Origin of the sequence: Nitrosomonas aestuarii, assembly GCF_003046585.1 — a bacterium.
In the GTDB taxonomy this organism is placed as follows: domain Bacteria; phylum Pseudomonadota; class Gammaproteobacteria; order Burkholderiales; family Nitrosomonadaceae; genus Nitrosomonas; species Nitrosomonas aestuarii.
The window spans coordinates 1-57,671 of sequence record NZ_QAAE01000007.1 but is presented as its reverse complement, the minus strand read 5'-3'; the positions used below and the strand labels follow the sequence as shown (position 1 = coordinate 57,671).

Sequence of the window (57,671 nt, the reverse complement as noted above, 5' to 3'; positions counted from 1 at the left end):
ACGATAAACCGCAAGAATTACATCATTTGACAACATTTTGACCCTAAAGTCCTCCAGCGACCATTTTTGCTGTACGTCTTTATGCAGCAACCATTCAATTACCGCCTGTCTCGAGTGCACCCGGCCGTCATTTCCAATTTCCTCAAATCTTTCTGAGAGCAGTGCATCTGCCACAGACGGGTTAACGCACATATCAGTATGCAGCAGTCTCAATTCCAGTTGCTTGATCAACGCGGCAAGCTGTTCCATGACTAAGGTATCTTCGGTGACTCGAACAAGAATTCTATTTCACTTTCATACCGGGCTTTGCACCGCTATCGGGGTTAAGAATAAATAATTCTTTCCCGCCACTACCAGCCGCGAGCACCATGCCCTCCGACAAGCCAAATTTCATTTTTCGCGGTGCCAGATTGGCCACCATAACTGTCAAACGCCCTATTAACTGTTCCGGGTTATAAGCCGATTTAATCCCGGCAAAAACGATGCGTTGTTCACTGCCAATATCCAGAGTCAGTTTCAATAATTTTTCCGCGCCTGCAACATGTTCAGCCTGAATAATTTTTGCCACACGCAAATCGATTTTACTGAAATCGTCTATCGTAATGGTTTCAGCAATTGGTGCAACAGTCGCTTGTTGTTGGGTCGCTCCAGCCTGTTCCGGTGAGAGGCTTTGCTTATTTGCGGCTATTAATGCCTCAATTTGCCGACTATCAATACGTGTCAATAAATGCTGATACGCATTGATAGCATGTCCAGCCGGCAGCAGCAACTGTGATACCGGTGCACCGGCTGCAAGCTGTGGCCATGTCAACACATCACAATTTAAAAATTTTTCTACCTGGTAGATGGTATCCGGAAGAATCGGTTTCAAATAACGCGCAAGCAAATAAAAAAGTTGTATGCCCAGACTGGAAATACCCTGTAATTCCTTATTTCTATTGGCGTCCCTGGCAATTTCCCATGGCGCCATTTCATGAATCATTTCATTTGCTTCATCTGCAAATTTCATAATCTGGCGCACAGCCAGTGAAAAATCCCGTTCTTCAAACGCTTTTTCGATCGCATCCGGCCGCCAGTTTGCAAACCGCTCATCAACTATCCCTCGCAGGACCTGATAATCATCGCCATCAACCAGTTTTCCGTCAAAACGCTTGGTGATAAATCCAGCGCACCGGCTGGCGATATTGACAAACTTACCTACCAGATCGGAATTCACTCTTGCAACAAAATCATCCAGATTCAAATCGATATCTTCCATGGTTCCGTTGAGTTTCGCTGCGTAATAATAACGCAGCCACTCCGGATTGAGTCCTTTTTTTAAATAGCTCTCAGCCGTAATAAAGGTTCCGCGGGACTTACTCATTTTCTCACCGTTAACGGTCAGAAATCCATGCGCAAAAATTTGAGTGGGCGTACGGTAGCCAGCATTCTCTAGCATTGCGGGCCAGAACAACGCATGAAAATACAAAATGTCCTTACCGATAAAATGATAGAGCTCGGTTTCGGTATTTTTATGCCAGTATGCATCAAAATCAATATCTTCACGTGTGCAAAGGTGTTTGAAACTACCCATATAGCCAATCGGCGCATCCAGCCAGACATAGAAATATTTGCCAGGCGCATCCGGTATTTCAAAACCAAAATAAGGCGCATCACGTGAAATATCCCAGTCTGACAACTTGTTTTCACCCGTTTCTCCAAGCCATTCGTGCATTTTATTCGCGGCTTCCGGCTGCAGGTGACTGGCTTCGCGCGTCCAGCGCCGCAGAAAATCAACACAACGATAATCTGAGAGATTAAAAAAGTAATGCTCGGAAGATTTTTTGACTGGGACTGCACCCGACACCGATGAATACGGATTCTTCAAATCAGTCGGTGCATAGGCTGCACCACATACTTCACAAGCATCGCCATACTGATCCTTTGCAGCACATTTAGGGCATTCGCCTTTAACATACCGATCCGGCAGGAACATCTTCTTTTCGGGATCATAAAGCTGTTCTATGGCGCGCACTTTGATCAGTCCAGCCGTCTTTAACTTACGGTAAATATCTTCAGAATAATGCCGGGTCTCGTCCGAATGTGTGCTGTAATAATTGTCAAAATGAATATGAAAACCAGAAAAATCATTGTAGTGTTCGTCATGCACTCTGGCGATCAATGCTTCTGGCGTAATACCCTCTTTCTCGGCGCGCAGCATGATTGGTGTACCATGCGTATCATCCGCACATACATAATAAATGTTATGGCCGCGCATTTTCTGGAAACGCACCCAGATGTCCGTTTGGATATACTCCACAAGATGACCCAAATGTATACTGCCATTCGCGTAGGGTAGTGCTGAAGTCACCAGAATTTTTCGATTGCTCATGCGTTCTTGTTTCATCAATTATGAATAAACGCCTATTCTAACAAATTGTGTGCAGCACCTGATATTTGTTACCATGCCAATTTAATCCGATTTACTTTACGTGCCGCAGTAATTTGCAGGGCACCCAGCACTCAGCGTACCAAGGAGTTTCATAGTGACCATTTCTGAACAACAAATTCAATCTACTTTGCAGCATGTGATTGATCCTACAACCGGCAAAGACTATCTTTCAACCGGATCAGCACATAATATTCAAATCAAAGGTAACCATGTTTCGCTTGAAATCGAAGTGGGTTATCCGGCAAACAGCGTCAAGCATGACATTCAACAAAGAATTGTTACTGCACTGCAGGCTATACCCGGCATCGGCCAGATTAACGTCACTGTATCCAGTAAAATCGTGCCACATGGCGTACAGAGCGGCGTCAAACTGATTTCCGGCATTAAGAATATTATTGCAGTCGCATCCGGTAAAGGCGGTGTCGGCAAGTCAGCGACCGCCGTCAATCTGGCGCTGGCATTGTCGGCTGAAGGCGCAAGCGTCGGTATACTCGATGCCGATATTTATGGTCCCTCTCAGCCGCAGATGCTGGGTATCACAAAGCAGCCGGAATCACTCGATGGCAAATCAATGGAACCCGTCATCGCGCACGGTATCCAGGCAATGTCTATTGGCCTGCTCATAGATGTGGAAACACCCATGGTCTGGCGCGGACCGATGGTTACGCAGGCATTGCAGCAATTATTGCGGGATACGCATTGGAAAGATGTTGATTATCTGGTTGTAGACCTGCCACCCGGCACTGGAGACATTCAATTAACGTTAGCACAAAAAATACCCGTCACCGGCGCAATCATTGTCACCACACCTCAGGATATCGCCTTACTGGACGCACGTAAGGGACTCAAGATGTTTGAAAAAGTCGGCATTCCTATTCTTGGGATCATTGAAAATATGAGTACACATACCTGTTCTAATTGCGGGCATACTGAACATATTTTTGGCACCGGTGGCGGTGAAAAAATGTGTAAAGACTATGAAATTGATTTTCTTGGCGCATTACCGCTGGATATCAAAATTCGTGAACAAACGGATATCGGCGTACCGAGTGTCGTCGCCGATCCTGAAGGTGAAATTGCAGCAACCTATCGTATGATAGCGCGAAAAGTTGCCGTTAAAGTTGCGGAATCTGTTGAGGATCATTCAGAATTATTTGCCAAAATAGTCATGGAAGATGATTAATTCCATAGCAACCAAAATTTACTTTTAAAACACTATGACCATTAAATCAGACAAATGGATTCGGCGTATGGCGCTTGAACATGGCATGATATCGCCTTTTGAACCCGACCAGATCAGGCAAAAAAACAACCATCGAATCGTCTCATATGGTACGTCCAGTTACGGATACGATATTCGATGTTCAGATGAATTCAAACTGTTCACCAATATCAACACCACCATCGTTGATCCCAAAAATTTCGACTCCAATTCATTTGTCGATGTAAAAAACGACATCTGTATTATCCCTCCTAATTCATTCGCGCTGGCGCGCACTGTTGAATATTTTCGCATACCGCGTAATGTTCTTACGATTTGTCTTGGGAAATCAACCTATGCACGTTGTGGCATTATCGTCAATGTCACGCCATTTGAACCTGAATGGGAAGGTTATGTTACACTGGAGTTCTCAAATACCACACCGCTTCCCGCAAAAATTTACGCAAATGAGGGTGTCGCACAGGTTATTTTTTTTGAATCGGACGAAGCGTGTGAGACTTCTTACAAAGACCGGGGTGGCAAATATCAGGGCCAAAATGGCGTCACACTGCCTAAAATCTAATTGACCAAGGTACTTCAATGAAAAATTTACAAAATAATTTCCTCGAAGCCAGATATTTTTTTTCGCAGCTGGCAATGCTACTGTTATTCATACCCGCAGCAACTGTTGCATCAGATAAAGATTCCGCAAACAACGACAATCAGCCGCTCAAACATATCGAAATTTCAGGTATATCCATCGCGACACCTGCCGGCAAAATTGCCGACATACTCATCGCACAAGGTTATGCTCAGGTCAATAACACTCTATTTACAAAACAGGAACAACTCCAGAATAATCGGAAAACCATTTTTAGAGTGGAAATTGAAGACACCGCTGCTTTCCGCCAGATCTCTTATCATCGCAGCTTAAGTGGCGGACGTGTCAAAACAGCCGGAGACAAACAACCCATCCCAGCTTTCGAAAACGATACAGCTCAACAGCTATATCAACTCATCTGCGAAAATATTTCTGAAGAAACTAAAAAGACAAGGGCTTGTGAGCCTGTGACAACTTCCAGCATCAATGCGGGTCATGGTCAGTTTATCGAGCTTGATAATCATTTTTCCGCCCAACTCAGTGCAACTGCAGCTAACACGGCAATGGGAATAAAATATACCTATTAATAGATGATTTATCAATCATCCATCCAAAAAGCAATGTTGCTCTAAATCAAGTTCTGGTTTATCCTGTTTCCCCCATCAAAGTCGGCATAATACAATTTATACAAGCCGCCTGTAACAGATTTTCAATGGAGAAGTGACCGAGTGGCTGAAGGTGCACGCCTGGAAAGCGTGTGTACGGTTTATACCGTACCGCGGGTTCGAATCCCGCCTTCTCCGCCATTAACTTGTTAGTTATCAACTAGTTTTTTTTAATGTCGCCCAGATGTTGCCCAAACATTTCGGTTGCCTTTGTTGACTATCAGCGTTGAAGATTTGCCAGTTTTTTCAAAAAACAGCGTGTATATTTACCAGATGAATTTTATATCTTATTGCTTTATATGGCCTAGCGACTGGAAAATATTGGAAGCTGATTTACACCCTTGGTAATGACACTAATGCACATTAAACTCTACTTTTAACTGCGGGCAATAATGGGGAGATTGCCATGTTATCTAATTGGTGCTCCAGCGGCGGCGGTATTTTTATAGCGTTGGGCCTTATATTCGAAGACATTTTTTGGCTTGGCATTTTGAGAAGGAGAAAATAAACAATTTGATCAAATTGCAATTTAAGAACTACTGGCGAGTACTTTTCCAATCCCTTCCTCAATCGCTTCAACCATCATCCCCGCAACATTAAACCCTGTCTGGTTAACAATCTCCTGCATGCCAGTTGGGCTGGTAACGTTGATTTCGGTGAGATAGTCACCGATGACGTCAAGACCAACGAGCATTAAGCCCTGCCTGACCAATTCCGGTCCGAGGGTTGCGACGATTTGTTGATCATGCGCAGATAAGGGCTGGGCAACACCGATGCCACCGGTATTAAGATTGCCTCGCGTTTCGCCTGGTTTGGGAATACGCGCCAGTGCATAAGGTACGGGTTTACCTGCAATCAACAGAATGCGTTTATCGCCCTGGGCAATTTCAGGGATATATCGTTGGACCATAATGGTGCGCGTGCCATAGTGTGTCATGGTTTCAAGGATGACGTTGACATTATGATCTGTTTCGTGCACTCGAAAAATACTCGCCCCCCCCATGCTGTCGAGAGGCTTTAGGATGATGTCTTTGTGTTCTTGCAAAAACGCAATAATTAGGGATTCCTGTCGAGTGACCAATGTCGGGGGAATGAATTGTGGAAATTTTGTAATGGCCAGTTTTTCATTAAAATCACGGATACTGCGCGGACTGTTGATAATATGCGCCCCCTGCTTTTCCGCCAGTTCCAGCAAATAAGTGCTATACACATACTCCATATTAAATGGCGGGTCTTTACGCATCAAAACCGCATCAAACGCATGTAGCGGTATGGCAGTTTTTTCACCGGTCTGATACCAGGATTCCCCCTGCACAACTTTTTCTGCAATACGCAAAGTACGTGCAAAGCTGACGACACCATCGCCCTGCCAGATAATATCTTCCTGATGAATAATAAAAACCTGGTGTTTACGTGCGACAGCCTCGCGCATCATGGCATAACTGGAATCCTTATGCGTTTTGATGGTTACGAGCTGATCGAGTATAAAAGCCAGTTTCATGGCAAAGTCAATGTCAAATCCAGCACAGAATCAATGAATTGTTTGTTGCAGTTCCAATGCAGCTGCCAGCAGGGCCAACCTTGCGACCACGCCATAAGCATAATAGCGATTGGGCATCAGACCTTGTTGTTTTGCGTTGTTGGGCAGCAAACAATCCGGTTCGAATGATAGCGGCACAAAATGCATACCGGGCGCATTCAAATTTTCGTCGATGCCTCGACTGGTATGTACACGGTAGAATCCGCCGACGACAAAATGATCAATCATGTAAATAACCGGTTCGGCAACTGCCTGATTGATATTTTCAAATGTGTAGACGCCTTCTTGCACCAGCACATTAGTGACAGACATGCCTTCTTTGACAACCGCCATTTTGTTGCGCTGTTTTCGATTCAACTGATACACCTCAGCACCGTCCTTGACAGTCATAATACCCATGCCATAAGTGCCGGAATCGGCCTTTACAATCACAAAGGGATCTTCCTTGACGCTATATTCCCGGTATTTTTCTCGAATGACACCCAGAATTTTATTTGTCGAATTGGCAACGCAATCTTCACCTTTCTTCTCACGGAAATTGATTTTTCCACAAGAAGCAAAATATGGATTGATCAGCCAGGGATCAATGTCGATCAAACGGGCGAATTCATCAGCTATAGTATTGTATGCCTTAAAATGCTCCGATTTACGGCGTGTTGCCCAACCAGCATGTAGTGGCGGCAGGATTGTCTGATCCAGATTTTGCAGAATTTCCGGAATACCGTTCGACAGGTCGTTGTTCAATAACACAGCGCAAGGATCGAAATTCTCCACACTGAGTTTATTATTTTTCCGAATAATGGGCTCCAGTGTTATTGACTGACCGTCAGGCAAATTAAAAATTGTTGCGGTTTTGATTTCCGGCAACAAAGTACCAATACGCACATACAATCCCGCATGCTGCATAATGGTCCGTATGGACGCAATATTTTGCAAATAAAACGTATTACGCGTGTGATTTTCCGGAATCAGCAGTACGCTGTGCGCATCAGGGCAGATTTTTTCAACGGCGGTCATGACTGCCTGTACACAGAGCGCAATAAATTCCGGATTTAGGTTGTTAAAACCACCAGGAAAAAGATTGGTATCAACAGGTGCGAGTTTAAATCCACTGTTACGCAAATCGACCGAACAATAAAAGGGAACGCTATATTCGCGCCACTTGCTACGCAACCAATGCTCAATCAACGGTTTTGTATTGTATATACGGTTTTCCAGATCAAGGATTGGTCCGTGCAGGGCAGTCGATAAATGGGGTACGGGCATTACTCAGTGCTTTTTGGAAATTTAATGAGAGTGTCCTGAAAACGTCAGGTACAGTAGTACTGTAGTATACATCAAGCATTGAAAGTTGTATTCCAAGACTTTGGGGCTAACCAGAGGCTAACTTGCTTATGGTGGCAGCACCTTTGTGCGTTTCATACTTGATTCATTGGTCGATAACGAATATTTTAAACAACATGCGTGGAAGTATAAGCCCCCGGCTCATCCGTATAAAAACCGATCATGGATAAATAAATAATAATGCTGATCATTGTGTCCCCAATTTCCGCAAAAGTTTTTCCCAGAAAGTTTTATACCATATTAAATATATGACAAATCCTCTGCAGCCCATTCTTATTTTGCTGGCGATTGCTGTAATCGCGGTCGTTATTTTTCGCTTGCTGCGCTTACCACCTATGCTGGGTTATCTGCTTGCAGGCGTCATTATTGGCCCGCACGCTTTAGGATGGGTACCAGAAACAGAGGAAACACGTCATCTCGCCGAATTCGGCGTGGTTTTTTTAATGTTTAGTATCGGCCTTGAATTCAGCCTGTCAAAACTGGTCACCATGAAACGCATTGTATTTGGTTTCGGCACATCACAAGTCGTGATCAGTATCTTGCTCGTCATGGCGATAACCTGGTTTCTGGATATGGATTGGCGTATCGGGCTTGCCTTGGGGGGGGCGCTGGCGATGTCATCAACGGCTATTGTCATTAAAATGCTGTCCGAACGCCTTGAGCTCAATACGCCGTATGGCCGACAAGTAATCGGTGTTTTATTGTTTCAAGATCTGGCCGTCATTCCCTTATTAATCATTATGCCTGCACTCGCAAGGACAGTCGATAGCGAAACGGTTGATTACGGTCCAATGTTTGCAATCGCGGCTTTGAAAGCAATAGCACTACTCGCCCTGATTTTGTCTTTTGGACAACGGCTCATGCGCTCCTGGTTCCATGTAGTGGCACGCCAAAAATCATCTGAATTGTTTGTATTGAACGTATTGTTTATCACTCTCGGACTTGCATGGCTGACTGAATTGGCAGGTCTATCACTGGCACTGGGTGCTTTTCTGGCGGGCATGTTGATTTCTGAAACGGAGTATCGCTATCAGGTCGAAGATGACATTAAACCTTTTCGCGACATTCTCTTGGGATTGTTTTTTATTACCATCGGCATGTTACTGGATATTCAGGTGGTAATTGAAAATTTCCTGTGGGTGGCAATCATATTGATAGCGCTGATTTTTGTGAAAATAGTGCTGGTTACCGGACTGTCCCGCCTGTTTGGCGCCGAACCCAACGTTGCAGTCAGAACAGGCATGAATCTGGCGCAAGGCGGTGAATTTGGTTTTGTATTACTGGCGCAGGCAGGTGGCAGCGGCTTGATTGAAAACGCCATTTTACAGCCCATTCTCGCTGCCGTGGTATTGTCCATGTTTCTGGCACCCTTTATCATTGAATACAGTGAACGGATGACACAGCAGCTTTATACTTCAGAATGGATGCAGCGTGCCATGCAAATCACTTCCATTGCTGCGCAAACTATTGCAGAACAAAATCATGTCATTATCTGTGGCTATGGGCGAAGCGGTCAGAATCTTTCGCGTATTCTGGAGCAAGAATCCATACCTTTTATTGCACTGGATCTTGACCCACAGCGTATTCATGAAGCCAAAATCGCCGGTGAATCAGTCATGTATGGTGATGCGGCCCGGAAAGAAGTGCTGATTGCTGCCGGAATGCTCCGCGCAAAGGTACTAGTCGTCAGTTATTCGGATACTGTGTCTGCACTCAAAATTCTCAACCATGTTCGTACACTGCGGCCTGAATTGACAGTCGTTGTGCGCACACGAGATGACTCGGACATTGATTTGATAAAAGAAGCCGGCGCAACCGAAGTCGTGGCAGAAGTTATGGAAGGCAGTTTAATGCTGGCTTCACATGCATTGATGTTCATGAATATCTCAACAGGGCGTATTTTAAGGCGTATTCGACAAACACGCGAACAACGATACAGACTTTTCCGTGGATTTTATTTTGGTGTTACAGATGAAAACGAGGAAGGTAACGAAAGATTATTACCCCGTCTGCTGACAATCACTATCATACCCGGCGCGGCATCTGTCAATAAAACCCTTGGCCAAATCAATCTGGCAGAATTATCCGTAGAAGTTACTGCGGTCCGCAGGCGAAATATCCGGGGCTCATTACCTTCAGAAGAAACCCGTCTGGAAGCTGGCGATGTAGTTGTACTCAGAGGTACTCAGGAAAACCTGGCCGCGGCTGAAATCCGATTGATGCAGGGATGATGCTACTGGGAAATTTTCGAACGTTTTCGACATGAACATTGTCCAATTTTTCAACCATCGCTTCTTCACAGCAAAAAAATCTTAGATACTGCAGTGAATAAATTTCAAGTGATGTTTTTCAAGAGACCATGATGTCAACATGCCTATTATTAAGGCTTTTTTCGGTTTTATTAACCGTTCAGACATGGACAGTTTCGCAGCTAAAGTGTATAGTCTGCGTTCCGCCCTTTACTCTTTTGAAAAAGGGAAGGTGTCACATTGTAGCAAGCACATTGATATTCAATTTTAATAAATAGCTACAGTGAATGATAAGAAGGCGTAATTAATTATTAAGCGCAAAATTTATCTTTTATGGAGGAAGATATGATTAAAGCTGTTCAGGCAGTTGTTGGACTGGGACTGTTATGTTTTGCTGCTACACAAGCTGCTGTAGCTGCAACAGACATCTCAAAATTACCGCGTGTTAAACAAGAGTTGGTGGCTCCACCAGCAGTTCCTAAACACGACCAGGTTGCTAAAGGTGGCCCTAAAGTTGTTCAAGTACGCATGGAAACGGTTGAAAAACTCGTTGAAGTTGCACCGGGTGCAAAAGTCTGGGCGCTGACTTTTAACGGTTCCGTTCCAGGTCCGTTGATTGTGGTGCATGAAGGTGACTACGTTGAACTGACACTTTCCAACCCTAAAGAAAGCACACTGGCACATAATGTCGATTTCCATGCTGCGACTGGCGCATTAGGTGGTGCGGGTTTGACACTGGTTCAACCCGGCGAAGAAGTTGTTTTACGCTGGAAAGCTGTAAAACCGGGCGTATTCGTTTATCACTGCGCGCCTGGTGGCACAATGATTCCTTTCCACGTCATTTCAGGCATGAACGGCGCTATCATGGTTCTGCCACGTGACGGCCTGAAAGATGCAGCAGGCAAGCCATATCAATATGACCGTGCTTTCTACATCGGTGAGCAGGATTTCTATCTGCCGCAAGATGAAAAAGGCAACTTTAAAGAATACGCTTCACCTGCAGCTGGCATGCACGAAATGCTTGAGTTGTCTAAAGGTCTAGTTCCAACACATGTTGTATTCAACGGCGCTGTTGGTGCTATCACTGGTGACAATGCACTTTCAGCCAAAGTTGGTGAAAAAGTATTGTTTATTCATTCCCAAGCTAACCGTGATTCACGTCCGCATTTGATTGGTGGTCATGCTGATTTGTATTGGGTAGGTGGTTCATTCAGCGATACACCGCTGACAAGTCAGGAAACATGGTGGATACCGGGCGGTACAGCAGTCGCTGCAGCTTATGAATTCCACCAACCCGGACTGTACGTATATCTCAGCCACAACCTGATTGAAGCTGTGTTGTTGGGTGCTGCATTGCATATGAATGTTGAAGGTGAATGGAACGATGATCTGATGAAGCAGATTAAAGCGCCTGATAGCTTCGATGCTAAAGCAGCTATGGATCACTAAACACTTAAAAATATACTGCTAGTATATAGAAGTGGTTTAATCAGAAGACGGCTCCAACCAATTGGTTGGAGCCGTTTTTTATTTGAATTATGCCAGTTCTTTAATTTTTTTTAACAGTCCAGTCCAACTACTTTATTTATGCCGATTAAGTCCCTTATTCGCACAATTCCGCATTATCCACATAAAGGGATCATGTTTCGTGACATTACTACGCTGTTAAAAGATCCGATTGGTTTACGTACAACCATTCAGGAAATTACCAAGCGTTATCAAACCTATTCGATTGACAAGGTTATCGGTATTGAGTCGCGCGGTTTTATCATTGGCGCACCTGTGGCCTATCAGCTCGAAACAGGTTTTGTACCCATACGTAAACCCAATAAATTACCTGCCCAGACGATTGGCCGCGATTATCAGCTTGAATACGGCAATGACCGCATTGAGATTCATGCCGACGCGGTACAGCCTGGAGACCGTGTATTACTTGTTGATGATCTTATTGCAACCGGTGGCACAGCAGAAGCCGCTGTCAGGTTAATTCGGGAAATGGGGGGTGAAGTCGTCGAATGCTGTTTTGTCATTGATTTACCGGACGTAGGCGGTCGAACACGCCTGGAAAAAATGAATTGCAAGGTATTTTCACTCTGTAAATTCGAAGGTGATTAATTCCGTATTGTCTTGATTCATAGTTTATTACTTATAGCAGCCATCAGCTTTTCATGAATACCGCCAAACCCGCCATTACTCATAATTAAAATATGGTCGCCTGGAACGACAATGTCCGAAATGGTATTAATTAATTGTGACAGGTCGTGAAAGCATTTTGCTTTTTCGCCAAGTTCGTCAAAAGCATTTTCAACCCAGTCAGTTTCTGTGCTATAGCAAAAAACACGATCGGCAGCATTAAGGCTATCTGCCAATTTCTCCTTCCAGACGCCCATTTTCATAGTATTGGAACGCGGTTCCAATACTGCAATAATCCGTTTTCCGTTGCCGATATAACCACGCAAGCCGTCAATGGTTGTTTGAATCGCAGTTGGATGATGTGCGAAGTCATCATAAACAGTAATTTCATTAATTACACCTCGTTTTTCCATGCGTCGCTTAACATTCTTAAAACGTGCCAACGCTTCCAGCCCTATATTAACAGGAACGCCAGCATGCCGCGCTGCTGCCAGTGCAGCCAGTGCATTCATGCGATTATGTTCGCCCAATAATTGCCAATGCAAATAGCCTTGTGACTGACCCGTAAAAAATACTTCAACAGCATTTTGCTTCAACTGAGCAGTATGCCAGCCTTCTCTAATCCCAAACCGCTCTACAGGCGTCCAACAACCTTTTGCCAGCACATGCGTCAGGTTTTGATCATTGCCATTGCTAATAATCAATCCTTTGTTCGGAACAATCCTGACAAAATGATTAAATTGTCGCTCAATTGCCGCTAGATTTTCAAAAATATCCGCGTGATCGAATTCAAGATTATTTAAAACCACAGTTTTTGGACGATAATGAACGAACTTTGAACGCTTATCAAAAAATGCTGTATCGTATTCATCCGCCTCAATGACAAAAAATGGCGATACTTCACATGCATGCGGCGGCAAACTCCGCATGACATGGCCGATACGCGCCGAAGTGCCAAAATTCTCCGGTATACCGCCAATCAGAAACCCCGGATGCAGTCCTGCATATTCCAGAATCCACGCCAGCATGGAACTTGTGGTTGTTTTGCCATGCGTGCCCGCAACAGCCAGTACCCACCGATTATTTAATATATTTTCCGACAGCCATTGCGGTCCGGAAACATAGGGTAAATTCTGATTCAGAATTTCTTCCATCAACGGGTTGCCGCGTGTTACCACATTACCAATCACAAAAACATCAGGCTTGAGATTGATTTGGTCGGCTGAAAACCCTGAAGTCAGTTCAATACCGAGGGTTTCCAATTGCGTACTCATGGGTGGATATACATTTTGATCGCAACCGGTTACTTTAAAACCGGATTCCTGCGCGATGGCGGCAATACCACCCATAAAAGTGCCACAAATGCCGAGAATATGAATGTGCATAGTCAGGTAGAGATAAGTTATTTACTAACAATATTATCGCAACAGTTACTTTGTTTTCGATTGTTGTAATAAATTGCATATAATTTTTCTGTTACATCACGCTGTAACAAACGATTGGTCCGAAAAATAATTACAAGTTTTATTATTAAAATAATACGTTTAATGAAACCCTGCCGCCATTGGCGCGCGGAATTATGAACACCACCGTTCAGCAGTACGACACGCCCGGTTCGCATCATGCGTAAACTGACTTCTATATCTTCCATCAGTGGGTATCCGGGAAACCCTCCCACTTTTCCGATGGCCGAGACACGAAAAAACTGGCCCTGGTCACCAAAACTGGCACCTCCCAGGATTGCACGTGCATCATTGAGCATTTCTATAACAAACAGCTGCATACTGGAAGTGTTGAATCGTTGTCCGACAGCGCCTCCGACAACATCAGGATTTTTTTCCAATACACTCATGATACGTTGACTGACATCATTATCGCATATGCAATCCGCATGAATCACCAATACCACCTCTGAACGGGCAGCCTCAACAGCCGCTTTGATTTGAGTGCCACGCCCCGGTTCACTGTGCACAACACAAACCCCCATTTCCTTTGCAATCGCGACAGTTTTATCAGTAGAGCCGCCATCACAGACGAAAATTTCATCAGCCGGCCGTTGCATTGACTGAACCGCCTCTAAACATGCTTTTATCTGTCCGCCTTCATTCAGAGTAGGGATGATAATTGCCAATGTTTCCGGTTTAGTCCAGTTTAATTCCGGTCGCAGATTTCGCAGTAAAACCATTCGTAATTCATAAGTCAGCACCAGTAAAAATGGCAGCCAAATCGACCACATGGCCCAGACCGGCAGTGACCAGTCACTTCCCTGCTCTACGCTGAATGTGGATGTAAAATAGGCGCCGCTGGTAAAGCTTAGTACTAACCAGGACAAACCGGGGTAGAGTACAACAAACGGAATGATCCACAGAATATACCAGTAGTGCACTACTGGTGAAAATAACACCAGCGCGGCAATAAGTAGATATGCCGCTTTAACAGGTATGCTGACCGCCCGGATAATCCAAAATGCTGTCAGACTAAATAACCCAGACACCATCGCTGTTGACCATGCGACATGAGCATTCAATAAATAATTAATCGGGCCATGTATCGGCCCATTAAATGCATTCATGCCGCCAAAATCCCAGAGCCCCTGGAACATACCTGGTAAGGTTTCAACAAAATATAACGAAGGCACCGCCAACGTAATGAGCAACAACCAGCCATAACGCCACTGGCAGCGCCAAAGATAAAGCGGCACCAGAACAACAGCAATAATTTTTATTTGAATGGATACCCCCAACCAGAACCATGCCCAGGCATACGCCCTTTTTTCAATGCACAGTACTGACAATAGCATCGTAAAGATCAACAGCACATCAAAATGCGCTTCACCGGCGATAGCAAACAATGTCAAGGGATTTAATGCATATAACAACACATTGCGCGGCCCCAACCCATGTGCTTTGAGCAAACAGATCAAAATTCCGACGATGCACAAATCTACGAAAGTAAACAATACTTTAAAGGCCCAAGGTGAATAAGAAACGCTGCTGACAGCAGCAAAAATCAGTTCGGCCAGTGGTGGATACGCAGTCAGTTTGTCCTTGTGATTCATGCCATTCCAATATGCGTCTCGATACTTGGCATAATGTTCATGATCACCCGGATATCGGTACGGACTCTCACCCGCAGAGACGAGTTTGCCCTCCCAAAGATAGCGGTTAACATCATCCGATACCGGCAAACCCATCATCATAATACGGGCAAAAAGAGAAACCAGCAGAATTAATCCGATTTTACGTGATGTACTTAATCCGTCCGGAAAACTTAACCAGGCACCGATGAACCCAAAGAACACCGTACCATATGAAACCAGCATGATGATAGCTTTACAAGTAGCAGCCCAAGGCGTCCAGTGCAGTACACCGGCAATAAATATTAAAAACAGTGAAAATAAGAAAAATAACAAACGGACGCGATGCCTACAGGCAGATGTCGGGGTAATTACCATGACTCAGGCACCTGTACTATGCAGTCGCTATGCAATGAAATCACCGAGAATCGTTCTCGTACGTTTCCTTAAGCGATCGGATACCAACCAATAAAAAACCGCAGGCATAAATTAGCAAGAACGGTCCCACAATATAATGCCTGGCTTCAATATAATAAATAAGGCTCACTATACAATAGAGTCCTAGTACAATTTCGAACAGCGGCAATATCGACGCATTGACGCGATATCTCCTAAGCTCTTGATTTGCGGTAACCCTATTATCACTGCCGCCACTTTTCGGTGTGCGCACAAAACCGCTTTTTATTTTAAACAAAGCTTCGAAAACCGCTCGCGTATTCGAGAGCGCGATGCCCACACCCACACACATCAGCACCGGCAGAAAAAGTAGTTTCTTAACACCGGCTTTAGTTACTATCTGGCTTGTTAAATACAACGAACTTGGACCACAGATTGCCACTAAAATACAAAACATACAGACAACCATGATTTGCCACGGCACATTCACGTCCAACGTCAATAACACGGGCAAAGTCAGCATCGACAACAGTGCCATTACTGGATGAATACTGTAATGCGTCAAATGCAAAAAAGCCTGGACTTTAGCCATCAAAACAGATTGCGAACGCCAGACCTGAGGAAAGAGCTTCATGGCTGTTTGGATAGAACCCTTTGCCCAACGGAATTGCTGGCTTTTAAACGCGGTATATGACTGCGGCAACTCTGCAGGCACGACAACATCCGCGAGAAAACCGGCATGCCAACCAGCCAATTGGCAACGGTATGATAAATCCATGTCTTCTGTCAGCGTATCAGCCTGCCAGCCACCTGCATCTTCAATCGCTGTTTTGCGCCAGACACCGGCTGTACCATTAAAATTCATGAAAAAACCATTATATGCACGCGCACTTTGTTCAATCATAAAATGTCCATCGATACCGATACTCTGCGCCTGGGTAAGCATAGAATGCGCTGTATTCAAGTGTCCCCAGCGCGCCTGCACAAAAGCCAGCTTATCTTCAGCAAGCAATGGGGGAATCATCTGTTTCAAATAATTCCGATTGGGAACAAAGTCGCTATCGAAAATGGCAATCAGTTCACCTTTACATACCTGCATGCCTTCAGCCAGTGCACCTGCCTTAAAACCCTGGCGGTTATTGCGTCGAAATACATCAATATCCTTACCTGATTGGCGTAACGATGCAACAACCGCATCGACAATTGCGCTGGTTTCATCTGTTGAATCATCGAGAATTTGAATTTCATGTTTCGATTGAGGATAATCTATCGCAGCTACCGCCTGAATAACACGCTCAGCCACGTTCGCCTCGTTATACAAAGGTATTTGTGTGGTTACATGCGGTAACATAGCTGCATCAGCAAAAATTGACTGCCCCGCATCAATGCGTTCACGCATCTGCACCGATGCCTGCCGATAAGTTTTCCAGAAACACCACACCATATAGTAGCAATTGACGCCATAAATAAATAACGCCAGGATACACACTATATAAGTACCTAATAAAATAGTCCCTGCCATTTAATCATCATTGTAAATAGCATGTGAAATGAATATACACACTGCATTAATCTATAAAAAACATTTTAACACCTTAGTCTGAGTAGATAACATCTTAAGAATTTCACATTTAAAACAAGCAGCTGAACTACTACTGACCAAAGTCGGAGGATTCAATTCTGGCTGAAGGCAACCATGCATGTGGCGAGCGTTCTTCGTACGCAGTGTGTTAAGTTGCCGCATAAATGCCGTGGTTTTTACCAATATCGATCTATGGTTGATTTAAGGACAAAACAACCAAAATCTGTTTTTTTGCCTAATGTTAAAATATGTACATAAATTGACGGATAGTCCTGATATAAAACGCCTATTTCTACAAATGGTATGTATGAAAGAAAAAAACTGGTGGCTTGTTTCTATTGGTATTTCAGCGGCACTGCTGATTATTCTGATCAGCTTATGGTTACAGATGAACAACTATTTTGTTGAACCGACAAAACTAATTAGTGAAGAAGGCACCAATATATATCTTCAGAAAAACTGGGAAAACAAACTCAAAGAATCCGGCTATACCGATCAACCCACAATTAAAGTTAAAACTGGTATATTCATACAATCACTGAAATTTTTCAATTCCACTGAAATTGATCTCTCCGGCTATATTTGGCAACGCTATCAGGATGGTATCCACGATACTATTAAACCGCCACTTTCAGAAGTCGGCTTTGTTTTACCAGAGCAGGTTAATACTGGAAATACAATTACTCCGCAAGAAGTATACCGGGAACATATTAACGGCGAAACAATTATCGGTTGGTATTTTGAAGCTACAATTCGTCAACCATTCGAATACAAGCTTTACCCTTTCGATCACAAAACCGTCCGGGTACGTATGTGGCATGATCTTTTTTCCAAGAACATTGTACTGGTACCAGATTTTGAGGCTTATACATCAACGCAATTAGATGAAATTTTCGGAATAGAAAAAGAAATAATATTGGGTACCTGGAACCGTGAAGACACATATTTCGACTATAAACCGTCCAGCTACGACACAAACTTCGGCATTTCCAATTATATCGGCCAGACTGATTTTCCGGAATTACATTACAATTTCGTTGTAAAACGTAAATTTGAAAATGCATTTATAGTTTATTTACTACCGGTACTGCTGGTTGCGACACTACTCTTTGCCGCCTTATTGACCGTAAGCAACAAACCAGACCTGGTCAGCAAACACGGCTTTAACACATCAGGCTTTATTGGCGCTTGCTCAGCATTGTTTTTTGTTGTCATGCTAGCGCATATTCAACTCAGAGAACAATTTCCTGGTTCTGGCATCATTTATATGGAATACTTCTATATCCTTATGTATGTCTACCTGGTGATTGCTGTAGTGAATACCTTTATATTTTCAATAGGTGCCGCCAGCTGGTTAACCATTATTCACTATCGCGACAATCTGATACCAAAAGTTGCCTATTGGCCCGTAACACTGATCACAATCATTCTAGTTACGCTGGTGGTAATGGAATAATTTCAATATGCATTATTGGCGCTAAAAATCGACATTGTGATAACAATGAATACCCTACTAAACCGCATACTCGGTCCCAGGGGCTAGGCACATAATGCGCCAAGTAAAAGCGGAGCTTGTAAGATAAGCATAATAAATGATCATTTTGAGCTTGTTTTTATGCCACAGTGACATATAGATAGTTTTTCAACATGCTGTTAGTATTAGAAGTGGCTGTTGATATAGTCTATACATTCTCTGAAACTTGCACTTAAATCTCCAGCAACATTCAATCCGTATCGTGCGATTTTTTCACCCAGCTCCTTTCTGATATCTTTCTTGTCTCTTCCATTGAAATCAACCCTTGAATTATTGTTATTTCCGAGTTTGATATGGCCGTAATGTATATGCCATTGCGCGCCGTTCCCTGCATCAAACTGCAGTTGGGCTACCATCAGAGGTGAAAGTTGAACGCTATCGCTTAGGGATTGTAGTTGTTGCATGCGTCTCACACCAATCGCGTCTGAACTGAATGACTTAGCAGTCTGCTGCGCAACCGCCTTAGCACCCATTAGATCTGCTTCATCTTCCAACTGCAAGTCATCATTGACCGGGATTCCCGCATTCATCTGCATTGTCGGCTGCACTCTGCCTTGTGCTTGCTGCACCACATGCCACGCCTCGTGCGGCAAATGTCTCTCCTGTCCAGATGCTACATGAATTTCGGTTCCCTGAGCATAAGCCAACGCATTGAGCTGAGCTGGTTTATTTGAATTGTAGTGAACTTTGACACTGTCCATGGAAATACCGGAAAGTGCTTCAATGCCGTTTTTTAGGTTGTCCGGCAAACCCGTTTTGTTAGGCTTGTCAGCAGGTGGTTCTTTTAACTGTGCCACATCTTGCGGTGAAAACCTGCCTTGCAAAAGTTCCTCTTCTTCCATGCGTTGCGCTGTCTCGAACCGACCCTGTAGCAATTCTTCTTCCGGTACTGCCTGCAACTGCGCTATCGGATCGCTTAAGACACCGTACAGCCTTCTTTGTGCGATCGAACGTGGGCTGAATTGAAATGATACAGCTGTTTTTCGCTGATCCACCATTTTTGAGCTGGCATTAATGTCCGCGATCATCTGGCGTTGTGCAATTGCTTCTACCCGATTATTGATAATGCCATGGGCCTGAACAGTATGTGTTGGAATTTTTGCATCAAGCCGAACAGGGCGCGGCTGGTGTTCTGATTCTACCGATAAGGACTTCCTCATAGTACCTTCCGATTTTGGTAAATTAAAATTAAAGCACCTGCAATTTATCAGTGTACCGTTTATAATTTTTCATGACAACATATCAAATTATCTATTGTTTTCAATAAATTTTTATGAATAGCGATGACACTGCAAACTGCAATTAATAAAGGCTTATGCAAACGGATCACTGCGACTGAGCCGCCCTGATTGCTTCAAGATTCACTTTAGCCTCTTCGTTACCCTGTGCAGCCGCTTTTTCAAACCATTCTATTGCTTTATCTTCATTCCGCACAACACCTTCACCCATGAAATAGAGTGCGCCCAAGTTATTTTGTGCATCCACATGACCTTGTTCAGCTGCTTTTTTAAAGAGTTCGACTGCTTGGTTCATATCCTGCGCAACACCTTCTCCATTTGCATACATTAATCCCAGATTAAATTGTGCATCAGCATAACCCTGCTCAGCAGAGCGATAAAACCAGCCCGCCGCCAATTCTGGATCGTTATCCAATAACTGACCAGTTACTGTTTTAGAAACAGCTTCGCCTGTGTAGTACATAACACCCAAACTATTTTGTGCTACAGGGTCACCCGCTCTGGCTTCTTCAAGCATTGACTGAAATTTTTCTCCGGGTGTTGGACCATCTTCAGTAGCGCCAGGTAAAATCTGCTCTCTGAGTTCAGCTTTTTCTTCCGGCGACAGCCCCTCACTCAGAAAAGACGGCAATTCGTCAATAGTTGTCACTTCGCTGAGTGTCTGAGACCTCACTTCGTTGTCTGATTTATCACTTGAAGTTTCCTCCCCGCAACCAGACAATGCAACTAATGGCGCTACGAGTAATAAAACAATCCATACTTTCATTTGATACATCCTTTATTCCTACAAAATTGACAATGTAACTCATTTATAAAATTTTCTTAATTCTATGAATAATCGCATAACATTGAAATTCAAAAAACTGCTTGAGCAAATTCATCTTATAAACTTGCTCAAGCACCTGTAATCACTACGATTATACGTAATTATCTTATGAAATTTCACCAAGTATGTGTTTACCAAGATGGTCATCAATCAAGGCATGCAAAAACAATATCACCATCAACTGTAATTTCATCGCGCACCGGCTTTTTTGAGCATTTCCACTGCTTCTGTATGACGATAAACATTAGCCAGTGTCAAGGCAGTCGCACCATTGCTTGCTTTTATATTGACATCCGCATTTGCTGCCAACAATACATAAATTACGCCAAGATGACCATGCTGTGCTGCCAGCATCAGTGCAGTCGCACCATTTTCTAATTGATGATTAACCTCAGCACCCGCTTCAATTAACGCATTTACAACCTGTTGATGCCCACCTCTTGCAGCAAGCATTAATGCCGTCATACCATCAATATTTCTTTTAACCCTCAAATCTGCATTGGCTTCCAATAATTGATCCACAACTTCCCTGCGGTTTCTTTTTGCTGCAAGAATCAGGGCAGTTTCTCCTGTTTCGGTAGCAATAGCGTTAATCTCTGCACCCAATGGCAACAATAGCTCAACCAAATAGCTGCGGCCATCCCGTGCAGCCTGGATTAGAGCCGTATAACCATTATCGCCTCGAAAATTAATATTGGCTCCACTGTTTATCAAGCGTTGTACTATCGGCTTACTGCCTTTTCTGACTCCTGCGAAAAACGCTGTATTGATGGTAGCTTCAGAAATTTCATTATCATCGTCGAGAATTTTTTTCAGTAAAGGAAAATTTCCTTTTTCGGCTGCAAGAATCAATTCTTCGTCAATTGATTCCGAAGCCTTTGCCCATGCATTAATAGTCCATAAAAACACGATCAGTATAAAGCCAAATCGCTTAATCGCTTGTAATTGTTGCACCTGTAATTTTGTCATTCACACGCTCCTTAATCCACTCAATACTTTATTTCATAAAATCAACAAGATAAATAACTCAACCTAAAACCCGGGCATATTTTTAATTACACCGGATTTTAATCATTGCGCTTAGTGCATTCCATCATTGCGGGAGCTATGCTAAGCTCAACGTTTTCAGTTTCAAAAAATATTGCTGGGCCGGATATTTCGCAGCATTACCGTATTATTCTGACTATCTTGTTTATATATGTCCAATCTGATGACCCTAAATTCAGGGTCACTCTTATATAAAACTAAACGCTAAACATAAAATTTTATCAAAAGAAAATTAATGAGTCTTGAAAATTACGATATTGCTATCATAGGTGGCGGTCCAGTTGGCATGGCATTGGCGCTTGCATTAAGCTGCAACAGTAATCTGTCTATCTTACTTTTGGAAGCGCGCGGTTTGCCGGAAAAGGTTGATGATGAACGTCCTTTAGCACTATCGCATGGGAGTCACCTGATTTTGCAGCGACTAGGCGCTTGGGAAAAACTGTCTCAATTTACACCAATCAATACCATTCATATCTCAAATAAAGGTTACTTCGGCCGAACTGTTTTAACAACCGAAGACGCTGGCGTACCAGCCTTGGGGTATGTCGTGAATTATCATGATTTATTTCGTGCGTTATATGAAACATCCTTGCAAAGTAACCTCCACTATCAAACAGGGGCCGCTGTGCAACGGTGTGCTACGGATGACCAACTTGGACATGTACAATATTCACACGCGGGGATAGAAAAAACCATTTCAGCTAAACTACTCGTTTTGGCAGATGGGGGTCAGCTTAGCAGTCAAATTAAAGACATTACCTATCAAACCACTGAATACGATCAGTGGGCAATTGTCGCCAATGTTCGAACTGAAGAACAACAAACGGGCGTCGCTTATGAACGGTTTACGTCAGATGGCCCTGTCGCGCTATTACCTTCAGGTGATTATTTTGCGTTGGTATGGACAGTATCTCCAGAAGCTGCAAAGGAGATTCTTGCAATGGATGAAAATCGCTTTCTTATCCGTTTACATGAACACTTTGGCAATCGCTTAGGACAATTTGTACATACCGGCAAACGCTCTGGTTTTCCGTTAGCACTTAAGTATGCGGTTCCCGCCACCTCACAGCGCACAGCACTCGTGGGCAATGCGGCCCAGACATTGCATCCGGTAGCAGGACAAGGATTTAACCTTGGACTCAGAGACGCCTATGAACTTGCTCAGGAAATACTGGATACTACTTCGAATAGCAAGGAAATAGGCACCCCGCCCATGTTGACAAGATACCGTCAACGTCGGCGTACAGACAGTCAGGGTGGTCGTATTTTCACCGATTCACTGATCAAGCTATTTTCAAATGACAATACACTGCTTAAGCACTGCTGTGGATTGGGCCTGACAATAATGGACAATTTTCCACCGATTAAGCGATTTGTTGCAAGACGAATGATTTTTGGGACAAGAGGTTAATTTACTTCAATTGTTTTAATTATCTCTCATGTATAGCTATCCAATTTTGTCATGGCTTCATAAAAAAACTGGTTTGCTTATGCACTAACTATAAAAATAGTATTTAAACAATGTTAAAAAAGCAATAGTGAAAACGATACAAACTTTTTACTATCCCAATAAAATCGGATTATTACCCATCTGATTTAATTTTTAATCAATTTTTTGATATTTCTCATACTGCATGCAGATAGGTTCCCATAAACTTAAAAACAAGCTCATTGTTGCACCCATGGCTGGTGTAACTGACCGCCCTTTTCGTCAACTATGCAAAAAAATGGGAGCCGGTATGGCTGTTTCTGAAATGGTATCCAGCAACTCGCTTTTATGGGGATCGAAGAAAACACAAAGGCGCGCGAACCATGACGGAGAGGTGTCACCTATCTCCGTACAAATTGCCGGTGCAGATCCCGACATGCTGGCTACCGCTGCGCGTTATAATGTTGATCAAGGTGCACAAATCATCGATATCAACATGGGCTGTCCCGCAAAAAAAATCTGCAATGTAATGGCGGGGTCCGCTTTATTAAAAGATGAAAAACTCGTCGAAAAAATCTTATATTCGGTTGTCAGTGCGGTTAATATCCCGGTGACCCTTAAAATAAGAACCGGATGGGACCAGCAAAATAAAAACGCACTGAGGATTGCCAAAATAGCTGAAAACACCGGTATTCAAGCCCTGGCGATACATGGACGCACACGCGCATGTGCATACCGCGGCAATGCCGAGTACAACACCATTGCGGCTGTCAAAGCTGCCGTCAGCATTCCAGTCATAGCTAATGGCGATATTTCAACACCTGAGAAAGCAAAACAGGTGTTGGAATATACACAGGCCGATGCCATCATGATTGGCCGTGCGGCTCAGGGGAGACCCTGGATATTCAGAGAAATTGATCACTATCTGAATACGGGTGAATACCTGCCGCCTCCTGAAGTATGCGAAACACATCGCGTGCTTATTAAGCATTTGTACGATCTGTATGATTTTTATGGCGAGTATGCAGGCGTACGTATCGCACGCAAACATATTGCCTGGTATACAAAAGGTTTGGTCGGCTCTGCCGGTTTCCGTCAACAAATGAATCAATTGCAAACAAGTGAGGAACAACTCACACAGACGGACATATTTTTTACACAATTAGCTGATTACAATACACATTTAACATATATTGAAGAAGAAAAGGCGGTTGTCGTATGAGCACAATCAATGAAAATGAAATTGCATGCTGTGTACGTAAGTCCATCGACAAGTACTTAATTGATTTGGACGGTGAAAGACCATCATGTATCCACGAAATGGTCATACGGAGCGTTGAAAAGCCACTGATCGAAGTTATTTTACATCATACACAGGGCAATCAAACGCAGGCAGCTGAACTACTTGGCATCAACCGCAACACATTACGTCATAAAATAAAGCAATATCAAATCAAATAAGGTACAGAATGTCTATCAAACAAGCACTAATCAGTGTGTCTGATAAAGCAGGCATCGTTGATCTGGCACGTTCACTTCACCACGCCGGTGTCAATATTATCTCCACCGGTGGAACAGCAAAATTATTACAAGCAGAAAATATTCCGGTAACAGAAATAAGTGACTACACCGGCTTCCCAGAAATGCTCGATGGACGCGTGAAAACGCTGCACCCGAAAGTACATGCCGGTATACTGGCAAGAGATGATTTGCCGGAACACAAATCCGCCATGAAGAAAGCAGGCATCACTGACATCGAACTGGTCGTCGTCAACTTGTATCCCTTTTCTCAGACCATAGCAAAAGATAACTGCACCCTGGCAAGCGCAATTGAAAATATTGATATCGGCGGCCCCACCATGGTACGCGCCGCCGCTAAAAACTACCGGAAAGTAACGGTTATCACAGATCCGTCGGACTATCCGGTATTATTGAATGAAATGGCATTGAATAACGGCACTGTCAGCACTGCCAATCGTTTCAGATTTGCACAAAAAGCTTTTTCACACACCGCAGCTTATGATAGCGTGATCAGTAATTACCTGACAGCGATTAATGATGATGAAAGCCGCAACGATTTTCCTACAACATTAAATCTTAACTTTACTATCGTGGAACCTTTACGTTATGGCGAGAATCCACACCAGAAAGCAGCATTTTACCGCGATTTGTTCGTTGTTCCTGGTGGACTTGCCAACTATCATCAGGTTCAGGGCAAAGCTTTATCATACAACAATATCGCTGATACTGATGCAGCTTGGGAATGCGTGAAATCTTTTGAAAATCCTGCCTGTGTAATTGTAAAACATGCCAACCCTTGTGGCGTGGCAGTTGCAGATGACATCCTGACCGCCTATCAACATGCTTTAGCAACAGACTCAATTTCTGCTTTTGGCGGTATTATTGCGTTTAACCGTTCGCTTGACGCAGAAACAGCCACCGCCATTCTAAAACAGTTTGTAGAAGTGATTATTGCGCCTGAAATTACCGATGAAGCTAAAATATTACTGGCACAAAAAAACAATATCCGTGTATTAACCTTACCGCTGAAACAAGCCAGCCACCAATACGACCTGAAGCGCATCGGCGGCGGTCTTCTGGTTCAAACACCTGACAGCCACTGCCTGTCACGAACAGACTTCAAAGTAGTCACCCAAAAGAAACCATCCAAGCAGCAAATGGACGATCTGCTTTTTGCATGGCGTGTTGCGAAATTCGTCAAATCCAACACAATTGTTTTTTGCCATAATAATCAAACGCTCGGTATCGGTGCGGGTCAAATGAGCCGCGTTGATAGTGCAAAGATTGCCACCATCAAGGCACAACAGGCCGGATTCGATTTGGCCGGTTCTGTCGTTGCTTCTGATGCATTTTTTCCATTCCGCGACGGTCTGGATGTTGTGATACAGGCTGGCGCAATGGCTGTAATCCAACCAGGTGGCAGTATCCGTGATGATGAAGTCATCGCAGCCGCTGACGAGCAGAGCGTAGCAATGGTTTTCACAGGAGCACGGCATTTCAGACACTAATCTATTCACACACTTATACCCGCAATGAAAATACTTGTCATTGGAGGCGGTGGCAGAGAACATGCACTGGCATGGAAACTCGTACAATCACCGCGCGTTTTAAAGGTTTTCGTGGCACCTGGGAATGCAGGTACCGCTCAGGAGCATGGCCTCGAAAATATCGCCATCACTGCAACTTCTGATTTGATCAGTTTTGCGCAGAAGGAAAATATAGCTTTTACCGTCGTTGGACCCGAAGCGCTACTAGCTGCCGGGATTGTCAACGCTTTTCAATCAGCTGGCTTGAAAATATTCGGCCCCAGCCAGAAAGCCGCACAGCTGGAAATCTCAAAAAGCTTCGCAAAAGACTTTATGCAACGCCATCATATTCCCACCGCCGATTATGCCGCCTTTACCGATGCACAGCAAGCGCATCAATATATTGATCAAAAAGGCGCACCGATTGTTATCAAAGCCAGCGGTCTCGCAGCAGGTAAAGGCGTTGTAGTCGCCTCTTCATTGGAAACGGCGCATGCCGCCATTGATCAGATCCTGATTGAAAAAAGTTTTGGCGCAGCAGGTTCTGAGGTCATCATAGAAGAATTCCTGCAAGGTACCGAAGTCAGTTTCATTGTGATGTCAGATGGCCAGCATGTTTTGCCACTCGCCACCAGTCAGGACCACAAACGTCTCAATGATGGCGATACCGGTCCCAATACTGGTGGAATGGGCGCTTACTCACCCACACCGTTCATTACTCCTAGCCTGCACGCGCAAATTATGCGCGAAGTCATAAATCCGACAATTCAGGCCATGGCGCGAGAAGGTACTCAATTTACCGGATTTCTTTATGCGGGCCTGATGATTACACCCGAAAAACAAGTTAAAGTACTTGAATTCAACTGCCGTATGGGCGACCCGGAAACACAGCCTATCCTGTTGCGCCTGAAAAGTGATTTATCGGAATTGATGGAACATGCACTCAATGGCACACTTGATCAAGTTGAAACAGAATGGGATAGACGCGTTGCATTAGGAATCGTCATGGCAGCTATCGGTTATCCTGAAAACCCGGTACAGGGGGCCACCATTAAGGGGCTTGCTGAATTACACTTAAAACAAAATGAAACCGATGATTTTCATATTTTCCATTCAGGCACAGCGCTGGGAGGAGAAAATGGACAGGAATTGGTTACCTCTGGCGGAAGAGTGCTTTGCGTAACGGCACTTGGCGACAACCTGAAAATTGCACAGCAATATGCATACGAACTAGCAAAGCAGATTCATTTCAAGGATTCTTATATGCGCCACGATATCGGTTATCACGGTATAGACTTCATCCACAAGCAATAAAACAGAAAAGCGATAAGCTATCGGCCTAACGGCGTTTATTTCCTGTCATAATATAAACATGAGAGGCAAAAGATGTTTTGGCGCATTTCGTTTGGTACATCTGGCGCTTAACCTGGATGTACTTGATGATACGCTTCGGCTAGGCACTGAGCATGACGCCAACTCAACATCCGAACGCACCTCTGCTTATCAGTTTCATTCACCGAACCTTTATCGACAGTAATATTCACCTCGTTTGGCAAACAGACCTGGTTGAAAGACTGGAAGACTAATTGTTTTCACCAGGATTTAAAATTGCCAATATAAAAGGCTGATGTATCGCTGGAACACCAGCGCTGTCAATCAATGTCTGCTAAAAGTAATAATTGACAGCAAAGATACCTTCATTGTTATGATCATAGCGATTGAACTCCAGTCGTATATCTAGATTTTGTGAGAATGCATACCGTGTGACAACATGTGAGGTGAAAAAGCGTTTATGTTCGCCCAGAATAAAAGCCTGATAGCTGGCTGCTAGCTTAATTCTCAGATGATTGTTGAAATCGTAATATGTACCCATTTCCACATCACCGCCTATGCGATAATCGCGCGCTAAGTGATCCGAAAATTCGGTTCTCAAGTCAAGAAATGAGAATAGCAATAGCGGAGAAAAAAAAGCAGGGCGATATGAAATGCCCCTGCCATAGCTGCCTTTAATGACGTTGCAATAATTGCAATTCCGGTCTCTGAGTGTATCAATATTCAAATCCATCCGCCAAGCAGGCTTAAATAAAAGTGAATCGTATGGGTTCAGTGCAGTAATCGATAGAAGTCTTGCCTGATCCAGCCTTACACGCCGTGATTCGAGAAAATACCGGAGTTTAAAATCCATAAAAATAATTTCCGAATCTTTGTCGTAACCTTCGTCTCTGGCCATTAAATCATGGTAAGCAGGCCGGTAGGCAAATTCCATAAAGGGCTCTTGATCATTATGGCCCATCCCGATACGCAAGCGATCGGCACCATGACCATGATCCGGCGGACTGGAAAAGTGTGTTACAGCTTTGGTTTTTTCCTCAGCTACTTGCAGACGACTTCTAGTCAATAAAACTGAATGTGGAATTTTTACCTCATGGTTATTTTTTTGCTGCATGCTTTGGTGCTGCAAATAATCCATATATGTATCCAGTAACAGCACTTGCGATTGTGTTGAAAGACGTGCAAACTCGTCAGATTCTAGTGAAATTTCTGCCTTTACAATACGTTGAAGAGTTTGTTCCTGCACATTCGTCATCGCATGCCGTTTCTGATTCATTTGACTCAGAATAGAAGGGCGGTATACGGCATTTCTAACCAGATTATCCTGCTCCAGGACAATTTTTACTGTATCTGCAGGAATAACACTAAAAAAGAACCGATCTTTTAATCGCAGTTCCGGTTTGGCAATCTCAAAGAGGGAAAGTACGTGATACGAACAGTTTTCCTGAAAATAATAATAATCAAAATAAGTGCCGCCTAATTCCCATAGATGCAAAAGCATGGTATTTAACTGGTCTTCGGTGAAATTTAGTTCATATTCCCAAAGATCACGACTTTCCAAATTATTATATTCCTGTACCTTTGTATAGTAGGGAAAGATAGCAAAACGTCCTTCGAATGCGCCTGTTAAGCCCCGCCAGGCATAGAGAAAAGGATTGTCAGTATCTGGAATAGCTGCATAGTTGGCGCCATAATTTGTTAATTTCCTCTCCCCTCCACGATCTCTGCTATCGATCCGCACTAGTGTATGTCCAAACATTGAGGCCGGGTTATTCAAATAGTAAGTAGCAAAAACCAATGTCACGCCAACCGGGTCCAGTTCGTTCACCCAGCGGTCAAGGCGATCGCATACCTGTATTCTCAATCGATTAGTGTCAAACTTAAGTTGTTGATCCAGCCACTTGAAGCGAGCAGGAAAATTGCACTGAGGATGCTCCTTGTTTTTTTTCAGCTGATCGGAGGGAAGAAAAAAGCTGGCCAGAGTGGCTGACAATTCGGATTCCGGATTAGTCTTTCCATCCGGGGCATTAAAAAAATCCATGCCATCTGCTTCACTGACCACAGCGCCAAAAAATCGTGGGTTGTATTTTAGTAACAGATGCCAGACACGCTGTTCACTGAGTTTTATTTTTCTGGCGTGCTGTTGCAGTTCAGCCAGATAATCATTGTTAGCGGTATCTTTAGAGAAAGCAACTTCGGGCAAAAGGGCAAACAAAACAACTGTTATTCCAGCAACAAGCAAACTGGATGGCACGAAAAAACCGGAGAATTGAGAATGCAATGATTTGACGAACCTAGTACTCTAACCACTTAGAAATGACGGGTACTGTGTTCACAGGATGTCGTCGTAAGGCACTGCTGCAGCCATGCTGCAACGCGATGACGGAGCATCCTGTGATCGCTCGGCGAGCTTACCTTTTTAACACAGATAATTGAATATTGCAGGATTTTGATAGTGCGCGATGTTGATTCAACTGATTTTCGAGCCGACTAAGCAGCTCAATGGGAGTCGTTTGCGCACCGGCCACTAAATCATTAAATTTATCCTGTGTCATGGCACCAAATTCCTGATAATTAGCGATTGGGCATTGATACATACTGGCTAATATGTTCAGATTCTCGCCTTTACCCTGTGCCATTTCTTTAACCAGGCTGGTATAATTCTCGGAAGCAAACACTTCTCTTTCCTTACTCAAATTGAGCAGACCGTGGTCACCACAATTTGACGTACCTGAAGTCATACCGAAAGTCTGCGAACCAGAAGTACCGTTAGTTGTTGCCGCAAAAATCTGTTTCGCTCCCCGGTCCGATCCAATCACCATAGAACCCAGTCCACACCCTGCTGTACCATATCCTGCGGCACCGGCGGACAGCGGAAGTAAAAATAGAAATACTGCAAATACAACCAAGCTATTACGTATCATAATACTCTCCTCATCAAGGATATTTCTGCTCCAAACCTAAATAACACTTGGCTGAAACGCACTCGGTTTGAAAGCAGCCAAATTTACATGAACTACAGGCAGATGATCTAAATAAAAATTTTTATTTGAACGTGTCAAATCTACGCAAAGTTCCTCGGAGTGTCAAAAAAAGTCAATGATGGATTTTAACAGATTGCTGTGAAACTATCGGCATTGCCGCGGCAACGCTATCAAACATACCGATATATTTCTCAAAATCGCACCTACAACTTTTAAAAGTTATCTAAACGCTCAATAAAAGTTAGAAATTTACTGCGGTATTTGAATTCATGTCCCCAAAACACATCTATATGCCCTCCTCCCGGAATTTTCCAAAGCGTTTTCGGTTCGACCAGCTTTTCAAAAATCATGTCACTAAACATGGGTTCTACAATCCTGTCTTTTTCTCCGTGTATAACCAGAACAAGCACAGGTGACAGTGATTCCAGGTTGTCAGGAGCCCAGCGATCGTTTAATAAAATATAGCTTAACGGCTGCATCGGCCAGGTCAACCAGTGACGGGATAACTTGACGCGCGCTATTTGCTGAAAAGAATCAAAAGTACTGTCTGCCACCACCAGTTTTAAGTTTATCTCGGTTTTTTTATCAATAGCTGTCCGTAATGCAATTATCCCGCCTACACTCTGGCCATAAATGATAATCGGACCATTATTGGCCCTATGCTTGTTAACCCAATCAACTGCAGCATAACCTGATTCGAGGCAACTCTTCGGGGTTGGCTTTCCCTCTGAGCGCCCGAAACCGGGGTAATCAAAAATAAAGAGGTTATAGTGTTCAGCACTTACCCATGCTAATTGCAGGAAATGAGAAGTCAAGTTTTCTGCATTACCATGAAAAAAAATAATGGTTGCCTTTGCTGGCGATTTTTTGGCAGGAAACCACCAACCATGGAGCTTTCTTTGAGCAACATCTGTAAAAAAAATATTTTCCGGTGAATAACCTGCTGCCTGGGGATCGTAAAAGCGGTGTTTGTCGTCAGGATAATAAAACAAACCTGAACAACCATAGAGTAATAACACGCAAGCAAGAAACAGAAAAGAAAATCGATTGATCACTTTGCGCATTTTCAACTTTTTATTTGGTTGGATACTTACCGTCTGCTATATTCGCTGCCAAGTATGGCACTGCGGTCATAGCAGTTATGCAATGTACAGAATTTATAGCATTCTCTGCTATTGATGGTTTAATTCATTCCACTTGCACTAACAGACTTAACCGCTAACGTAAAACGCGAAACAGTCTGTGTTTAAGAACTTCATTTTTTCATTCACTTGATTCCACGAAACTCGGTGCGAATCATCACAAGAAAGCTATTACATGTCCAAGGGTATTCGAAACGCCCATATATCAATCAAGCTATCCTTATTCAGAATCTTGGAAATCGTAAATGCACCACGTAGCTTTTCTGGTTTGTAGCCGGTTGCAGCATCAATCGGTTATTTTTCTACAAACATGAATTGCATATCCTTAGCAAGGACTTCACCGTGAGCATACCAGGCAAACTCTATCATTCGGAATGACCATCATGAACCGATAGCGGGTTACGCCATTGCGTGATCCAATGGTGCTGTCTTGTAAGCTGGCTGCAAATTACCTGCGGCCAACTGCTGTTCAAAAAAAATGTGTGGTTACCTCCTTGAGCGTCAGAACAACCAACCGATTAATGACGTATCGCACTTAAAACAAGTGGCGGCTTATATATTTTAACCATACAATCCAGCTGTTTTCTATTTTGAAGATATTCTTTTACTAACCATCTGACAGCAATTGATTGTCGATTGATTTTGATTATTCTGACCTATGATGCAATAAACGACATCGATTATTAACGAGTTCTTATAGACTGATAAATGATTATCTTGCGATGTAGCTTACAGCACCCGTCAAAATAGAGATACAATAGCGACGTATTGAAATTGAAGCGGATGTGTAAATAACCGATGCAATGTAGCAACATATATTGTTTACTTGATAGAATAACGTAGTGATTGTATTAATTAAATCATATTTTTTATTTCTTAATTACCTGTCAGTTTTAACAACAAGTAATTTTCCAGCAGATTGAAAATGCCAGCATCCTTTGCGACAAATCCACTCAATTACATCCTGCGCAGTGAAAGCTGGGCGTGTAAACGATTGCAGCCACATGAAGGCAAAATTGTTTGTATTCGTATCCCGCCAATCGCACATTTTAAAATGATCGTACTGGCTAATGGTGAGATGCAAAGCAACACGGACAATCTTGAAGCAGATACCACACTTTCGATACTACCCGCAATCTTGCCAGGATTGATAATGCATGATGAGTCAGCTTATGACGGTATTAGCATATCGGGCGATGCTTTATTTGCAGAAGATCTCATTACTGTCAGTAAGTATCTTAAACCCAATTTTGAACAGGCACTTAGCAAAATACTCGGCGATATCCCAGCGCATCGCATCACCAAGGCTAAAGATAGTTTCTTCCAGTGGCATATTCATCTGGTTAAGAATTTATCAGATGCACTTGGCGAGTACTGGCAGGAAGAACGGCCAATTATTGCCAAATCCAACGCAATTAAAGACTTCTCGCGCCAATTAAATGAATTGAAGCATGATGTCAATCAACTAGAACACCGGATTAATCAAATCTTTTTAAAAGATACGCTCAATAACCGTTAAACTGCAAGTCAGCCAAATATATTCGATCAACCATTCATTGTCCAGCGTCAATTAAATCATAAATCGGCTTAACTTTTTTTAGAATTAAAAATTCTGAAAATAAACATTCAAAAATATTTTAATGCGCATATTTCGCCTCCTAAAAATACAATCTGTTGCATTTCGTTTTGGACTGGATGAGTTTTTTTTAAGTCACGGCCCATTACGGTTTCTAAAGAAACCCATCCAATGGCTGACTTTCTGGCGCAATCTAGACCGTCCACGTGGAGAACGGTTACGCCTCGCCCTGGAAGCGTTAGGTCCTATTTTTGTCAAATTTGGCCAAATGTTGTCGACCCGGCGAGATTTGCTGCCGCATGACATTGCCGATGAACTGGCAAAACTGCAAGATCAGGTACCGTCTTTTTCTTCGGATATCGTTCTAACCATACTGGAAAAAGCTTATGGGCGAACAGTTGATGAAGTTTTTCTTAGATTTGATAAGAAACCGGTTGCCAGCGCTTCTGTGGCGCAAGTTCACTTTGCAGTTTTACATGATGGCACTCAAGTCGCTGTTAAAGTTTTGCGGCCCAGTATTGCACCCATCATCGCGCATGACATCGCATTGATGGATACCGGCGCCTGGCTTGCTGAATCTTTGTGGCCGGATGGGAGACGCTTAAAACTCAGACAGGTTGTATCGGAATTTGCACGTCATCTGGATGACGAACTTGATTTAATGCGCGAAGCAGCCAACTGCAGTCAGCTGCGGAGAAATTTTTCAAACTCCCCATTATTACTGGTTCCGGAAGTTTATTGGGATTACTGCCGCGACAATGTGATGGTCATGGAGCGTGTTTCGGGTGCTCCGATCAGTCATGTTGACGAATTGGTCGAGCAAGGTATCGATATTCCGCAGCTGGCGCGCGTTGGCGTTGAAATTTTCTTCACGCAGGTATTTAGAGATGGTTATTTTCATGCCGACATGCACCCTGGCAATATTTTCGTTGGACAGGATGGCCGATATATCGCAGTTGATTTTGGCATCATGGGCACACTCAGTGATGAAGACAAAAACTATCTGGCGCAAAACTTTCTGGCTTTTTTCAGACGGGACTACGGACGTGTTGCGCAGGCCCATGTGGAAGCCGGCTGGGCGCCCAAGAATACCCGTGTGGATGATTTTGAAACGGCTATTCGCGCCGTTTGCGAGCCTATTTTTGACAAACCACTCAGAGAAATTTCATTCGGACGCGTATTGTTTCAATTGTTTCAGACATCACGTCAATTCAATGTTGAAATTCAACCGCAACTGGTATTGTTGCAAAAAACACTCCTTAATATTGAGGGGCTGGGACGCGACCTGGACCCCAATCTTGATCTCTGGAAAACAGCCAAGCCATTTCTTGAAAACTGGATGTCTGAACAAATTGGATTACGCGGCTTAACGAGCCGTATGCAAAAGGAAGCACCCAACTGGGCTATAATCTTTCCACAATTTCCCCGCCTGCTTCATCATTTATTGTCTGAAAACCGTAATCAGGGACTTGAAGAAAAAATGCAGCTTTTAATTTCAGAAAGCAAGCAACAAAACCGTCTGCTGATTTTAGTGATTCTATTACTAATTGCATTACTGCTGTGGCAGACCCTGTTATAAATTCATTTACCAGGCAGATTTCATCTACATCTGCTCCAACACGATGCAAACTTGGTTTGGCAGACTGCAAAATCAAGTCAATCCTTCTTCTGACCTGAAAGCAGATGACTGACAGACTTATCGATCCCGCCATTACCAGTGATCAGCTCACCAGGTTTGTCAGGCACCATGTGCGCCCTTTCAAGGGGTAGTGTTTCCCCGTTAAAAAATCTGCGTTCTCGTAAATTCCATAATATCATCAGTAGAATACCGAAAAATAATGAAATGACACCGATGACAAACACCGCACCCACTCCCGCTATGGAACCGCTTGATCCATATTCGGGGTCTATCATATTCCATGCTTGAAGCACAGCCACAATAATCAAGACGGCTGCAGCCATGGCAGGCAAAATGACTTGTGATAAAGCAGTATGCCAATGATTAAAGGCAGTTCGATGAAAATAGAGCGCACATGACGATGCCGCCACAATATAAAAGGTACAAACCGCGATGCTGACGCTGTGAATCGTATCTTCAACAATCGACTCGCTGATCAAACTCAACGTCATATAGATGACTAATGTCATCAAGCCAATTGTCCAGGTGGCAAACTTCGGTGTTTGCGTTGCTTCATTCACAGACGCAAAGCGATGCGGGATCGCCCGGTAAGTCGCCATCGCCAAAGCAATACGGGCTGAAGGCATGATTGTTGACATTGTCGCCGAGAAAGCTGAAACACAAATGACAATGGCAGCAACCAAAGCGCCCTGATTCCCGACAATGTCTGTTGCCAATGCCGTAATACTGGATCCAATATTGTTCGGATGCGTCAGGCTCGATTCATGATTTGGATCAATACCGGCATACGCCAACGCCGCGATCGAGAAGATCACATAGGTAAAAACAGTAATACTCATGGCAATCACACCACTGCGGCCGGCCTGTTCAGAGCTGCCGTCAGTTTCTTCGGACATGGCCAGCGAAGCATCGAATCCCCAGAATATGAACAATGCAATCATAAAACCGCTCAAAAAGACATCAAATGAAGGAATGGCAAACGGATTAAACCATTCCCATGAAAAAGGCTCAGCAGTACTCACCGCGTCACCTTGCAGGACGTGCATAAACAAGGCTGCAGCGAGCAGAATAAGTATTGCATATTGCGCAGCGGTTAGAATTAGCGTAGTGCGCGAAGATTCCTTGGCGCCAAGCGCTGTAATATAGGTGGTACTGAAAATAAAAAGTACCGCGACTAAAATATGGAACCATATTGGCGTATCATCCATTCCAAAAATGACCGCCGCTGAAATCACCGTGATCTGGGTCGCGGCCACACCGGCCAGTATACTACCCAATAGAAGCGCCCATCCACCGAACCAACCAACGCGAGGCCCTATTGCCTTGGTACCCCATGTAAAAATGGTACCTGCATCCGGTGCAGCAGCTGTAAGATGTTTGTAGGACAATGCCACAAAGAACATAGGAATGACAGACAAGATAAATACAATTGGCAATTGATAACCGCTTCCGGCTGCACCGTAACCCAATGCACCGGCCAGGGAATATGCCGGCGCAGTCGCCGCCAGACCGATTGTGACCGCAGCCAATCTGGATACCGATCCTTTTTTGAGGCCCTTTGCTTTCAAGCCATGCATCTGTGTTTCTTCGTGCATCTTATCCTCTGTCTGTTATTTTCCGGGATTTAGAAAATAGAACCTTTTGGTGTGGGGCGGAAAGTAGCAAATATTTAAATCCAAGTCAAAAAAACACAAAATATGTTTAAATATGTAAACAGCCCGCGCGTATAATCTGTAAATTTCGAATTAAAACTCTAGCGATCAAAATGAATTACTATCAACACCATGTATTCTTTTGTACCAATCAACGCGCGGACAATGCCGTCTGCTGTAACAACATGGGTGCACAAGAGCTCCGTGATTATGCCAAAGGACGAATTAAAGCGCTCAAACTGCATGGTAAAAACAAGGTGCGCATTAACAACGCCGGTTGCCTTGACCGTTGTGACGAAGGCCCGGTTATCGTCGTTTATCCAGAAGAAGTCTGGTATACCTACATAGACAAAGAGGATATCGATGAAATTATCAATGAACATCTGATCAATGGCCGCATTGTAGAACGTTTAAAAATCTAGTACGCCATCAATATTGATTGTACTGAATTTTTTATGCATAAATTTTTCATTGACGGCCCCGCTGGCAAAATTGAAACCATACTGGCGGAACCAAAAATCAGGCCCAGAGGCATCGCAGTAATTGCACACCCTCACCCGCTACATGGCGGAACGATGGACAACAAAGTGGTATATACCTTATTCAACAGCACACTTGAACTCGGATTTATTGCAGTCAAATTCAATTTTCGCGGTGTCGGTGAAAGCGAAGGTATTTTTGACCACGGCACTGGCGAAGTCGACGATGTTGCCGCCGTAACACAGACCATTCAAAATCAGTTTCATGATCATTCAAGTGAAATGCCGCTGCTACTCGCCGGTTTCTCGTTTGGTGGCGGTGTTCAGTTACGTGCAGTCGAACGGTTAAATCCACAATCGCTGATTTTGATAGCACCATCCATACAACAAACAAACACGCCGCTCCTCCAAGAAATACGCGAGCATACTTTAATCATTCATGGCAACAAAGATGAAATTATCCCGTTAAATACGGTGCTCGACTGGGCAGCTCCACTTTCATTACCGATTGTTGTCGTTCCTGGTGTCGGACATTTCTTTCATGGCAATCTGACCTTACTCAAGCGAATTATTCACAAATTCCACAAGATATAGCAACTCAAAGATCTAATTACCAGGCGTTTCTCAACTTCCGCACCTGAAGCTATTCGTGGATCACTACGTACATTGACTCGAATGCAATTAATACAGACTTCTGCTGCCCGGTGACCAGATCTGAGTGGGTATCACGATATTTCAACTACATACAAAATTATATTCAAATCACTTGCATGTAGATATTTGGAGTCACATAACGAAATTGCGAATTTGGGTGTAATGATTTCAGTCATTGTTAATGAATTATCCCCGAACTGATTGCAGGCAAAGCCATTGGATATATATCTGCGGCATAGTCACTTATTACCGTAGGAAACAACCCGGAACGCTTAAAGTCTGAAGCTGACTTTGCCGCATTATGCGGTGTCAAGTCAATTCCTGCCTCACCAAGCAAGGTCAACAGAAACAGATTGAATCGTGATGGCGATAGAGCAGCCAGCAGCGCGCTGCATATTATTGCAATAGAGAGACCGAAGACAGACGTCAGAACTAAAGAGTAAGTTGAGAAACATTTAACTCAGGACCACACGAAACTTGAAGCGCTTCGCTGTCTTAAACGTTATATCGCAAGAGAGCTATATTACATTTTGAGAAAGATGGATAATTTTATCAATATGCACTGACAAAATAATGTTGTTCCACAACCTGGGAACCGCAATTGAATTCCTTATGCCTAGCCATTTTCATCACTCATACGAACAGAATGAATTTCTAGCCTGAAACAATGGCATCAAATGCACTGACAACACCGGTTGTTGTCATTGTAATGTGTCAAAAAAATTGACAACCCCTTGGTCATTGCGTACGCTTCAGCAAGCAGAGACACTGATATTCACCGTTTTTTAACGAGTTCATTCAGGCACTGGGGTCATTTTCTGCAAACAGTTTCAGGGCAATAAGCTGCACAAATTTGTTCCGCCAAGTTTAGCAAAATTAAATATAAAACAACGAGGTTCAAGGTTTACCCGTATGACTAGCGTATAAGTCCTTTACATTTTCTGGGAGTCGTTAAAATGTTTAATCGTCCCTGGCATAAATTACCCGTTTTACTCGCTTTGCTGAGACTCATTCAGTTTCGCACTCAATTAAGAAAAAAAAATCTTCACGACACCGCCCACTTACCTCACTCCGACAAGCTCCCCAAGCCCGTTCCCGACACCAGTCAATCCTATTTGACCACCCGCACGATCGATGGCAGTTTTAATGACCTTAAACATCCGGAAATGGGCATGGCCGGAACCCGCTTTGGACGCAATGTACCATTGCAGGATTCCATCACAGATACACCCAACATACACAGCCCCAACAGCCGAAAGGTAAGCCAGGCATTGCTTACTCGAAATAACTTTATTCCAGCAACTATTTTGAATATCAACGCGGCTTCCTGGATTCAATTCCAGACACATGACTGGTTCTCGCACGGGCGTAATCAACCTGACAATCAATGGGAAGTGCCAATCGAAGGTAAAGATACCTGGCCGCAGGATCAACGTCCAATGAAGATTGACAAAACGCTCGCTGATCAAAGCCGCCCAGCCGCTTCAGACGAACCGCAAACGTTTGTCAACACCGAAACACACTGGTGGGATGCTTCCCAGATATATGGCAGCAATCAGGAAACCATCGACAAACTCCGTTCGCATACTGATGGAAAAATGCGTATTGAAAAAAGTGGTTTCTTACCCTTCGATCCGGAACTGAAAATTGACCTGGTCGCCTTCCCCGGCACCTGGTGGTTCGGATTAAGCATGCTGCACACCTTATTCGTCAAGGAACATAACAGCATCTGTGATCATCTCAAACAGGCCTATCCACAATGGAATGACGAGCAGCTTTTTAATCATGCACGACTCATCAACGCAGCGCTGATTGCAAAAATTCATACGGTCGAATGGACACCGGCTATTCTTCCACATCCAGCCACCGCAATGGCAATGAATATCAACTGGTGGGGCTTGCTGGGCAGGAAATTCAAAAACATGTTTGGCCGCATCGGCAATAGTGAGATACTCAGTGGCATACCGGGCTCAAAGGCTGAACATCATGCTGCACCTTATTACCTGACAGAAGAATTTGTTTCTGTCTACCGTATGCATCCACTGGTACCCGATCAATTTGATTTCTATTCTCATCGGGATGGAAAATTTCTTACCAGCAAACCATTCATGGCGGGGTTCGACAAACAAGCCCGCCCGATGATGGAAGATATCGGCATGGAGAATCTGTTTTACTCATTTGGTATTGCACACCCAGGTGCATTAACGCTGCATAACTATCCCAACTTTCTGCGCAAGCTGGTCAAACCAACGGGCGAAGCATTTGATCTGGCCGCAGTAGACATTCTACGCGACAGGGAGCGCGGCGTGCCGCGTTACAACCGCTTTCGCGAACTGGTGGGGCGTGAACGCGTGAACTCGTTTGAAGAGATCACCAGCAACTCTCAATGGGCACAAGAACTCAGAGTAATATACGACAATGATATAAATCAGGTTGATTTAATGGTGGGTCTTTATGCCGAAGATCTTCCCGAAGGATTCGGCTTCAGCGACACCGCATTCAGAGTTTTTATTCTGATGGCTTCGCGCCGGTTGAAAAGCGATCGCTTTTTTACGGATGATTACAGAGCCGAAATCTATACTCAGGAAGGCCTCGATTGGATAGAAAACAATTCCATGCTGACTGTTTTGCGCCGCCATCATCCCGGGTTAGCACCCGTCCTGACTAATGTAACAAATGCTTTTGCACCCTGGCCTAAGCGGACATAGTCATGCAAGTACAGATACAGACTTCATCGCAATTTAGCAATTGGGGTAAAACCATTGTTTCCCATCCCAGGGTGGTTGTAAAACCCGACTCGGTGGACGATTTGATCACCTTATTAAAGGATACTGAAACCTTTCCGGCTCCGATACGCGCGATTGGGTCAAATCACTCGACCACGCAATGCGCTGTCGCCAACGGTGGCACCATTGTCGACATGACTGCCTTTAACAAAATTCTGGATATCAGCACTGAAAATCATACGGTGACTGTTCAGGCAGGCGCATTATATATTGATGTCGCGCATGCGCTGTGCGAAAAAGGGCTGCAGTTTTTTGTCAATGTAGAGCTTGGCAATTTGTCTCTGGGCAGCGCATCCAGCGGCGGTACCAAAGATGCATCAATGCCCGGGGAGTTCGGTCAAGTCTGCTCCTATGCAACAGTATTGAAAATGGTCACGCCACAGGGAGAATGTATTGAAATCAACGAATCCGAACCTGAACTGCTGCGAATGGCGCGCTCGAGTTATGGCTTGTTCGGCATTATCTATGAGGTCACATTTAAAGTACGGCCTGCACAATCCCTGGCGTTGCGTCACAAGACCTATACACTTGATGAATTTATTCAGACCTTGCCCGCATTGACCAACCGTCCGGATACTGAGCAGGAATCAATGATGTTCTATTTGTTTCCATTTCTGAATGAAATTGCGGTGGAGTTTCGAAAATATATTGATAATACCCCCACTAAGCCAACAGGCACTTGGCAGTGGAAATTGAGAAACTGGACATGGAAAAATCTAGCCCCCGGTGTCGGGTATATTCTGACCCGATTTATTCCTTTCAAAACCATACGTTACAAACTGGTTGATTTTTTTAACCAGAAAGTTCAACTGGTTCTGGAACGGATACTCAAGAGTCCATCCGGAACCAGTGCAACAGATCAGATTATTCGTTATCCGCATCAATCCACCTGGACTAAATATACATTCAGCATCTGGGCCTTCCCGGAAGAAAAATACTCTGAAATCCTGCCCGCTTACTTCCAGTTCTGCCGAAATTACTATCAGCAGCATGGTTATCGCTGTAATATGCTGAACGTCGCTTACCGCATTCTTAAGGATGACAACTCCTTGTTTTCTTATTCATCAGCAGGTAACGTCATGACTCTCGACCCGGTTTCTACCGGTGATCCAGGCTGGGAGGACTTTATTACCGCCTATAACGAATTTTGCAGCAATCTGGGTGGCGTTCCATTATTCAATCAGACGCGCGGCATCACCCCGTCACAAGCACGCGCTGCATTCGGCAGTCGCCTTGACAAATTTGAAACATACCGGCAGCAATATGATCCTGACAACCGACTGTTGAATCAATACTTTCGAGAACGGTTAAGCCCGTCTGCACCACATCAGGTTGATTAGCGGAATAAACGGTTTCAATAAGATACTTTGCAGATACAAATCTTAAATAAACAAAGAACCACATACTATTGAATCATGTTTGCAATTAAAACCGTTTCACTTTTTTTTGCAACAGCTTTGATGGAAATCGTTGGCTGCTATCTTGTTTATCTTTGGCTCACACAGGGAAAAACTGCATGGCTATTAATCCCGGCCGGATTGAGTCTTGCTGCGTTTGCATGGTGCCTGACATTACACCCGACTGCTGCAGGCCGGGTCTATGCAGCGTATGGTGGCATGTACATTTTCGTCGCCATTTTCTGGTTATGGGCAGTAGATGGAATCAGGCCTACCTTCTGGGACATGGTAGGCGCATCCGTAGCACTTATTGGCATGGCAATCATCATGTTTGCACCAAGAGCCTCTTGATGCACATAATTATTTATACGAACAATCTGCATTGGTATTTTTTTATTGATTAGTGCAATGCATCAGCGTTTACATATCGTTCTCAATATCTCTCCGCAAAAACTAATTTATTATTACGAAGGCGTAGCAAGTACCGTCGTGACAAAAACAACAGATGGCCGTATCATACGTTTCCCCGCTAAAATTTTACGCTCGGTAGTGCAGGCAGACGGCGTGCGGGGTATATTTGAGCTGGTTCTCGACGAGAACCATAAATTTGTTTCAATTACCCGTGTTCGGGGTACGTAATCTACAATCATACTTGCCCACTTTCATTGGTGGAAAAGCTGCGTTACACTCTATTCTTCTGTATATCCAATCAATAATGTTTTTTTCACTTTTATAGTCTAACAAATGGCCCAATATGTCATGTCTATGCTCCGCGTGAGCAAAATCGTTCCACCGAAACGTCAAATCATTAAGGATATTTCACTGAGTTTCTTTCCCGGTGCAAAAATCGGCCTGCTGGGACTCAATGGTTCCGGAAAATCCACTGTGTTGCGTATCATGGCAGGTGTGGACACCGAATACGACGGCGAAGTACAACGCCTGTCCGACATACGTATCGGCTACCTGCAGCAGGAGCCACAACTGAACCCTGACCACACCGTGCGTCAAGAAGTAGAAGCAGGCATGGGGGAGATTATCGAGGCGCAGAAAAAGCTTGATGCTGTTTATGCCGCTTATGCAGAAGAAGGGGCTGATTTTGACGCACTGGCTGAAGAACAGGCGCGACTGGAATCCATACTGGCCACTGCAGGGAGCGATACCGAGAATCAGATGGAAATCGCAGCGGATGCGTTACGCCTGCCGCCATGGGATGGTGTGATTAAAAATCTTTCCGGCGGGGAAAAACGCCGCGTAGCCTTGTGCAAGCTGTTACTGGAAAAACCCGATATGCTGCTGCTCGACGAACCCACCAATCATCTCGATGCTGAATCGGTCGAATGGCTGGAACAGTTTTTGGTGCGCTTTCCTGGAACCGTGGTGGCGGTTACGCACGACCGTTATTTCCTCGACAACGCTGCCGAATGGATACTCGAACTCGACCGCGGGCAGGGCATTCCGTGGAAAGGCAACTACTCAAGCTGGCTGGAGCAGAAAGAAGCGCGTCTGGAGCAGGAAAGCAAACAGATCGACGCGCATATGAAAGCGATGAAAAAAGAACTTGAATGGGTACGGCAAAATCCAAAAGGCCGCCAGGCAAAATCGAAAGCACGTATCGCTCGGTTCGAAGAACTTAATTCTCAGGAATATCAACAACGCAACGAAACGCAGGAAATCTATATCCCTCCAGGTGAGCGACTTGGTAACGAAGTCATCGAATTCACAGATGTGTCCAAGGCCTATGGCGACCGGTTACTGATCGACGGCTTGAGTTTTCAGATGCCCCCCGGTGCGATTGTCGGTATTATCGGCCCGAATGGCGCGGGTAAATCTACGCTGTTTAAGCTCATCACCGGCAAGGAACAACCTGATTCAGGCGAAGTTAAAATCGGACCCACCGTCAACATTGCCCATGTCGACCAAGCGCGCGATTCACTGGAAAACGACAAAACTGTATTCGACGCCATCTCCGGCGGCAACGACCTGCTCACTGTCGGCAAATACACCACCCCTGCCCGCGCATATCTCGGTCGCTTCAATTTCAAGGGCGGCGATCAGCAGAAAATCGTAGGTCAGCTCTCCGGTGGCGAGCGCGGGCGCCTGCATCTCGCGCAAACACTCATATCGGGCGGCAATGTACTGCTGCTCGACGAACCGTCCAATGATCTCGACGTGGAAACCCTGCGCGCACTCGAAGACGCCCTGCTCGAATTCGCCGGTTGCGTCCTCGTCATATCGCACGACCGCTGGTTCCTCGACCGCATCGCTACTCATATCCTTGCCGCTGAAGGCGAATCGCACTGGACGTTCTTCAACGGTAACTATCATGAATATGAAGCCGACAAGATCAAACGTCTTGGCGAAGAAGGTGCGAAACCGAAGCGGATACGGTACAAGCCGATTAGCCGGTAAAATCAAAAGTGGATGCATCCAGAACTTACATATCTGTGAATCTGTTGTAATCGCGCGATGTGAAGTGCAAACAAAATGTCGGGTATTTGATGGTTGAGAAAGAATAGGAAAGCATAGACGTTAATCGAATTAAAAAAAGCTATGAACCCGGAAAGCCAGGTTTGTATTGGTCAATATTGCTAAGCTGTTTTTTTCATTTTCTGAAATGGTTGTCGGATATGGCGCACTCGGTCATCTACAAACAGTATTCCGCAATTAACTCAGACAGAATTTCTACGCAGGGCTGAATACTCGACAGCTCAATAAATTCATCAGGTTGATGCGCCTGTGCGATATTACCGGGACCTAGGATAACTGTATCGATGCCAAGTTGGGTTAGGTAAGGACCTTCGGTACAGAAAGCAACTGCGTGCGCAGCGGCATGGCAGTGATGCTCGCAACTTCTCACAATGGGCGAATCGATAGGCGTGTGCATCGGCGGCGTACCGTGTATCAGCGGAAACAATGCCCAGTTGACACCGGTGCTATTCAGTATCTTTTCCAGGCGCGCATGCAATTCTTGGTGTAACGCGTTGCTATCCATTCCTGGCAGTGGACGCATGTCAAAATGAACCTCACACTGATCGCAAATGCGGTTGGGGTTGTCACCACCATGAATATGTCCGAGATTGAGCGTGGGTACCGGCACGGCAAATTGTTCATCCCGGTATCGGCGTTGCAGGTCTGTACGCCAGTCAAGCAGCTCGCCAAGCACCTGGTGCATATATTCCATTGCATTCAGTCCCAGTGCAGGATTACTGGAATGTCCTCCCCGTCCGATTAGTCGTATGCTGTTCATCGATATGCCTTTATGCGCGTTTACCGGTTTGAGTCCAGTCGGTTCGCCAATGACAGCGTACCGCACCGGTGGGCATTCTTTTTGCAGCAACATTTCCGCACCTTCCATTGAGCTTTCTTCATCGGCAGTGGCCAGTATAACCAGAGGTTGTTTGAATCGGGATGTATCAAATCGCTTAACGGCTTCAATGATCAATGCAAAAAAGCTTTTCATGTCAGTTGTGCCAAGTCCATACAGACGATTATCCTGCTCAGTCAACTTAAACGGGTTATGGTGCCAGAATTTTTCATCATAGGGCACAGTATCAGTGTGTCCGGCCAGCATCAAACCCTGGTTCTTCTCTTTGTCCCGGGCAGGCCCTATTGTCGCCAGCAGATTTGCTTTATGCGGTTGTTTCAGCAATGGCATAATTTCCACCGCAAACCCAAGCGATTCAAACCACCCGGCCAGCAGATCAATGACTTCACGATTACTGACATCAAATGACGGGCTGACGCTACTCATTGAGGGCTTGGCAATGAGCTGCCGCAGCATATTCATAAGGTCAGGAGTGGCGTATACTTTCATGGTTGATATGTGTAATGAGCCTCGTAAAAACAGCCGCTTTAGCAAGCTGTTGAAAATTATCGACGTTACTTCCCGGTATAAAAAAGATTAAAATACTTGTTTATCAGACAAAAAGTTTGCTTTGTCGTAACACACTGTCTACTTTCGCGTCTCGAGTCGACTTCCGCCACTCAAAATTTGCTGCCGGAAGTTTTGTCGTTTGCAGCGACTTTCATCGACTGCCTCGAGTATATTTATAACGACATGTCTAAGCTAGCCCGAGCGTACTGGCTTTTCATCATGTAAACTGAAAAATAAGTACTGACTAAGGGTTACTTGCCAGTGTATCCAGGTATTCCACTCTTACTTCAGCCAACCCATGTTTGTCCAGACCGATTTTTTTTGCCGCACCATGGGACAAATCAATGATTCTATTTCTTTTGAAAGGACCGCGGTCATTTACAATGACATCCACCGATCGACCATTACGCAAATTGGTCACCCTGACCTTGGTCGGCAAGGGCAAGGTTTTGTGCGCGGCTGTCAGTTCATGTGGATTAAAGCGGACACCCATGGCAGTTCGATTGCCAGATTCTGATCCATACCATGAGGCTATGCCCTTTTCGCTATAACCGACCGCCGAACGCATTGGATAATAGGTTTTGCCTTTGACTGTATAGGTTCTGTTATAGGGTGCATTTGGAGAGGGCTTGTGTATGCTTGTTGTTTTGGATGGAATTGTAGTCGGCACAGGTGCTCTAAAAGGGGTCGTGCAGCCCACAAACAAACTGGTGAACACAACTAGTAGAATGGTTAGTGAAAAACGTTGGAACCCGATAGCGGATCGCGGTAACAAAGTAAATTGAATTAATTCCTGTCGAACTGAGCTAATAATCACTGAATAATTCTCGCGCCATGAAAATAAAAATCATCTACCGGACAGTTTTTTGCCTGCATTCATTTTTGTGTGCTTGGACCGGTATGATACATGGGTTCTTTTTACTACAGGACATACCCTCGGATCAAGTGATTTTTCTATCAACTTAACCTCAATTCTAATTCACAGGTTTCGATCAACAAAAATGTAATCGCGTTATAAACTTCAAGCGTTATTTTGAAGGGTGATCGCTGGCGGACAAGATAAGATAATTTTGATGAAGCCTTAAAATCTGTTCATGCAGATTATCGATGCCCTGATTATTGACGACAATATCATCAGCATTTTTCAGGCGATGCTGACGGTTGATCTGAACCGCCATTATGGCTCTGACTTCTTCAGCATTTAAACGGCTGCGCGCCATCGTGCGTGTGATCTGCAACTGCTCATCACAGTCAATAACCAGGATGCGCTGAATCAAATGATCATAATCACTTGTCTCAAATAGTAATGGAATGGCTACAACTACATAAGAAGACTGAGAGCGCTGAACACGGCGAACGGTCTCTGCGAGAATCAGTGGGTGCAGCAGTGCTTCCAGTTGATCACGCTGACTGTTATCGGCAAAAATAAGCTGGCGCATTTTTTTTCTATCAAGTTCGCCCTCCAGGGTAATGAAAGCATTACCAAACAGACTGCGTATCGACGCAATCGCTACGCCGTTTGATTGTGTCAACTCATGTGCGATCAGGTCGGTATCGATCACATCGATACCCAGTTCTGTAAATATTTTGGCAGCACTGGATTTCCCGCAACCGATTCCGCCAGTCAAGCCAACTGTCAACACCACGAATCAGAATAATCCGAAATAAGCATGCGTAATTTCATGCCCCCAGAATAAAGCAATCAACGCACCTCCAGCCAGATATGGACCAAAAGGAATCATAACACCCTTATTGAGTTTGGTTGCAATAATCAGCCCAACACCGGCAACCGCGCCAACCAGCGAAGAAAAAAGTATTACCAGTGGCAATACGCTCCACCCAAGCCAGGCACCAATGGCAGCCAGCAATTTAAAATCACCGTAACCCATACCTTCTTTTCCGGTAATTATTTTAAAAAACCAGTAAATCGCCCATAACGACAGGTAACCTGCAACGGCACCAATGACTGCGGAATGCAATTCGGTAAACCCGCCGTGAATATTGACAAGCAATCCAAGCCAAAGTAGCGGCAACGTAATATCATCCGGCAATAGTTGCGTATCAATATCAATGGCAGCCAATGCAATCAGCGCCCAAACAAAAATCAAGGCTGCCACCATCATCCATCCAAAACCAAAGTGCCAGGCCACAAAACCGCTCATTATGCTTGTAGTAACTTCAATCAGAGGGTAGCGCAATGAGATTGGTGTGTGGCATTCAGCACAACGCCCCCTTAAAAAAAGATAGCTCAAAACGGGAATATTCTCCCAGAAAGCAATTTGATGATGGCAATGCGGACAGGTTGAACGGGGGGAAGCAATATTAAAAGTCGGCAGTGTTTCAATAGATTCACCGCTAAACTCCGCGCATTGCTGCCGCCAGTTTCTTTCCATCATTTTAGGCAAACGATAAATCACGACATTAAGAAAACTACCCACCATTAGGCCAGTAATGGCAGCAAAAGTAATCAAGAAAGAAACTGAATCATGCAACTGACTAATCATTGACATAATGAAATGAATTTATGAAATTGCGCTATATAACAAGAATAAGCAGGGCCTGATTTAAAACTGACCAGATTTTTCCGTGATCAAGATTCTAGCGCCAGAACTTGAATTAAGGAAAATTTTATTAACAAGCCGCCTCTAAGAATTTGCTTTTCTATTATAAAAATTGCAGACTGACACATCAATTCAGCTGTTATATTTATGTAAATTAACTAATTAAGGCTAACCGACAGCCATACCCATTTTAAAGATTGGCAAATACATGGCAACAACCATACCACCAATCAATGTACCGAGCACGACCATGATCATTGGCTCCATAAGACTGGACAATGCTTCTACTGCATCATCAACTTCCGCCTCAAAGAAATCGGCAATTTTACTCAACATGGAATCCAACGAACCGGCCTCTTCACCGATGGCGACCATTTGTAACACCATGTTTGGAAATAATTCGGTAGTTGTCATAGACGATGTCAATGCATTACCCGTACTGACATCAACTTGAATCTTTTTGGTCGCCTCATAATAAACATAATTACCTGCAGCACCCGCAACTGAATCCAGTGCTTCAACAAGCGGCACACCTGCAGCGAACATGGTTGATAATGTCCGCGACCACCGCGCAATGGTTGCTTTACGAATCACGTCACCCAATACGGGCAATCTCAATACCAGCCTATCCATCACTTTTTGTACGGCTATTGAGCGCTTCCAAACATACAAAAAACTGTAAAGACTGCCTCCCACAAAACCGAAAATTGCCCACCAGTAACTCACAAAAAAATCCGATAGTGTCATTACAAAAAGCGTTGGTGCTGGCAAATCCGCGCCGAAACCATCAAATAAATCTTTAAATGATGGAATAACAAAAATCATGAGAACAGCGGTAATTACAAACGCGACCACAATAATGGAAATCGGGTAAAACAATGCAGATTTGATTTTCCCTTTAATAGCCTGAATTTTTTCTTTGTACGTAGCCAAACGATCAAGTAAAGTATCCAAAATACCTGCAGCTTCTCCCGCACCGACGAGGTTACAAAAAAGTTGGTCAAAATAAAGTGGATATTTGCGAAAAGCATCCGCCAGATTGCTGCCGGTTTCAACTTCGGTTTTAACATTCATCAATAATTTGCTTAAAGCACGATTGCTGTGCCCCTTACCGACAATATCAAAGGCTTGAAGCAAGGGAACGCCGGATTTCATCATGGTAGCAAGCTGACGCGTAAAGAGTGTGATGTCTTTATCTGTAACTTTGCCGCCCGCTTGATAAGTTTTTTTTACTTTTGTGACCTTGATGCCTTGGCGTCGCAATGCGGCAGTCACAACAACAGATCCGGCTGCACTCATTTCGCCTTTAATTTGTTTGCCGTTTTTATCCTTACCTTCCCATGAAAAATTTATTTCCTTAATTTTTTTTTCAGTACGTGCTGTCACAGCGCCCATGTTTACTCCTTAAAGCCGGGTATATTGATGATCAATTCGAAAAACTAATGATTAGTTTTAATAGATTGCTGTATATACGGCACAGGATTGAGATTGCTTAGATCAAAGCAGCCTATTCCAGCACAACCTATCACAATGTATTTATGGAAAAAAGGCGTAGCACTGTATAAACGGAAAAGAATGATAATAAAATTACATAACTCAAAAACTGTTTGAAGACTGCCCCAGAATACCGGCGATCAGTTTGGATTCAATTTCCAGATACTGTTTATTGTTATTGCGGGATACCGAAGATTCATGCCATGCCGGATTCTGGCGTAGGGTACTGATGAATCCCGTCCAATTTTCAGGCAACTGTGCTTTATCCGGCGTATCGACCTGCACCGTATCACAGGCGGCATGGCCGCGATGCATCAGTTTTTCCAGCAATTGCTTTTGACGCAAGTAGAGTACCTGCAGTGTATTTTCATCAACACATAACCATTTTGTACCTTGAACAGTTGCCCTGATCTCATCTCCATAGCGTTTAAAAGTCGACCAGCTAGCCCCAGCCAGTGCACCCAGCGCACTCGCGGCCCCCAAGCTCAAGCCACCGACCATAAGATCGATACCCGCTCCCGCCGCTGCCCCTTTCGCTGCAGCACTACCGACATCCAACCCGTAAGCTTTGAGTATTCCGGGTGCAAAAATATCAAGTTGCCATTGGCCATTACTGACTGGAATTTTTTGAATAGCAACATCTTTTTCCGAGAAATTAAAAATAGACAACAGGTCGTTAAGGCATTTCTGTTCTGCTTTTCGTACAAAACTATGTATTCGGTCTTCATGCAATGGATCCACTAACTGATTGCTCTTCAGGCTCTTATTTTCACGGTAACAGGCAACACTGACCACCAATTCTGCAATACGCTTCGCGCCGGACAAGCATAGTTGTTTCCATACTTTTGCACGATGATCAATCAGCTTCTGCAAATTATCATAATGCACTTCCACCAGTGTTTGAATTTTCTGGTACAGCCGTTTCTCGGCATCAAATGTAAATGCAACCGTATCGAATTCTAATGTTGCATGTATGTTGTAGGTAGCCAGTTGTTCACGCCAGTGAAACAGTTCCTGTTTATGCCCGGCGATAAAATTGAAGACCGGTATAATCGGTTTTGCCGATCGGGTGAGTATTTCCAGCTCAATCCGGTATTTTTCCAGGAAAGGCTCTCGCACATCAATAACATACAGCAATACGTCGCTGCGTAAAACCTGGCGAATAACCTTCGCCTCCTGTTCCAATGAATCATGCACGGAAATATTGGCGACAAAATCTTCCAGTATTTTTACAGGTGCTATCGATCTGGACTTTGCACTTGCCTTTTTTAAATATGCGAACAATGCATGTGTGTCCTCTAATCCGGGCGTGTCATGAAGATTCAAGACGGGCAGATCGCCTACAAAAATTGTAGCCTGTTCAACATGGCGTGTCGTACCTGCCGCATCCTCAATCTCGCCAAATTCGGTACTGCGCAACATCGTACGAATCAGTGATGTTTTACCGGTATTCGTATGTCCAACCACAGCAATATTCAGCAAAGAATGTGAAGCGGAATTATTATTTACCATGAATTGTTTATTGAGTAATCACGTGTTCAGCAGGAATTGCACAAGCTTCTGCCAAGCGAAACCAGGCCAGCTCACGATTGTTTGTCACGGATACAGCAGGATATTTATTCAGCAGAATCAGCCATGGCTTGCAGCCTGTAGCAGCGATCAGATCCCTGACGATGCGTTGAACACCCCTATCCGGCAGACGATAAACCGCCACACCGATTACCAATGATCCATTGAGTTTTTTAACCAGTTCAATAGCTTCCTCATGCGTTTGCTGATCTATAATATTCAAACGACAGGTAACAGAATCCGGCCAGTTGATCTGACCATCCAATTCGATACCCAAAGCATGCGCATTAATCGGAATTGTATGATTAACAGGGTGATGCGCAACTTCGGCAGGTTGCTCACCGGCCAATGGGTCCGCATCGATAATTTTTGGATTTACTTTACGCGCCATCAAGCGTTGGCGCAAATCAATAAAATAAGGTAAGTACAAATCCAACTTGAACCGATGCTCCGACCAGCTCAGCATCAAAGTCGATACGGCAAGCAATAAAATTCGTGGCAATAGACCATAAACCAATAAAACACCAATTAGAAACCGTGCCCAAGCTCCACGTGTTGCTGCATCCTGTCTTCCTGTATCCATTCTGCTGGCCGCGATCTGCTGACTATCCGGTATTTCCAGACCAATATAAACCAATGGCTTGCCCAATGATTCAGTCAGTTTAGGCAGGCTGCTGTCTGGCAACAATGTGGTCCCCCAGACAAAATTATATTGTTTGGCCAGCATAAGCAGAATCAATAATACAAGACCTGCAGTAAGATAAACCAACCAGAATTGATGTGTCAGGATGCTGATACGCCATTTTCCGACACCTCCAGACAAACAACTCTCCCACCAGCCACGCCTCGCCAATGATTCAACTGAGTCATTTTCTTTATTCCGAAACGGTAGCCAACTCGCAAATTGCGCGGCAACGCCACTACTCAAGCCCTGCAAATTAAACGTGATACCGGTGACCCATAATATCAGCGACAGCAGATTAAACCCCAGTAACACTGTAAGCAACCAATAAATATCTAATGTATATGACTCGCTAACTGCATTGCCAGCAGCCAATCCACCCAGAATAGCCGCAGCAGTCATGCAGACCCAACTTGCCTGCCTGAACTGTTTTCTCGGTTTTATGATGATGTCTTCGAGTCTGTTATCCTGTATCAGGCGATTCGCGCGCACGGAGAGACGCCGTATAAAGTCGGTATATTTAAAATCGACCGCAACCTGATTCTCCATATCAGAAATACTGGCATAGGATAGTTCTGCAGTTTTAACAGACTCTATTCTGCGCAACTGTTCGACACGCACCATATCAGTGAAAGAATTATTTCTTACTGCCATTGATAAAAAAATTTCAAGAAAATAAAAGGTTAGTCAAAAAATTGAAAAGATGGAAATGACATTGATCATATCGAAATCACGAATAAGAAATCCGGAACAAAATTGACATATGTTATCAGGAGAAAATATGATTGATACACAAATCAAACACGACTATCAGATCTTTTAAACAATTATCGGCAGGAAATCCTATGAAACCAGTTGCAATTTTTAGACATTTACCTATAGAAGGGCCCGGCTATTTTGCCACATTTCTCGACAACAATCATATCCCATGGCAATTGATTAAAATTGATACCGGCGCAGAACCACCAGACAGTGTTGATTCATATAGCGGATTGGTTTTTATGGGCGGCCCTATGAGCGTAAATGATGATTTGCCCTGGATTGAATCATCACTGAAGCTCATCAAACTGGCAGTCGCCCATGATATACCCGTATTGGGACATTGTCTGGGTGGTCAGTTAATGGCCAAGGCATTGGGTGGCGTTGTCAAGCAAGATCCATTCAAGGAAATGGGCTGGGGAAAAGTCGAAGTGCCAGAAAACCCGGTGGCACGCGCCTGGTTTGATGACCTATCAGAATTCGAGACTTTTCACTGGCATGGTGAATCTTTCAGCCTGCCAGAAGGAGCAACGTGCATACTTTCCAGCCTCTATTGTGAAAATCAGGCATTCGCCATGGGCATTCATCTGGGCATGCAATGTCATGTCGAGATGACAGAACGCATGGTAAAAGACTGGAGCGATGTCAGTTTTGAAGAAGTCATACAACTAAATGTGCCTTCCGTACAGTCTCCAGCCGAAATAGAAACCAATCTAACAGAGCGTGTTACGAAACTCAATACGGTAGCTGACCGCCTGTATACAAAATGGATTGCCGCATTGAAATAACGGCCTTATTCGTTATGACCGAGTATCAGTCAAAATCCCTCCCCATTAACAGCGTCATGAATTTTTTTCGTGTTTCACCAGATGCATCTCGATATAAGGTATATCTGGCATGCTGATCTGGCTGTGCGACGTCCATCTCAATGCCCCATAGCGGAGACAGATTCATCGGCAGATTTGAATAGCGTACATCAATCAGCACATCGGGCTGTTCTGGCCAGATAGCAACGAGACCATCGGAAAAAGTTGTGAAACGTTTGATATCACCCGCCAGCAGGGAAGATACCGGTAACTCGGGCATATCGCGTGCCAGATCAAATAACTCGATAGAATCTCCTGGATAAACACGCGCATCTGAAAAAGGACCGACCCGTATTGCATCTACATATAGCCGACCTTCAGTCTGGTAAATCGAACGCCAGAGTACCAGATTGGCCAGCGTCGGTTTGACCAGTAGTCGTTCGATAGCGTGTCCCCTCTCCTGGGCCAAAGTTGCAGCAACGTTTTCAGCACGCTGCAGCTGCATCCAACCCAGTGACAAGTAAATGGCTGCCAGTAACAATCCCATACGTGCCGGGGTATGTGTATATTTCCTGAATGCCATAATCACTGCAATCAATAGTATCAGGGTAAACACCGGATCAATGACGGAAATAATATTAAACGCCAGACGATCATCATCAAGTGGCCATAACAAATGCGTGCCATAGCTGGTAAACGCATCCAGCATACCACTCAGACAGTAACCAAGAAAAGCAAACAGGTAGATACGTGCAAACGGCAAGCGTTTGCGTAAAAAGGGCCATAACAGAAAAGCGGCAATCAGTGCACCCAGCGGGACGAAAAAAATAGAGTGCGTAAAATGCCGGTGAAACTCGATATTGAGCAGCGGATCGTTTTCAGACTGAATCAGGATATCCGCATCAGCAATAATCCCCGCAAGAAAACCGATACCCGCAGCTATACGTGTTTCATTATTTTTTGCACCCGATTGCGCCATACCTGCACCGAGCAAACCTTGAGTCAATAAATCCATAATGCCTGAAATGTGTCAAAGAAAAAATATTCGTTCGCCTAATGAATACCGCTTAGTATAAAAGGGTAAATGATAGAGCTGCGGGTTTTTTAAGCAATTTTCTAAATTGACTCCTTGTGTCACTCAACATGCTGTTTATAGCAAATGGAAGATTTATAAGTTTAAAGAGATAGAAAAACAACTCAAATTATGTTCAATTGAAGTGCTTAAGTATATTGATAATAAAAAGATGCTGCTGATACTAAGCTAGGAATTGCTGCAAATTGATTTTTTTTATGAAGCATAAAAGACTGATGGAATGGATACAAACAAAGATGGTAAAATCATCCAGCTACGTGTCCCCGATACTGATGAGAAAGCGAATCGAAGTGCTATCCATGAAATTATTCGTAACCGTTGATTGAATTAGAGAAACTTTCCAAACTCAAGAAATTGCAATCAAATTATCAAAGAGTTAGCGTTAATTCAATGGCTTTTTGTAGCCTAACACTGAATTTCGTTATGTAAAAAGACAAAATATCATAGATAATCAGACTTATTGACACCATGTATCTTCATTCTATAAGCTAACGTGGATGGTTTGATGCCAAGCAATGCAGCCGCACCATCTGTACCCGATATACGCCAGTTTGTAAGTCGCAAAACAGCAATCATATTTAATTTTTCTTTTTCACGAAAAACAGCATCAGTCACAAATCCAGCTTTTTCAGTTTGATCAAATGGTGGCATCGGTTCCGATTTCCCATTTTGGGCATGGCCTGGCATGGCAAGGTCGAGTCTCAGCCGATGACCCGTTGTAAGAATAACCGCTCGTTCGATTATATTTTTGAGCTCTCGGATATTACCCGGCCAACTATAGCTATTCAAAAATTCGAGCTGTTGACGAGTCAATGATAATGGCTCGCGTCCAAATTCCTGGCAAATATTTTTCAGAAACTGTATTGCAAGTGGTCCGATATCCTGGATTCGTTCCCGCAGCGGTGGCACCTCGATAGGAAAAATGCTCAGTCGATAATATAAATCCATACGAAATCGTCCGGACTCAACCTCTGCTTTCAAATCACGATTAGTCGCAGCAACAATACGCACATCTACCTTAATCGTTTTGTCATCGCCCACACGTTCGAACTCTTGCTCCTGTAATGCACGTAATAATTTCCCTTGTAAATCGAGCGGGATTTCACCTACCTCATCCAGAAAAAGCGTACCACCTGCAGCAAGGTGAAGCCGACCGACCCGGTCACGATGCGCGCCTGTAAATGATCCGCGCACATGCCCAAAGAACTCGCTTTCAAAAAGCTCTTTAGGAATTGAGGCACAATTAACTTTAACAAGCGGTTTTTCCGCACGGACGCTATTAGCATGAATCGCCCGAGCAACCATTTCCTTACCAACGCCGGATTCACCTAAAATGAGCACACTGGTTGAGGTTCTAGAGACTGCCTCAATCTGAGCCAGTGTACGTTTCAATGCCTGGCTTTCGCCAATAATCTCACCGAAATTAACGGTGATATTAATTTCATCACGCAAATAATCGCGTTCCCGTTCGAGCAGTTCTTTTAAAGTTTTTATTTGAAGATAAGCTGCCTCGCGTTGCTGCTCGTTTTTCCTGCGTTCCGTAATATCACGATAGACAACAACAGCCCCTTTTACCTCACCATTCTCACGAATAGGTGTACTGGTATATTCAACAGGAACCGGTGTCCCGTCTGTACGCCAGAAAAATTCATCATCTCCCTGGTGCACCTTGCCATCTGTAAATGCGTTATAAATTGGGCACTCACTACTTGGATAAGGCGAACCATCTGGATAGGAATGATGGTGAATATCGTGTAATGATTTCCCAATGACATCTTCAGCACGCCAGCCCAATATCCGGGTGGCCGCTTCATTAACAAAGGTTGTATTACCATATTTATCAACGCCGTAAATGCCCTCCCCCACAGCGTTGAGAATCAATTCATGCGTCGTTTGCAATTGATTGAGCTTATTGACCGCCTGGGTGTAATCTGCCATCTCGGTGAACACCAATAATACTTGCTTCTGCTCATCGTCAGTTTGTCGAATCCTCCAAACCGACAACAATCCACTCGGTGTTGATTTAATTGAAGAATCTATTTTTTTCAAAGATATTGTCCTGCCGCACACTTCACTCTTCTCATGTATCACCTCCCTGATTTGATTCTTAAGAGAGGATACATTCTCATGGCTAAATAATTCCTCCACTGGCAGTGCAATCGCAGCTGTATCTGATAAGCCCAGATATTTACGCCATTTTGGATTGATATCACGGCAGACAAACCCCTTATCAATTACAGCAATAAACAGTGGCGAATAGCGAAAATGTTCATTAAACGCGTTAATCATTATTCAATAAATCACAGTTTTTTGTGAATCGTATCACAAAATTTTAAGAATCATAAATTTTTGATACTTTACTAAACAATAAATTAATTATTTATCAATAGGTTAATAGTTGGCATGAATATTGATATACATTGAATATAAATTTTTTTTATAGCCATATTCAACGTTATCAATATTACAAGGTGATTTTCATGATGATTAACACTCAATTCCGGCAGTTCCAGCTTTGCCGCATGGCAGACCAGATTGCTGTAACGGTACAAAATATAACCAAAAAAAATCTCAATCAGAAAACAATAACCAAGTCATTATGTCACTCATAACTGCAACCGCTAAAAAATGTCTGCTCAAATTCGGCCTGATCACGGGAATCATCATCATTTTAGCTTCACAAGCTTTCGCAGATAAATCAGCGCAGAATACAGTAGTCAACACCAACTCTTCATCTGATAAAAATAATGCAGACTGGTCAAAAGTACCGCCTGTCAGTGCGCCACCGAAACCTGGCTTGTTTTCAGGACCACCATCGGGACCGGGCTATTACTCTGTCTGGGACATGATTAC

At 44.0% G+C, this 57,671-nt stretch carries 47 protein-coding genes, 1 tRNA gene and 1 pseudogene (1 of these 49 running past the window's edge); 26 read left to right on the top strand and 23 right to left on the bottom strand.

The genetic code is table 11. The features are described from left to right. Window positions 1–249 carry the 5' portion of a nuclear transport factor 2 family protein gene (locus C8R11_RS07785; RefSeq protein WP_090700308.1) on the bottom strand. Its footprint begins 129 nt before the window's first position, so only the first 249 of its 378 coding nucleotides appear in the window; the start codon lies at window positions 247–249; the stop codon falls past the left edge of the window. A 34-nt stretch (window positions 250–283) separates the two neighbouring features. Next, the gene (gene metG / locus C8R11_RS07780; protein ID WP_107795301.1) at window positions 284–2,371 is read right to left on the bottom strand and encodes a methionine--tRNA ligase; all 2,088 of its coding nucleotides are present in this window, start codon (window positions 2,369–2,371) and stop codon (window positions 284–286) included. A gap of 154 nt (window positions 2,372–2,525) precedes the next feature. Here metG and apbC point away from each other — a divergent pair, with 154 nt between their 5' ends. From apbC to C8R11_RS07760, 4 genes are all read left to right on the top strand, one after another. After that, on the top strand, window positions 2,526–3,614 hold the full coding sequence (gene apbC, locus C8R11_RS07775) for an iron-sulfur cluster carrier protein ApbC (protein ID WP_107795215.1): 1,089 nt from the start codon (window positions 2,526–2,528) through the stop codon (window positions 3,612–3,614). Between the two features lie 34 nt (window positions 3,615–3,648). Then, window positions 3,649–4,215, top strand: a complete 567-nt coding sequence (dcd, locus tag C8R11_RS07770; RefSeq protein WP_107795214.1) for a dCTP deaminase — start codon at window positions 3,649–3,651, stop codon at window positions 4,213–4,215. Window positions 4,216–4,232: 17 nt separating this feature from the next. Further along, window positions 4,233–4,820 carry a hypothetical protein gene (locus C8R11_RS07765; RefSeq protein WP_107795213.1) on the top strand — a complete coding sequence of 196 codons (588 nt, stop codon included), beginning with the start codon at window positions 4,233–4,235 and terminating at the stop codon, window positions 4,818–4,820. Window positions 4,821–4,947: 127 nt separating this feature from the next. Continuing rightward, a tRNA-Ser gene (locus C8R11_RS07760) sits at window positions 4,948–5,039 on the top strand. 388 nt (window positions 5,040–5,427) lie between these two features. On the opposite strand, the gene gshB is transcribed toward C8R11_RS07760, so the two are convergent. Together gshB and gshA are read right to left on the bottom strand one after the other, a co-directional pair. Beyond that, entirely contained in the window at window positions 5,428–6,399 is a 972-nt protein-coding gene (gshB, locus tag C8R11_RS07755) for a glutathione synthase (protein WP_107795212.1), read from the bottom strand. A gap of 30 nt (window positions 6,400–6,429) precedes the next feature. Next, window positions 6,430–7,704 (bottom strand): glutamate--cysteine ligase, encoded by a 1,275-nt coding sequence (gene gshA / locus C8R11_RS07750; protein WP_107795211.1) that lies wholly within the window; start codon window positions 7,702–7,704, stop codon window positions 6,430–6,432. Between the two features lie 326 nt (window positions 7,705–8,030). On the opposite strand from gshA, the gene C8R11_RS07745 reads away from it, so the two are divergent. The 3 genes from C8R11_RS07745 to C8R11_RS07735 all read left to right on the top strand — a co-directional run bounded on the left by C8R11_RS07745 (window position 8,031) and on the right by C8R11_RS07735 (window position 12,146). Further along, a complete protein-coding gene (locus C8R11_RS07745) occupies window positions 8,031–10,013 on the top strand; it encodes a monovalent cation:proton antiporter family protein (RefSeq protein WP_107795210.1) in 1,983 nt (660 codons plus the stop codon). A gap of 363 nt (window positions 10,014–10,376) precedes the next feature. Further along, the gene (gene nirK, locus C8R11_RS07740) at window positions 10,377–11,480 is read left to right on the top strand and encodes a copper-containing nitrite reductase (RefSeq protein WP_090701904.1); all 1,104 of its coding nucleotides are present in this window, start codon (window positions 10,377–10,379) and stop codon (window positions 11,478–11,480) included. A 138-nt stretch (window positions 11,481–11,618) separates the two neighbouring features. Then, a complete protein-coding gene (locus C8R11_RS07735; RefSeq protein WP_107795209.1) occupies window positions 11,619–12,146 on the top strand; it encodes an adenine phosphoribosyltransferase in 528 nt (175 codons plus the stop codon). A gap of 17 nt (window positions 12,147–12,163) precedes the next feature. Here C8R11_RS07735 and mpl read toward each other — a convergent pair whose 3' ends face one another. From mpl to C8R11_RS07720, 3 genes are read right to left on the bottom strand one after another with little or no spacing between them, the layout of a single operon-like run. Next, window positions 12,164–13,549: a UDP-N-acetylmuramate:L-alanyl-gamma-D-glutamyl-meso-diaminopimelate ligase gene (gene mpl / locus C8R11_RS07730; RefSeq protein WP_107795208.1), complete on the bottom strand. Its 1,386-nt coding sequence runs from the start codon at window positions 13,547–13,549 to the stop codon at window positions 12,164–12,166. A gap of 17 nt (window positions 13,550–13,566) precedes the next feature. Further along, window positions 13,567–15,618: a glycosyltransferase gene (locus C8R11_RS07725; protein WP_107795207.1), complete on the bottom strand. Its 2,052-nt coding sequence runs from the start codon at window positions 15,616–15,618 to the stop codon at window positions 13,567–13,569. Window positions 15,619–15,658: 40 nt separating this feature from the next. Next, entirely contained in the window at window positions 15,659–17,158 is a 1,500-nt protein-coding gene (locus C8R11_RS07720; RefSeq protein WP_107795206.1) for a glycosyltransferase, read from the bottom strand. 367 nt (window positions 17,159–17,525) lie between these two features. On the opposite strand from C8R11_RS07720, the gene C8R11_RS07715 reads away from it, so the two are divergent. Continuing rightward, the gene (locus C8R11_RS07715) at window positions 17,526–18,674 is read left to right on the top strand and encodes a ligand-gated ion channel (RefSeq protein ID WP_181258198.1); all 1,149 of its coding nucleotides are present in this window, start codon (window positions 17,526–17,528) and stop codon (window positions 18,672–18,674) included. A 203-nt stretch (window positions 18,675–18,877) separates the two neighbouring features. Here the strand turns inward: C8R11_RS07715 and C8R11_RS07710 are convergent, their stop codons facing one another. From C8R11_RS07710 to C8R11_RS07700, 3 genes are all read right to left on the bottom strand, one after another. Continuing rightward, window positions 18,878–19,912: an eCIS core domain-containing protein gene (locus C8R11_RS07710; protein WP_219908560.1), complete on the bottom strand. Its 1,035-nt coding sequence runs from the start codon at window positions 19,910–19,912 to the stop codon at window positions 18,878–18,880. Between the two features lie 166 nt (window positions 19,913–20,078). Next, window positions 20,079–20,756, bottom strand: a complete 678-nt coding sequence (locus tag C8R11_RS07705; protein ID WP_107795299.1) for a tetratricopeptide repeat protein — start codon at window positions 20,754–20,756, stop codon at window positions 20,079–20,081. 249 nt (window positions 20,757–21,005) lie between these two features. After that, window positions 21,006–21,785: an ankyrin repeat domain-containing protein gene (locus C8R11_RS07700; RefSeq protein WP_244907599.1), complete on the bottom strand. Its 780-nt coding sequence runs from the start codon at window positions 21,783–21,785 to the stop codon at window positions 21,006–21,008. A gap of 313 nt (window positions 21,786–22,098) precedes the next feature. Between C8R11_RS07700 and C8R11_RS07695 the strand changes: the two genes are divergently transcribed. The 6 genes from C8R11_RS07695 (at window position 22,099) to C8R11_RS16140 (ending at window position 27,876) form a co-directional block, all read left to right on the top strand. Next, a complete protein-coding gene (locus C8R11_RS07695; RefSeq protein ID WP_107795205.1) occupies window positions 22,099–23,274 on the top strand; it encodes an FAD-dependent monooxygenase in 1,176 nt (391 codons plus the stop codon). Window positions 23,275–23,497: 223 nt separating this feature from the next. After that, on the top strand, window positions 23,498–24,514 hold the full coding sequence (dusB, locus tag C8R11_RS07690) for a tRNA dihydrouridine synthase DusB (protein ID WP_107795204.1): 1,017 nt from the start codon (window positions 23,498–23,500) through the stop codon (window positions 24,512–24,514). After that, the gene (locus C8R11_RS07685; RefSeq protein WP_090701863.1) at window positions 24,511–24,753 is read left to right on the top strand and encodes a helix-turn-helix domain-containing protein; all 243 of its coding nucleotides are present in this window, start codon (window positions 24,511–24,513) and stop codon (window positions 24,751–24,753) included. The genes dusB and C8R11_RS07685 overlap by 4 nt, the downstream gene beginning before the upstream one ends. Window positions 24,754–24,761: 8 nt before the next feature. Further along, on the top strand, window positions 24,762–26,321 hold the full coding sequence (gene purH / locus C8R11_RS07680) for a bifunctional phosphoribosylaminoimidazolecarboxamide formyltransferase/IMP cyclohydrolase (protein ID WP_107795203.1): 1,560 nt from the start codon (window positions 24,762–24,764) through the stop codon (window positions 26,319–26,321). 24 nt (window positions 26,322–26,345) lie between these two features. After that, on the top strand, window positions 26,346–27,653 hold the full coding sequence (gene purD / locus C8R11_RS07675; RefSeq protein WP_107795202.1) for a phosphoribosylamine--glycine ligase: 1,308 nt from the start codon (window positions 26,346–26,348) through the stop codon (window positions 27,651–27,653). 58 nt (window positions 27,654–27,711) lie between these two features. Then, window positions 27,712–27,876 carry a hypothetical protein gene (locus C8R11_RS16140; RefSeq protein ID WP_181258197.1) on the top strand — a complete coding sequence of 55 codons (165 nt, stop codon included), beginning with the start codon at window positions 27,712–27,714 and terminating at the stop codon, window positions 27,874–27,876. A gap of 129 nt (window positions 27,877–28,005) precedes the next feature. Here the strand turns inward: C8R11_RS16140 and C8R11_RS07670 are convergent, their stop codons facing one another. The 3 genes from C8R11_RS07670 to C8R11_RS07660 form a co-directional block, all read right to left on the bottom strand. Beyond that, window positions 28,006–29,952: an Lnb N-terminal periplasmic domain-containing protein gene (locus C8R11_RS07670; protein WP_107795201.1), complete on the bottom strand. Its 1,947-nt coding sequence runs from the start codon at window positions 29,950–29,952 to the stop codon at window positions 28,006–28,008. A 130-nt stretch (window positions 29,953–30,082) separates the two neighbouring features. Continuing rightward, window positions 30,083–30,595 (bottom strand): DUF3015 domain-containing protein, encoded by a 513-nt coding sequence (locus tag C8R11_RS07665; protein ID WP_107795200.1) that lies wholly within the window; start codon window positions 30,593–30,595, stop codon window positions 30,083–30,085. A gap of 272 nt (window positions 30,596–30,867) precedes the next feature. After that, window positions 30,868–31,719: an alpha/beta hydrolase gene (locus tag C8R11_RS07660; protein ID WP_107795199.1), complete on the bottom strand. Its 852-nt coding sequence runs from the start codon at window positions 31,717–31,719 to the stop codon at window positions 30,868–30,870. A gap of 1,003 nt (window positions 31,720–32,722) precedes the next feature. Here C8R11_RS07660 and C8R11_RS07655 point away from each other — a divergent pair. Both C8R11_RS07655 and ubiB read left to right on the top strand, forming a co-directional pair. Further along, a complete protein-coding gene (locus tag C8R11_RS07655) occupies window positions 32,723–33,316 on the top strand; it encodes a ubiquinone biosynthesis accessory factor UbiJ (RefSeq protein ID WP_107795198.1) in 594 nt (197 codons plus the stop codon). Window positions 33,317–33,437: 121 nt separating this feature from the next. Next, entirely contained in the window at window positions 33,438–34,952 is a 1,515-nt protein-coding gene (gene ubiB / locus C8R11_RS07650) for a ubiquinone biosynthesis regulatory protein kinase UbiB (protein WP_107795197.1), read from the top strand. A gap of 77 nt (window positions 34,953–35,029) precedes the next feature. Here the strand turns inward: ubiB and C8R11_RS07645 are convergent, their stop codons facing one another. Further along, window positions 35,030–36,607 carry an APC family permease gene (locus tag C8R11_RS07645; protein WP_107795196.1) on the bottom strand — a complete coding sequence of 526 codons (1,578 nt, stop codon included), beginning with the start codon at window positions 36,605–36,607 and terminating at the stop codon, window positions 35,030–35,032. A gap of 170 nt (window positions 36,608–36,777) precedes the next feature. Between C8R11_RS07645 and C8R11_RS07640 the strand changes: the two genes are divergently transcribed. From C8R11_RS07640 to ettA, 8 genes are all read left to right on the top strand, one after another. Next, complete coding sequence (locus tag C8R11_RS07640; RefSeq protein ID WP_090701883.1) at window positions 36,778–37,086, top strand: (2Fe-2S) ferredoxin domain-containing protein; 309 nt, start codon at window positions 36,778–36,780, stop codon at window positions 37,084–37,086. A 33-nt stretch (window positions 37,087–37,119) separates the two neighbouring features. Continuing rightward, on the top strand, window positions 37,120–37,737 hold the full coding sequence (locus C8R11_RS07635) for an alpha/beta hydrolase (RefSeq protein WP_107795195.1): 618 nt from the start codon (window positions 37,120–37,122) through the stop codon (window positions 37,735–37,737). A 305-nt stretch (window positions 37,738–38,042) separates the two neighbouring features. After that, on the top strand, window positions 38,043–38,240 hold the full coding sequence (locus tag C8R11_RS17140) for a transposase (protein WP_219908571.1): 198 nt from the start codon (window positions 38,043–38,045) through the stop codon (window positions 38,238–38,240). 513 nt (window positions 38,241–38,753) lie between these two features. Beyond that, on the top strand, window positions 38,754–40,505 hold the full coding sequence (locus C8R11_RS07625) for a peroxidase family protein (RefSeq protein WP_107795194.1): 1,752 nt from the start codon (window positions 38,754–38,756) through the stop codon (window positions 40,503–40,505). A 2-nt stretch (window positions 40,506–40,507) separates the two neighbouring features. Next, a complete protein-coding gene (locus C8R11_RS07620) occupies window positions 40,508–41,923 on the top strand; it encodes an FAD-binding oxidoreductase (protein WP_107795193.1) in 1,416 nt (471 codons plus the stop codon). Window positions 41,924–41,998: 75 nt separating this feature from the next. Then, window positions 41,999–42,331, top strand: a complete 333-nt coding sequence (locus C8R11_RS07615) for a YnfA family protein (protein WP_090701893.1) — start codon at window positions 41,999–42,001, stop codon at window positions 42,329–42,331. Window positions 42,332–42,388: 57 nt separating this feature from the next. Further along, complete coding sequence (locus C8R11_RS07610) at window positions 42,389–42,619, top strand: DUF2835 domain-containing protein (protein ID WP_107795192.1); 231 nt, start codon at window positions 42,389–42,391, stop codon at window positions 42,617–42,619. A gap of 105 nt (window positions 42,620–42,724) precedes the next feature. Continuing rightward, a complete protein-coding gene (ettA, locus tag C8R11_RS07605) occupies window positions 42,725–44,389 on the top strand; it encodes an energy-dependent translational throttle protein EttA (protein ID WP_090701896.1) in 1,665 nt (554 codons plus the stop codon). 235 nt (window positions 44,390–44,624) lie between these two features. On the opposite strand, the gene argE is transcribed toward ettA, so the two are convergent. The 7 genes from argE to C8R11_RS07570 form a co-directional block, all read right to left on the bottom strand. Beyond that, window positions 44,625–45,794 (bottom strand): acetylornithine deacetylase, encoded by a 1,170-nt coding sequence (argE, locus tag C8R11_RS07600; protein WP_107795191.1) that lies wholly within the window; start codon window positions 45,792–45,794, stop codon window positions 44,625–44,627. 304 nt (window positions 45,795–46,098) lie between these two features. Then, window positions 46,099–46,671, bottom strand: a complete 573-nt coding sequence (locus C8R11_RS16690; protein ID WP_244907598.1) for a septal ring lytic transglycosylase RlpA family protein — start codon at window positions 46,669–46,671, stop codon at window positions 46,099–46,101. A 211-nt stretch (window positions 46,672–46,882) separates the two neighbouring features. Next, on the bottom strand, window positions 46,883–47,497 hold the full coding sequence (gene coaE / locus C8R11_RS07590; RefSeq protein WP_342352463.1) for a dephospho-CoA kinase: 615 nt from the start codon (window positions 47,495–47,497) through the stop codon (window positions 46,883–46,885). 6 nt (window positions 47,498–47,503) lie between these two features. Continuing rightward, on the bottom strand, window positions 47,504–48,364 hold the full coding sequence (locus C8R11_RS07585; RefSeq protein WP_107795189.1) for a prepilin peptidase: 861 nt from the start codon (window positions 48,362–48,364) through the stop codon (window positions 47,504–47,506). Window positions 48,365–48,583: 219 nt separating this feature from the next. Next, window positions 48,584–49,810: a type II secretion system F family protein gene (locus C8R11_RS07580; RefSeq protein WP_107795188.1), complete on the bottom strand. Its 1,227-nt coding sequence runs from the start codon at window positions 49,808–49,810 to the stop codon at window positions 48,584–48,586. A gap of 201 nt (window positions 49,811–50,011) precedes the next feature. Beyond that, window positions 50,012–51,421 carry a GTPase/DUF3482 domain-containing protein gene (locus C8R11_RS07575; protein ID WP_107795187.1) on the bottom strand — a complete coding sequence of 470 codons (1,410 nt, stop codon included), beginning with the start codon at window positions 51,419–51,421 and terminating at the stop codon, window positions 50,012–50,014. A gap of 7 nt (window positions 51,422–51,428) precedes the next feature. Beyond that, window positions 51,429–52,814: a DUF2868 domain-containing protein gene (locus tag C8R11_RS07570; RefSeq protein WP_107795186.1), complete on the bottom strand. Its 1,386-nt coding sequence runs from the start codon at window positions 52,812–52,814 to the stop codon at window positions 51,429–51,431. A gap of 191 nt (window positions 52,815–53,005) precedes the next feature. On the opposite strand from C8R11_RS07570, the gene C8R11_RS07565 reads away from it, so the two are divergent. Beyond that, window positions 53,006–53,707 (top strand): type 1 glutamine amidotransferase, encoded by a 702-nt coding sequence (locus tag C8R11_RS07565; RefSeq protein ID WP_107795185.1) that lies wholly within the window; start codon window positions 53,006–53,008, stop codon window positions 53,705–53,707. Window positions 53,708–53,732: 25 nt separating this feature from the next. Here C8R11_RS07565 and C8R11_RS07560 read toward each other — a convergent pair whose 3' ends face one another. Both C8R11_RS07560 and C8R11_RS07555 read right to left on the bottom strand, forming a co-directional pair. Then, on the bottom strand, window positions 53,733–54,740 hold the full coding sequence (locus tag C8R11_RS07560) for a metal-dependent hydrolase (RefSeq protein WP_107795184.1): 1,008 nt from the start codon (window positions 54,738–54,740) through the stop codon (window positions 53,733–53,735). Between the two features lie 519 nt (window positions 54,741–55,259). Beyond that, window positions 55,260–57,107: a sigma 54-interacting transcriptional regulator gene (locus C8R11_RS07555; protein ID WP_107795183.1), complete on the bottom strand. Its 1,848-nt coding sequence runs from the start codon at window positions 57,105–57,107 to the stop codon at window positions 55,260–55,262. A gap of 310 nt (window positions 57,108–57,417) precedes the next feature. On the opposite strand from C8R11_RS07555, the pseudogene C8R11_RS07550 reads away from it, so the two are divergent. Then, window positions 57,418–57,671: pseudogene (locus C8R11_RS07550) on the top strand (alginate export family protein); the annotation flags it as partial.

Bases quoted from the DNA above. Each gene is read 5' to 3' on its own strand.
- C8R11_RS07640 (WP_090701883.1), top strand. From the start codon at position 36,778: ATGAATTACTATCAACACCATGTATTCTTTTGTACCAATCAACGCGCG.
- C8R11_RS07660 (WP_107795199.1), bottom strand. From the start codon at position 31,719: ATGCGCAAAGTGATCAATCGATTTTCTTTTCTGTTTCTTGCTTGCGTG.
- C8R11_RS07725 (WP_107795207.1), bottom strand. From the start codon at position 15,618: ATGGTAATTACCCCGACATCTGCCTGTAGGCATCGCGTCCGTTTGTTA.
- C8R11_RS07720 (WP_107795206.1), bottom strand. From the start codon at position 17,158: ATGGCAGGGACTATTTTATTAGGTACTTATATAGTGTGTATCCTGGCG.
- C8R11_RS07735 (WP_107795209.1), top strand. From the start codon at position 11,619: ATGCCGATTAAGTCCCTTATTCGCACAATTCCGCATTATCCACATAAA.
- purD (WP_107795202.1), top strand. From the start codon at position 26,346: ATGAAAATACTTGTCATTGGAGGCGGTGGCAGAGAACATGCACTGGCA.
- argE (WP_107795191.1), bottom strand. From the start codon at position 45,794: ATGAAAGTATACGCCACTCCTGACCTTATGAATATGCTGCGGCAGCTC.
- ettA (WP_090701896.1), top strand. From the start codon at position 42,725: ATGGCCCAATATGTCATGTCTATGCTCCGCGTGAGCAAAATCGTTCCA.
- dcd (WP_107795214.1), top strand. From the start codon at position 3,649: ATGACCATTAAATCAGACAAATGGATTCGGCGTATGGCGCTTGAACAT.
- C8R11_RS07645 (WP_107795196.1), bottom strand. From the start codon at position 36,607: ATGCACGAAGAAACACAGATGCATGGCTTGAAAGCAAAGGGCCTCAAA.
- dusB (WP_107795204.1), top strand. From the start codon at position 23,498: ATGCAGATAGGTTCCCATAAACTTAAAAACAAGCTCATTGTTGCACCC.
- C8R11_RS07655 (WP_107795198.1), top strand. From the start codon at position 32,723: ATGCCAGCATCCTTTGCGACAAATCCACTCAATTACATCCTGCGCAGT.
- C8R11_RS07615 (WP_090701893.1), top strand. From the start codon at position 41,999: ATGTTTGCAATTAAAACCGTTTCACTTTTTTTTGCAACAGCTTTGATG.
- mpl (WP_107795208.1), bottom strand. From the start codon at position 13,549: ATGCACATTCATATTCTCGGCATTTGTGGCACTTTTATGGGTGGTATT.
- C8R11_RS07560 (WP_107795184.1), bottom strand. From the start codon at position 54,740: ATGGATTTATTGACTCAAGGTTTGCTCGGTGCAGGTATGGCGCAATCG.
- C8R11_RS07710 (WP_219908560.1), bottom strand. From the start codon at position 19,912: ATGAGGAAGTCCTTATCGGTAGAATCAGAACACCAGCCGCGCCCTGTT.
- C8R11_RS07700 (WP_244907599.1), bottom strand. From the start codon at position 21,785: ATGACAAAATTACAGGTGCAACAATTACAAGCGATTAAGCGATTTGGC.
- C8R11_RS07580 (WP_107795188.1), bottom strand. From the start codon at position 49,810: ATGGGCGCTGTGACAGCACGTACTGAAAAAAAAATTAAGGAAATAAAT.
- C8R11_RS07705 (WP_107795299.1), bottom strand. From the start codon at position 20,756: ATGAAAGTATGGATTGTTTTATTACTCGTAGCGCCATTAGTTGCATTG.
- C8R11_RS07665 (WP_107795200.1), bottom strand. From the start codon at position 30,595: ATGATACGTAATAGCTTGGTTGTATTTGCAGTATTTCTATTTTTACTT.
- metG (WP_107795301.1), bottom strand. From the start codon at position 2,371: ATGAGCAATCGAAAAATTCTGGTGACTTCAGCACTACCCTACGCGAAT.
- C8R11_RS07685 (WP_090701863.1), top strand. From the start codon at position 24,511: ATGAGCACAATCAATGAAAATGAAATTGCATGCTGTGTACGTAAGTCC.
- nirK (WP_090701904.1), top strand. From the start codon at position 10,377: ATGATTAAAGCTGTTCAGGCAGTTGTTGGACTGGGACTGTTATGTTTT.
- C8R11_RS07620 (WP_107795193.1), top strand. From the start codon at position 40,508: ATGCAAGTACAGATACAGACTTCATCGCAATTTAGCAATTGGGGTAAA.
- C8R11_RS07695 (WP_107795205.1), top strand. From the start codon at position 22,099: ATGAGTCTTGAAAATTACGATATTGCTATCATAGGTGGCGGTCCAGTT.
- C8R11_RS07575 (WP_107795187.1), bottom strand. From the start codon at position 51,421: ATGGTAAATAATAATTCCGCTTCACATTCTTTGCTGAATATTGCTGTG.
- C8R11_RS07570 (WP_107795186.1), bottom strand. From the start codon at position 52,814: ATGGCAGTAAGAAATAATTCTTTCACTGATATGGTGCGTGTCGAACAG.
- C8R11_RS07625 (WP_107795194.1), top strand. From the start codon at position 38,754: ATGTTTAATCGTCCCTGGCATAAATTACCCGTTTTACTCGCTTTGCTG.
- ubiB (WP_107795197.1), top strand. From the start codon at position 33,438: ATGCGCATATTTCGCCTCCTAAAAATACAATCTGTTGCATTTCGTTTT.
- gshA (WP_107795211.1), bottom strand. From the start codon at position 7,704: ATGCCCGTACCCCATTTATCGACTGCCCTGCACGGACCAATCCTTGAT.
- C8R11_RS07585 (WP_107795189.1), bottom strand. From the start codon at position 48,364: ATGTCAATGATTAGTCAGTTGCATGATTCAGTTTCTTTCTTGATTACT.
- C8R11_RS07610 (WP_107795192.1), top strand. From the start codon at position 42,389: ATGCATCAGCGTTTACATATCGTTCTCAATATCTCTCCGCAAAAACTA.
- C8R11_RS16140 (WP_181258197.1), top strand. From the start codon at position 27,712: ATGAGAGGCAAAAGATGTTTTGGCGCATTTCGTTTGGTACATCTGGCG.
- C8R11_RS07765 (WP_107795213.1), top strand. From the start codon at position 4,233: ATGAAAAATTTACAAAATAATTTCCTCGAAGCCAGATATTTTTTTTCG.
- C8R11_RS07555 (WP_107795183.1), bottom strand. From the start codon at position 57,107: ATGATTAACGCGTTTAATGAACATTTTCGCTATTCGCCACTGTTTATT.
- C8R11_RS07715 (WP_181258198.1), top strand. From the start codon at position 17,526: ATGAAAGAAAAAAACTGGTGGCTTGTTTCTATTGGTATTTCAGCGGCA.
- gshB (WP_107795212.1), bottom strand. From the start codon at position 6,399: ATGAAACTGGCTTTTATACTCGATCAGCTCGTAACCATCAAAACGCAT.
- C8R11_RS07565 (WP_107795185.1), top strand. From the start codon at position 53,006: ATGAAACCAGTTGCAATTTTTAGACATTTACCTATAGAAGGGCCCGGC.
- purH (WP_107795203.1), top strand. From the start codon at position 24,762: ATGTCTATCAAACAAGCACTAATCAGTGTGTCTGATAAAGCAGGCATC.
- C8R11_RS07635 (WP_107795195.1), top strand. From the start codon at position 37,120: ATGCATAAATTTTTCATTGACGGCCCCGCTGGCAAAATTGAAACCATA.
- C8R11_RS07745 (WP_107795210.1), top strand. From the start codon at position 8,031: ATGACAAATCCTCTGCAGCCCATTCTTATTTTGCTGGCGATTGCTGTA.